This is a genomic window from Kitasatospora sp. LaBMicrA B282, from assembly GCF_050325825.1.
Taxonomy (GTDB): domain Bacteria; phylum Actinomycetota; class Actinomycetes; order Streptomycetales; family Streptomycetaceae; genus Kitasatospora.
Window position 1 is genome coordinate 1 of record NZ_JBNQTI010000019.1, and the last position, 54,523, is coordinate 54,523.

The 54,523-nt window shown below is 70.0% G+C and carries 38 protein-coding genes, 4 tRNA genes and 1 pseudogene; 21 read left to right on the top strand and 22 right to left on the bottom strand.

The annotated features are described in order from the left end of the window. Window positions 1–126: 126 nt before the first annotated feature. The 4 genes from ACQRUO_RS08520 (at window position 127) to ACQRUO_RS08535 (ending at window position 920) form a co-directional block, all read left to right on the top strand. Window positions 127–468, top strand: coding sequence for a metallopeptidase family protein (locus ACQRUO_RS08520; RefSeq protein WP_428315137.1), 342 nt, complete (start codon window positions 127–129; stop codon window positions 466–468). Between the two features lie 142 nt (window positions 469–610). Then, window positions 611–683: transfer RNA gene (locus ACQRUO_RS08525), tRNA-Glu, on the top strand. Window positions 684–745: 62 nt separating this feature from the next. After that, a tRNA-Asp gene (locus ACQRUO_RS08530) sits at window positions 746–819 on the top strand. A gap of 27 nt (window positions 820–846) precedes the next feature. Then, window positions 847–920: transfer RNA gene (locus tag ACQRUO_RS08535), tRNA-Phe, on the top strand. Between the two features lie 83 nt (window positions 921–1,003). Here ACQRUO_RS08535 and ACQRUO_RS08540 read toward each other — a convergent pair. Further along, window positions 1,004–2,233: a styrene monooxygenase/indole monooxygenase family protein gene (locus tag ACQRUO_RS08540; protein ID WP_428315138.1), complete on the bottom strand. Its 1,230-nt coding sequence runs from the start codon at window positions 2,231–2,233 to the stop codon at window positions 1,004–1,006. A 135-nt stretch (window positions 2,234–2,368) separates the two neighbouring features. After that, window positions 2,369–3,454, bottom strand: a complete 1,086-nt coding sequence (locus tag ACQRUO_RS08545; RefSeq protein ID WP_428315139.1) for a DUF5937 family protein — start codon at window positions 3,452–3,454, stop codon at window positions 2,369–2,371. Between the two features lie 99 nt (window positions 3,455–3,553). On the opposite strand from ACQRUO_RS08545, the gene ACQRUO_RS08550 reads away from it, so the two are divergent. Further along, window positions 3,554–4,876 (top strand): MFS transporter, encoded by a 1,323-nt coding sequence (locus ACQRUO_RS08550; RefSeq protein WP_428315140.1) that lies wholly within the window; start codon window positions 3,554–3,556, stop codon window positions 4,874–4,876. Between the two features lie 69 nt (window positions 4,877–4,945). On the opposite strand, the gene ACQRUO_RS08555 is transcribed toward ACQRUO_RS08550, so the two are convergent. Both ACQRUO_RS08555 and ACQRUO_RS08560 read right to left on the bottom strand, forming a co-directional pair. After that, window positions 4,946–6,580, bottom strand: a complete 1,635-nt coding sequence (locus ACQRUO_RS08555) for a DUF2079 domain-containing protein (protein WP_428315141.1) — start codon at window positions 6,578–6,580, stop codon at window positions 4,946–4,948. A gap of 98 nt (window positions 6,581–6,678) precedes the next feature. Next, complete coding sequence (locus ACQRUO_RS08560) at window positions 6,679–7,962, bottom strand: glycosyltransferase 87 family protein (protein WP_428315142.1); 1,284 nt, start codon at window positions 7,960–7,962, stop codon at window positions 6,679–6,681. A 501-nt stretch (window positions 7,963–8,463) separates the two neighbouring features. Between ACQRUO_RS08560 and hrpA the strand changes: the two genes are divergently transcribed. Then, on the top strand, window positions 8,464–12,441 hold the full coding sequence (gene hrpA / locus ACQRUO_RS08565) for an ATP-dependent RNA helicase HrpA (RefSeq protein ID WP_428315143.1): 3,978 nt from the start codon (window positions 8,464–8,466) through the stop codon (window positions 12,439–12,441). A gap of 149 nt (window positions 12,442–12,590) precedes the next feature. Continuing rightward, window positions 12,591–12,664 (top strand) — tRNA-Asp (locus ACQRUO_RS08570). 725 nt (window positions 12,665–13,389) lie between these two features. On the opposite strand, the gene bldC is transcribed toward ACQRUO_RS08570, so the two are convergent. After that, window positions 13,390–13,596, bottom strand: coding sequence for a developmental transcriptional regulator BldC (bldC, locus tag ACQRUO_RS08575; RefSeq protein WP_014137253.1), 207 nt, complete (start codon window positions 13,594–13,596; stop codon window positions 13,390–13,392). Between the two features lie 567 nt (window positions 13,597–14,163). Beyond that, complete coding sequence (locus ACQRUO_RS08580) at window positions 14,164–15,105, bottom strand: hypothetical protein (RefSeq protein WP_428315144.1); 942 nt, start codon at window positions 15,103–15,105, stop codon at window positions 14,164–14,166. Between the two features lie 204 nt (window positions 15,106–15,309). Between ACQRUO_RS08580 and ACQRUO_RS08585 the strand changes: the two genes are divergently transcribed. Both ACQRUO_RS08585 and ACQRUO_RS08590 read left to right on the top strand, forming a co-directional pair. Next, a complete protein-coding gene (locus ACQRUO_RS08585) occupies window positions 15,310–16,485 on the top strand; it encodes a Glu/Leu/Phe/Val dehydrogenase dimerization domain-containing protein (protein ID WP_428315145.1) in 1,176 nt (391 codons plus the stop codon). Between the two features lie 427 nt (window positions 16,486–16,912). Further along, entirely contained in the window at window positions 16,913–17,167 is a 255-nt protein-coding gene (locus tag ACQRUO_RS08590) for a DUF3073 domain-containing protein (RefSeq protein WP_428315146.1), read from the top strand. 216 nt (window positions 17,168–17,383) lie between these two features. On the opposite strand, the gene purM is transcribed toward ACQRUO_RS08590, so the two are convergent. From purM to ACQRUO_RS08605, 3 genes are all read right to left on the bottom strand, one after another. After that, window positions 17,384–18,457: a phosphoribosylformylglycinamidine cyclo-ligase gene (gene purM, locus ACQRUO_RS08595; RefSeq protein WP_428315147.1), complete on the bottom strand. Its 1,074-nt coding sequence runs from the start codon at window positions 18,455–18,457 to the stop codon at window positions 17,384–17,386. Between the two features lie 72 nt (window positions 18,458–18,529). Continuing rightward, complete coding sequence (purF, locus tag ACQRUO_RS08600; RefSeq protein ID WP_428315148.1) at window positions 18,530–20,110, bottom strand: amidophosphoribosyltransferase; 1,581 nt, start codon at window positions 20,108–20,110, stop codon at window positions 18,530–18,532. A gap of 319 nt (window positions 20,111–20,429) precedes the next feature. After that, complete coding sequence (locus ACQRUO_RS08605) at window positions 20,430–21,266, bottom strand: diacylglycerol kinase (protein ID WP_428315149.1); 837 nt, start codon at window positions 21,264–21,266, stop codon at window positions 20,430–20,432. A 126-nt stretch (window positions 21,267–21,392) separates the two neighbouring features. On the opposite strand from ACQRUO_RS08605, the gene ACQRUO_RS08610 reads away from it, so the two are divergent. From ACQRUO_RS08610 to ACQRUO_RS08625, 4 genes are all read left to right on the top strand, one after another. Continuing rightward, a complete protein-coding gene (locus tag ACQRUO_RS08610; RefSeq protein WP_428315150.1) occupies window positions 21,393–22,676 on the top strand; it encodes an adenylosuccinate synthase in 1,284 nt (427 codons plus the stop codon). A 119-nt stretch (window positions 22,677–22,795) separates the two neighbouring features. Continuing rightward, on the top strand, window positions 22,796–23,386 hold the full coding sequence (locus ACQRUO_RS08615) for a GNAT family N-acetyltransferase (RefSeq protein ID WP_428315151.1): 591 nt from the start codon (window positions 22,796–22,798) through the stop codon (window positions 23,384–23,386). A 116-nt stretch (window positions 23,387–23,502) separates the two neighbouring features. After that, window positions 23,503–23,733 carry an antitoxin gene (locus tag ACQRUO_RS08620; protein WP_428315152.1) on the top strand — a complete coding sequence of 77 codons (231 nt, stop codon included), beginning with the start codon at window positions 23,503–23,505 and terminating at the stop codon, window positions 23,731–23,733. Further along, a complete protein-coding gene (locus tag ACQRUO_RS08625) occupies window positions 23,720–24,067 on the top strand; it encodes a type II toxin-antitoxin system PemK/MazF family toxin (RefSeq protein WP_428315153.1) in 348 nt (115 codons plus the stop codon). Before ACQRUO_RS08620 ends, ACQRUO_RS08625 begins: the two co-directional genes overlap by 14 nt. 44 nt (window positions 24,068–24,111) lie before the next feature. Here ACQRUO_RS08625 and ACQRUO_RS08630 read toward each other — a convergent pair whose 3' ends face one another. Beyond that, on the bottom strand, window positions 24,112–24,549 hold the full coding sequence (locus ACQRUO_RS08630; protein WP_428315154.1) for an SMI1/KNR4 family protein: 438 nt from the start codon (window positions 24,547–24,549) through the stop codon (window positions 24,112–24,114). 103 nt (window positions 24,550–24,652) lie between these two features. Here ACQRUO_RS08630 and ACQRUO_RS08635 point away from each other — a divergent pair, with 103 nt between their 5' ends. Then, window positions 24,653–26,506, top strand: a complete 1,854-nt coding sequence (locus tag ACQRUO_RS08635; protein WP_428315155.1) for an NHL domain-containing thioredoxin family protein — start codon at window positions 24,653–24,655, stop codon at window positions 26,504–26,506. Between the two features lie 147 nt (window positions 26,507–26,653). On the opposite strand, the gene ACQRUO_RS08640 is transcribed toward ACQRUO_RS08635, so the two are convergent. Both ACQRUO_RS08640 and ACQRUO_RS08645 read right to left on the bottom strand, forming a co-directional pair. After that, entirely contained in the window at window positions 26,654–27,961 is a 1,308-nt protein-coding gene (locus ACQRUO_RS08640; RefSeq protein WP_428315156.1) for a M18 family aminopeptidase, read from the bottom strand. A gap of 378 nt (window positions 27,962–28,339) precedes the next feature. Next, window positions 28,340–30,169 (bottom strand): acyl-CoA dehydrogenase, encoded by a 1,830-nt coding sequence (locus ACQRUO_RS08645; RefSeq protein WP_428315157.1) that lies wholly within the window; start codon window positions 30,167–30,169, stop codon window positions 28,340–28,342. A gap of 284 nt (window positions 30,170–30,453) precedes the next feature. Between ACQRUO_RS08645 and ACQRUO_RS08650 the strand changes: the two genes are divergently transcribed. The 4 genes and pseudogenes from ACQRUO_RS08650 to ACQRUO_RS08665 all read left to right on the top strand — a co-directional run bounded on the left by ACQRUO_RS08650 (window position 30,454) and on the right by ACQRUO_RS08665 (window position 33,432). Continuing rightward, window positions 30,454–30,987 carry an SseB family protein gene (locus tag ACQRUO_RS08650; RefSeq protein WP_428315158.1) on the top strand — a complete coding sequence of 178 codons (534 nt, stop codon included), beginning with the start codon at window positions 30,454–30,456 and terminating at the stop codon, window positions 30,985–30,987. Window positions 30,988–31,149: 162 nt separating this feature from the next. After that, window positions 31,150–31,380: pseudogene (locus ACQRUO_RS08655) on the top strand (pirin family protein); the annotation flags it as partial. Between the two features lie 93 nt (window positions 31,381–31,473). Next, entirely contained in the window at window positions 31,474–32,439 is a 966-nt protein-coding gene (locus ACQRUO_RS08660; protein WP_428315159.1) for a pirin family protein, read from the top strand. 147 nt (window positions 32,440–32,586) lie between these two features. Further along, window positions 32,587–33,432: a PE-PGRS family protein gene (locus ACQRUO_RS08665; protein ID WP_428315160.1), complete on the top strand. Its 846-nt coding sequence runs from the start codon at window positions 32,587–32,589 to the stop codon at window positions 33,430–33,432. Here the strand turns inward: ACQRUO_RS08665 and ACQRUO_RS08670 are convergent. Beyond that, the gene (locus tag ACQRUO_RS08670; protein ID WP_428315161.1) at window positions 33,362–34,642 is read right to left on the bottom strand and encodes a hypothetical protein; all 1,281 of its coding nucleotides are present in this window, start codon (window positions 34,640–34,642) and stop codon (window positions 33,362–33,364) included. The two genes, ACQRUO_RS08665 and ACQRUO_RS08670, sit on opposite strands and share 71 nt — an antisense overlap. 611 nt (window positions 34,643–35,253) lie before the next feature. Between ACQRUO_RS08670 and ACQRUO_RS08675 the strand changes: the two genes are divergently transcribed. After that, window positions 35,254–36,000 (top strand): DUF6907 domain-containing protein, encoded by a 747-nt coding sequence (locus ACQRUO_RS08675; RefSeq protein ID WP_428315162.1) that lies wholly within the window; start codon window positions 35,254–35,256, stop codon window positions 35,998–36,000. A 202-nt stretch (window positions 36,001–36,202) separates the two neighbouring features. On the opposite strand, the gene ACQRUO_RS08680 is transcribed toward ACQRUO_RS08675, so the two are convergent. From ACQRUO_RS08680 to ACQRUO_RS08715, 8 genes are all read right to left on the bottom strand, one after another. Then, window positions 36,203–38,857, bottom strand: a complete 2,655-nt coding sequence (locus ACQRUO_RS08680; RefSeq protein WP_428315163.1) for an RNaseH domain-containing protein — start codon at window positions 38,855–38,857, stop codon at window positions 36,203–36,205. A 23-nt stretch (window positions 38,858–38,880) separates the two neighbouring features. Continuing rightward, window positions 38,881–42,222, bottom strand: a complete 3,342-nt coding sequence (locus ACQRUO_RS08685) for a hypothetical protein (protein ID WP_428315164.1) — start codon at window positions 42,220–42,222, stop codon at window positions 38,881–38,883. After that, complete coding sequence (locus ACQRUO_RS08690) at window positions 42,138–43,445, bottom strand: hypothetical protein (RefSeq protein ID WP_428315165.1); 1,308 nt, start codon at window positions 43,443–43,445, stop codon at window positions 42,138–42,140. Before ACQRUO_RS08690 ends, ACQRUO_RS08685 begins: the two co-directional genes overlap by 85 nt. Window positions 43,446–43,494: 49 nt before the next feature. After that, a complete protein-coding gene (locus ACQRUO_RS08695) occupies window positions 43,495–44,202 on the bottom strand; it encodes a hypothetical protein (protein WP_428315166.1) in 708 nt (235 codons plus the stop codon). 363 nt (window positions 44,203–44,565) lie between these two features. Then, window positions 44,566–47,643 (bottom strand): type I restriction endonuclease subunit R, encoded by a 3,078-nt coding sequence (locus tag ACQRUO_RS08700; protein ID WP_428315167.1) that lies wholly within the window; start codon window positions 47,641–47,643, stop codon window positions 44,566–44,568. Between the two features lie 31 nt (window positions 47,644–47,674). Further along, window positions 47,675–48,802 (bottom strand): restriction endonuclease subunit S, encoded by a 1,128-nt coding sequence (locus ACQRUO_RS08705; RefSeq protein ID WP_428315168.1) that lies wholly within the window; start codon window positions 48,800–48,802, stop codon window positions 47,675–47,677. Between the two features lie 31 nt (window positions 48,803–48,833). Further along, window positions 48,834–50,408, bottom strand: coding sequence for an N-6 DNA methylase (locus ACQRUO_RS08710; RefSeq protein WP_428315169.1), 1,575 nt, complete (start codon window positions 50,406–50,408; stop codon window positions 48,834–48,836). Between the two features lie 199 nt (window positions 50,409–50,607). Continuing rightward, entirely contained in the window at window positions 50,608–50,940 is a 333-nt protein-coding gene (locus tag ACQRUO_RS08715) for a hypothetical protein (RefSeq protein ID WP_428315170.1), read from the bottom strand. A gap of 77 nt (window positions 50,941–51,017) precedes the next feature. On the opposite strand from ACQRUO_RS08715, the gene ACQRUO_RS08720 reads away from it, so the two are divergent. Beyond that, entirely contained in the window at window positions 51,018–51,572 is a 555-nt protein-coding gene (locus tag ACQRUO_RS08720; RefSeq protein ID WP_428315171.1) for an NUDIX hydrolase, read from the top strand. Between the two features lie 156 nt (window positions 51,573–51,728). Here the strand turns inward: ACQRUO_RS08720 and ACQRUO_RS08725 are convergent, their stop codons facing one another. Then, window positions 51,729–52,589, bottom strand: coding sequence for a class I SAM-dependent methyltransferase (locus ACQRUO_RS08725; RefSeq protein WP_428315172.1), 861 nt, complete (start codon window positions 52,587–52,589; stop codon window positions 51,729–51,731). A gap of 179 nt (window positions 52,590–52,768) precedes the next feature. Here ACQRUO_RS08725 and ACQRUO_RS08730 point away from each other — a divergent pair, with 179 nt between their 5' ends. Then, window positions 52,769–54,472: a proline--tRNA ligase gene (locus ACQRUO_RS08730; RefSeq protein ID WP_428315173.1), complete on the top strand. Its 1,704-nt coding sequence runs from the start codon at window positions 52,769–52,771 to the stop codon at window positions 54,470–54,472. Window positions 54,473–54,523 lie beyond the last annotated feature (51 nt).

Below are 54,523 nucleotides of genomic sequence, written 5' to 3' on the forward strand. Positions count from 1 at the left end.
CCCCGGCCGCCCGGACCGCCCCGGCGGCCCGGGCCGCGCGCCACCCGCCCGGGGCGGCTCGACGGCCCGTCAGCGGCCCGGCACCTGGCAACGCTTCACCGCGCGCCGGAGAATGGGCAGGTGGACATGAGCCGGGAAGACTTCGAATCGCTGGTCGGCGACGCGCTCGACCAGATCCCCCCGCAGCTGGCGGCGATGATGGACAACGTGGCCGTCTTCGTCGAGGACGAGCCCGACCCCGCCACCCCCGAGCTGCTCGGCCTCTACGAGGGCACCCCGCTGACCGAGCGCGGCGAGTGGTACGCGGGCGTCCTCCCCGATCGGATCATCATCTACCGCGGCCCGACGCTGCGCCTGTGCGAGACCCGCGAACTGGTCATCGCCGAGGTCCGCACCACGGTGATCCACGAAGTCGCCCACCACTTCGGCTTCGAGGACCACGAGCTGCACGAGCTCGGCTGGTCCTGACCGCGCCTGCCGACCACGCCGAGCCGCAGGTCGCGCACCCAGGGGTGAACCCACCCGGCCGAAACCGTTTTGGTGTTCCCGCCTGCATCCCATATGCTTCTCAACGTCCCCGACCGCTGGATGACAGCCGGGCGGGCCGAAAGCCCTCATCGTCTAGTGGCCCAGGACGCCGCCCTTTCAAGGCGGTAGCACGGGTTCGAATCCCGTTGGGGGCACGCAGTACACGCAAGACAAGCAGTACTCGTAGTACAGTTCTGGGTCGCAAGACTCGGTTCAAGGTCCTGTGGAGCAGTTGGTTAGCTCGCCACCCTGTCAAGGTGGAGGTCGCGGGTTCAAGTCCCGTCAGGATCGCTCATCCCGCAAGGGATGGTGCAGTACGGCCAGGTAGCTCAGTTGGTACGAGCGTCCGCCTGAAAAGCGGAAGGTCGCCGGTTCGACCCCGGCCCTGGCCACAGTCCAAGGAAGCCCCCGCAGCGACTCGCTGCGGGGGCTTCTTCGTGTCCCGGCCGGCTTGCGGACCGCACCGCGCACCCCGCTACCCCGTCACCTCCGCCAGGTACGCCGCCGTCGTCCGCGGGTCGGCGAGCCAGGCGGCGTGGTCGGCCGGGTCGGCGTAGGTGTTGGCGAAGCGGCGGGCGACCGCGGGGTGGGTGGCGGCCGCGGCGAAGACGGCCTGGAGGTGGTCCGGCGGGGCGAGCATCGCGGTGGTGAAGTCGACCGTGTGCCGGGCGTGCTGCTGCCAGAACCGCTCGAAGGTCTCGGCCATCCACCCGGGGTCGAACGGCGCCGCACCCCGCTCGGTGATCGCCGCCAGGTACCAGGCCGCCGCCCGGGCCGCGCTGTTCGCGCCCTGGCCGGCGATCGGGTCGTTGACCACCAGGGCGTCGCCGAGCCCGAGCACGTGGCAGTCGGCGGCCAGCCGGGCCACCGGGTGGCGCACCGTGGGCGTGACGGCGCCAAACAGCGCCGCGCCCGGGTCGGTCGGCTCGGCCGCCGCCCACAGCTCGGCCTCCCAGGGCAGGTGGGTGCGGAGCAGGGCGCGGATCCGGGCGAGCTGCCCGGCGGGGGTGGGGCGGTCGGCGAAGCGGTCCAGCGGGCCGCCCGGGACCGCCTCCCAGAGCAGGATCGAGCACGGCCCGGACAGGGTCAGCGCGGGTTGCAGGTACAGCTCGCCGACCCCCGGGATCGCGTGCATCCGGGCCCGGGGCTCGGCCACCGGGCCGGGCGAGCCCACACCGTGCGCGTAGAGGCAGGCGATGGTCCGCTGCGGCTGCCGGTGCGGGGAGCGCCGCTCGTCCCGGGCGAAGACCTCGGCCAGCTCGCCGCGGCCGACCGCGACCACGGTCAGCTCGTGCCGCTCGGCCAGCTCGCGCAGGCCGGCCCGGTCCAGGGCCCGGTACTCCGGCCGGCCACCGCGCTCGGTGAAGAGCTCCAGCCAGGCCGCCAGCTTCAGCCGCTGGTCCACCGACCGGGCGGGCTCGTCCAGGGTCATGGTGTACTCCAGCGCCCGCACCCCGGGCGGCACCGCGAGCACCGCGCCGACCTCCCGCACCGCGGGCGCCTCGGCCGCCCACAGGTCCAGCCCGGCCGCCCGCTCGATCCGCAGTGCGGGCCCGAACATCGCCTGGGTGGAGAGCACCGGCCCGCCGCGCAGCTGCTCCGGCGTGCGGGGCGCCACCAGCGTCACCGGGTAGCCCGCCGCCTGCAGCCCGAGCGCCAGGTGCAGCCCGGCCTGGCCCGCTCCGACAACGGCGATCCGACGCATGGCAGCCTCCCGGGACGACGAAGGGCCTGATGGTACGTCAGTTCATGGCTCGGAAACAGCTGCCGGTCATGGCCCGGAAAGAGGTGCCGGTCACGGCCCGGAAACAGGTGCCGGCCGGCCAAGGGCGCGGCCGGCTCAGCGCAGCACCGCCTCCAGGAAGTCCGCGCCGAGCCGGGCACTGGTGCCCAGGTCGAGCCGGTAGAGGACGTACCGCCCGCGGCGGCGGGTGCCGACCAGGCCGGCCTTGCGGAGCACCGCGAGGTGGCGGGAGACCTCGGGTTCGGTCAGCCGCCAGGCGGCGGCCAGTTCGCCGGTGGTGTGCTCGCCGCGGGCCAGGGTGCGGGCCAGCCGCAGCCGGATCGGATGGGCCAGGGCCGCCAGGCGCTGCTCGACCAGGTCGAGGGTGACCGGCTGCGGGTGGCCCGCCTCCGCTGCGGGGTACTGCACCACCGGCGCCCAGCCGGCGGCGTGCACCACCACCAGGTGCGGGCGGCCGAACAGGGTGGGGATGAAGGTGACCTGCCCGCCCGCCGCGCTGGTCGCGTTGTCCTGCAGCTTGTCGATCACGATCCGCGACCCGGCCGGATCGTGGCCGACCGCGGGCGAGACGGCGCCCAGCGCCTCGGCCGGGCCGCGCCGGGCGAGCAGGTCGCCCTTGCGCCGCGCGTCGGCGGCCAGGGTGGGCAGCGCCCGGGCCCAGGCGTCGGTGAAGAACTCCTCGGCGCAGTCCTCCAGCAGCCGGCGCACGATGGCGCGCACCGCGGGTGGGTCGGCGAGCAGCCGGTCGGCGAAGGCGGCCTGCCGCGGTCCGCGGGCCAGCGCCAGCTCACGGGCCCGCTCCCGGGCCAGGGGGTCGGCCAGCGGCGAGCCGGGGACGAAACCGATCCGGTTGGCGCCGCAGGTGGTGACCAGCGCGGCGGTGACGTAGCGCTCGTCGTCGATCCGGTCGACGGCGTCCAGCTCCGCGGCCAGGGAGGCCGCCGGCGCCGCCGGCAACAGGAAGTCGGCCCGGGACGAGCGCCAGAGGAACTCCGCCTCCAGCAGCCGGTCGAGCAGGGCGGGCCGGAGCGCGGCCGTGGTGCTGGTGGCCCAGCCGTGCAGCGCCGGGTGGTGCGTCGGCTCGGCCAGCACGTGCAGCATCGCGGTGAGCTCGGCCAGCGGCGACGGGGCGAAGACCAGCCGCTCCGGGGGCACGCCGGTGATGTCGATCGTCACGCTCATACCGGCATCGTCGCAGCTCACCGCGGAGCGCAGGTGACGATTGACGGTCTGCGTCAATCCACGTGCCAGGGGCCGGGGGCGGGGCGCAGCGTGGCGGCCATGAACCTGACGGTCCCTCGGCTCCCGGCCCGCCTCCTGCCGCACCCGCCCACCGCACCCCGCCCCGGCCTGCTCACTGCCCCCGGCGGCCCGCGGTACGCCACCGCCCTGCTGGTGGACGCCCTCGGGGCCGGCCTGCTGCGCCCCTTCCTGCTGCTCTACGCGATCGGCGTGCTGCACCTGCGGGCCACCACGGCCGGCCTGGCGCTCTCCGCCGGGATGCTGCTCGGCCTGGCCGCCGTGGCCCCGCTGGGCCGCTGGATCGACCGGGGCGCCCGCTCCACCGCCGTCACCGCCACCCTGCTGACCCGCGCGGCCGGGGTCGTCGTGCTGCTCGCGCTGCCCGGTACCGCCGGGTTCCTGCTCGCCGCGGTGCTGCTCGGCACCGGCACCCAGACCTGGCCGACCGCGCACGCGGCGATGGTCGCCAGCCTCACCGAGGGCCGGGCCCGGGACGCCGCCCTGGCGGCCGGGCGCTCGCTGCGCAACGGCGGCCTCGGGGTGGGCGCGCTGCTCGCCACGCTGGCGGTGGCCGGCGGCGCGGACACGCTGCGCGGGCTGGCCCGGCTGACCGCGGTGGGGTACCTGGTGGCGGCGGTGCTGGTGTACTCGCTGCGGGTCTCCTCGCCCGCCTCCCCGGCCGCGGCTCCCACCGCCCCCGACACCTCGCCCGGCGCCACCGCAGCCCCCACCGCCCGCGGCCCCCGCTTCCGCTTCCACCTCCGCCGCCGGCCCGGCACCGGCACCGGCGTGCCGGGCCTGACCCTGCTGGGCCTGGCGAACCTGCCCTTCGCCTGCTGCTTCGACGTGCTGGAGGTCGCGCTGCCGGCGCTGCTGGTGACCCGGCTGCACGCCTCACCGGCCTGGTCCTCCGGCATCTTCGTGGGCAACACGGTGCTGGTGATCACCCTGCAGGTCGCCGTGGTGACCCGGCTGGCGAACCGCTCGCGCCGCTCGGTGCTGGCCGCTTCGGGGGTGCTGCTGGCCCTGTCCTACCTCGGCTTCTGGCTGGCCGCGGGGGTCGGCGGGCGGGGCGCCGGGCCGGCGGCGATCGCGGTGGTGGCGGTGCTCTACACCCTCGGCGAGATCGGCTACGCCGGCTCCGGCACCGCGCTGGTGGTGGCCAGTGCGCCGCCGGACCGGCTGGGCCGGGCGATCGCCCGCTGGGAGTTCTCCACCGGGATCGGCCGGGCGCTGGCGCCGACCGTGCTCACCGCGCTGCTCGGGGCCGGCACCGGGGTGCTCTGGGGCGTGCTCGCCGCCGCCACCCTGCTGGGCGCGGCGGCGGTGCGAGCCGGGGCACCGCGGGCGGCGACGGCCTGAGCGGCGGGTCCCCGGGGAGAAGAAGCCGCCCCGGCCCGCGCCTCACCCCAGCCACCCCAGTCACCCGAGTCACCCCAGGAACAGGTTGTGCCCCACGTCCGACGGCACCACGTCCTGGATCGGCGTGCTGTGCGGCCCCGGCATGCTCTCGCCGGGGATCGGCTGGTCGCCCACCCGGTGCAGCAGCACGGTGCCGCCGTCCGACCAGATCTGCTGGTAGCCGTGGGTCAGCAGCAGCTGGATCCGGTCCTTCTGCTGCTGCACGGTGGCGAACGGGAAGGTCCGGGCGTCCGAGCGGATCAGCACGTAGTCCATGCCGCGCGGGATCTCGTCCACCAGCACCACGTGGGTGCGCGCGGTCAGCCGCGGCACCACCTGGTTGTCCGCCTCCACGGTGGCGCCGTCCGGGATCAGCTTGCTGCCGCGCAGCAGTGCGGCCTCGCTCGGCGCGGCCTTCCAGTAGGCGGGCACCGCGAGCGAACCGAGGCCGAGCGGCAGCGCGGCGACGACCGTGATCGCCACCGTGCCCAGGCCCAGCCGCACCGCCAGCCGGCGGCGCCGCTCGGAGGTGTACAGCCGGCCGAGCACCTCGATGGTGGCGGTGAGCAGGATCGGCCACAGGAAGGAGTCGTAGTGCCGGGCGATCGACCAGTGGTTGGGGTTGGTGGACAGCAGCCGCTCGGTGAGCAGCGGCACCAGGCAGAGCGCGGTCAGCGAGCGCAGCGGGAGCAGCAGCAGGGTGCCGAAGAGCCAGAGCACCAGCAGTGGCTTGAGGGTCTCGTTGGTCGCCCCCTGGACCAGCAGCCACGGGTCGTGCAGCACGTGCTTGACCGCGTCGCCGGCGTTGGCGCCCAGCTCCTGGTAGTTCCAGTAGTAGCCGGGCTGGCCGCCCATCGCGGGCAGCAGCCACTGGATCGCCACCACCGAGGCGAGCGGCCCGAGCACCAGCAGGGCCGCGCCGACCTGCCGGCCGCGCCGGTCGCCGGCGCGGCGGCCGCGCAGGATCAGCACCAGTCCGTAGGCCCCGACCATCAGGCCGAGGTCCTCCTTGGTGCAGCAGAGCCCGAGCGCGGCCAGCGCCACCGTGCCGTAGCGCCGGGCCAGCCCGCGCTCCAGCATCAGCAGGGTGAGCGGCACCGCGAAGGCGACCTCGTGGAAGCCGACCCGGGAGGCGACCAGCAGCGGCCAGCCGAGCGCGTAGGCGAGCCCGGCCAGGTCCATCGCCCGCTGCCGGGGCCGCTGCTCGGCGGCGGCGAAGGCGTGCGCGGTGATCCGGCGGATCAGCGGCACGCCGGCGGCGAAGAGCAGCGCCTGGCCGAGGAGCAGGGCGCGCGGGTCGTTCCACACCCAGTAGAGCGGGGCGAGCAGCGCGAGGATCGGGGAGAAGTGGTCGCCGAGGATGGAGAACCCGGGCGGGAACTCGTGGTGCACGCTCTTCACCGTGGACAGCGGCAGGCCGAAGTGGGCGTAGCCGCGCACCCCCTGGTCGAAGATGCCGAGGTCGAAGCCGCCGAGCTGGGCGGAGGTCCACTCCTGGATGCCGATGGCGAAGCAGACGCCGAAGCAGAGCAGGCTCAGCAGCAGCGCCCGGCCGCGGCTGGAGCGCAGGCCGTCGCGCAGCCGCGCGAGGAGCGGCGCCGGGCCGGGCGGCCGGGTGCGGTCTGCCTGGGCCGTCGCCGGCTGGTGGTCGGTCCGGTACGTCATCTGAGTCAGAGCTGCCTTGTCGGGATCGGCGTCCAGGGTGCCCGAAGGACGGGGCGGCCGGTCAAGTCGACCGGTCGGCGCGCTCGGCGCCGGACCGGTCAGAGCTGCCCGGTGAGCGAGGCGTCCAGCGGGCTCGGGTCGGCGGGCACGTCCTTGGCCCGGCCGAACCGCGCCAGCGCGGGCCGGTGGATCCGCAGCAGCCGGCGACCGGTGACGGCCAGCACGGCCACGCCGGTGATCGGGTAGACCGACGAGGGCAGCTGCCAGTACCAGGGCACTCCGAGCCCGCCGGCCTGCGGCACCAGCCACATCGCGTAGGAGAGGAAGACCGCCGCGGTGAGCACCAGCGCCGGCCGCCAGCGCAGCCGGCGCAGCTCGCGCGGCCGGCGGTGCTCCTGGGCGGCCTCGGCGCAGAGCAGCACCAGCAGCGGCACGCACCAGACCCAGTGGTGGGTCCAGCTGATCGGCGACAGCAGCAGCGCGGTGATCGCGGTGCAGACCACGCCCCAGGCCTCGGCCCGGCGCATCTCCCGCACCGAGCGCGCCGCCATGACCGCGACGGCCAGCCCCAGCACCAGGCAGAGCCCGCCGCTCACGGTGGCCAGCATCCCCGGGTCGTGCTTGCTGACCAGCCGGGCCACTGCACCGCGCATCGACTGGTTGTCGACCAGTTCGGTGATCCCGACCCGGCGGGTGTCCCAGACGTACCTGGTCCAGAAGCCCCAGGAGGCGCCGGGCAGCGCGACCACGCCGATCAGCACGGTGGCCGCGAAGGTGGCGGCGGAGACCAGGGCGGCCCGGACCCGCCCGGTGAGCAGCAGGTAGACGGCGAACAGGCCGGGGGTGAGCTTGAGCCCGGCGGCGAGGCCGATCGCGATGCCCTTGCCGCGGTGCCGGTCGGGGCGGGTCAGGTCGTAGAGCACCAGGCAGGCGATGCCCAGGTTCACCTGGCCGTACTGCAGGGTGGTCCAGACCGGCTCCAGCCAGACGCCGAAGCCGGCCACCAGCAGCGCGCCGGCCAGCCGGTGGCGCCGGCGCGGCCAGCCCACCAGGGTGAAGGAGAACCAGCCGAGCAGCCCGAGCAGCCCGATGTTGGCGATCATGACCAGCGCGCGCAGCGTGGTGACCGCGAACCAGGTGCTGGGCACGAAGAGCATCGCGGCGAACGGCGGGTAGGTGGCCGCCAGGTCCCAGCCCGGCAGTCGCATGGTGTAGAGGTTGTGCCCGCTGACCACGGCCTGTCCCTCGGCCCGGTAGACCAGCATGTCGACCATGGTCACGCCGTAGAAGTGCCGCCAGACGGTGAAGACGCCCAGGGAGATCACGGCCGCGGCGGCGGCCACCCCGGTGCTGCCGAACAGGCGCGGACGGGCGGTCGGCACCTGTTCTCTGCGGTCACCCACGAGTGACCGCGAGGCTCGAGGTCAGGGGTCGCTGCCGCGTGATCGTTGACATCCTGCTGCTTCTGCCTCTCGTGACGTGGAGCCTGGGCGTGAACGAACGACGCGGCGTTTCCGGGGCCGACCAGCCAAAGCTAGTCGCACCCCCGGTCGCCCTCAGTGACTCCCGTCACGACAAGCGTCACAGGGGTGTCACACCCGGTTGATGGTAACGCCACCCGAACGCCAGATCGGTCTGCCGTCCGGAACCGGGTACCGGCCCGGGTGCCGACAGCATCGACCTGTCGGATGAGAAAAGCATTGGCGGCCGAGGGGAGAATCCGCTGAGAAAACCGGCCGCCCGGACCGCGGCGGAGGGCGCGGGTCCCCGCCGGCGACCGGGTGTGACACTGGAGACGCCCGTCACCACCGCCGCCGGCCGCCGCGCCCGAAACCGGGGTGCGGCCCGCAGCCGCCTTTTGCGACCCTAGAGGGATGCCCGCGATGAGTTCCCCCGCCGTCCAGCCCGCCGACGCACCCACCATCGGCGAGCTGGCCAGCCGGCTGCCCGAGCTGACGCTGCGCGACCAGCAGCGGATCGGTCGCCGCCTGGACGGCGCCCGCAAGGCCCGCGGTGACGAGGCCCGGCAGAAGATCACCACCGAGCTGGCCGGCGAGATCGCCAAGGCCGAGCTGCGGGTGGCGCAGCGCCGGGCGGCGGTGCCGCGGATCCGCTATCCGGAGGAACTGCCGGTCAGTCAGAAGAAGGACGAGATCCTGGCGGCCGTCCGCGACCACCAGGTGGTGATCGTGGCGGGCGAGACCGGCTCCGGCAAGACCACCCAGATCCCGAAGATCTGCCTGGAGCTGGGCCGCGGGATCAAGGGCCTGGTCGGGCACACCCAGCCGCGCCGGATCGCGGCCCGCACGGTGGCCGAGCGGGTGGCCGAGGAGATGGGCAGCGCGCTCGGCGAGGTGGTCGGCTGGAAGGTCCGGTTCACCGACCAGGTCGGCCAGGACACCCTGGTCAAGCTGATGACCGACGGCATCCTGCTGGCCGAGATCCAGACCGACCGCGAGCTGCGCCAGTACGACACGCTGATCATCGACGAGGCGCACGAGCGCAGCCTCAACATCGACTTCCTGCTCGGCTACCTCAAGCAGCTGCTCCCCCGCCGCCCGGACCTCAAGGTGATCATCACCTCGGCGACCATCGACCCCGAGCGCTTCGCCCGGCACTTCGGCGACGCCCCGATCGTCGAGGTCTCCGGCCGCACCTACCCGGTCGAGGTCCGCTACCGCCCGCTGCTCGACGACGACGCGGACTTCGACGACGACACCGACGCGGCGAGCGCGGTCGACCGGGACCGCGACCAGATCCAGGCGATCTGCGACGCCGCCCAGGAGCTGCAGGCCGAGGGGCCCGGCGACATCCTGGTCTTCCTCTCCGGCGAGCGGGAGATCCGCGACACCGCCGACGCGCTCAACAAGCTGAACCTCAGGTCCACCGAGGTGCTGCCGCTCTACGCCCGGCTCTCCTCGGCCGAGCAGCACCGGGTCTTCCAGCGCTCCGGCTCGCGCCGGATCGTGCTGGCCACCAACGTGGCCGAGACCTCGCTGACGGTCCCCGGCATCAAGTACGTGATCGACCCGGGCTTCGCCCGGATCTCCCGCTACAGCCACCGCACCAAGGTGCAGCGGCTGCCGATCGAGGCGATCAGCCAGGCCAGCGCCAACCAGCGCAAGGGCCGCTGCGGCCGCACCAGCGACGGCATCTGCATCCGGCTCTACTCGGAGGAGGACTTCCTCGCCCGCCCCGAGTTCACCGACGCCGAGATCCTGCGGACCAACCTCGCCTCGGTGATCCTGCAGATGACCGCGGCCGGCCTGGGCGACATCGCCGCCTTCCCGTTCCTCGACCCGCCGGACTCGCGCAACATCAAGGACGGCGTCAGCCTGCTCCAGGAGCTCGGCGCGCTCGACCCCGAGCAGTCCGACCCGCGCAGGCGGCTCACCCAGCTCGGGCGCAAGCTGGCCCAGCTGCCGGTCGACCCGCGCCTGGCCCGGATGGTGCTGGAGGCGGACCGGAACGGCTGCGTGCGCGACGTGATGGTGATCGCGGCCGCGCTCTCCATCCAGGACCCGCGCGAGCGCCCGGCCGAGAAGCGGCAGGCCGCCGACGACCGGCACCGCCGGTTCACCTCGGAGACCTCCGACTTCCTCTCCTACCTGGCGATGTGGCGCTACCTCAGGGAGCAGCAGCGGGAGCTCTCCTCCTCGGCGTTCCGCCGGATGTGCAAGGCCGAGTTCCTGAACTACCTGCGGATACGGGAGTGGCAGGACATCTACTCCCAGCTGCGCACGGTCGCCAAGCAGCTCGGGGTCACCATCGAGGAGCCTCACGACGATGCCGAGCCGGACGCCGACCGGATCCACCAGTCGCTGCTGGCCGGGCTGCTCTCCCACATCGGCCTGTTCGACGTGGAGAAGCGCGAGTACGGCGGCGCCCGCGGTGCCCGGTTCGCCGTCTTCCCGGGCTCCGGCCTGTTCAAGAAGCCGCCGCGCTGGGTGATGTCGGCCGAGCTGGTGGAGACCTCCCGGCTGTGGGCCCGGATCAACGCCAAGATCGAGCCGGACTGGATCGAGCCGCTGGCCGAACACCTGATCAAGCGCAACTACAGCGAGCCGCACTGGGAGAAGAAGGCCGGCGCAGTGATGGCCTTCGAGCGGGTCACCCTCTACGGGGTGCCGATCGTGGCCCAGCGCCGGGTCAACTACGGCCGGATCGACCCCGAGCTCTGTCGCGAGCTGTTCATCCGCAACGCCCTGGTGGAGGGCGACTGGGAGACCCACCACCAGTTCTTCGCCGCCAACCGCCGGCTGCTCGACGAGGTCGAGGAGCTGGAGAACCGGGCCCGCCGGCGCGACATCATGGTGGACGACCAGACCCTCTTCGACTTCTACGAGGCCCGGCTGCCGCAGACCGTGGTCTCCACCCGGCACTTCGACTCCTGGTGGAAGAAGGCGCGGCACGAGCAGCCCGACCTGCTCAACTTCGAGAAGTCGATGCTGATCAACGACAGCGCCGACGGCATCACCGAGGCCGACTACCCGGACTTCTGGCAGCAGGGCAAGCTCCGCTTCCCGCTGACCTACCAGTTCGAGCCGGGCAGCGACGCGGACGGGGTGACCGTGCACATCCCGCTGCCGGTGCTCAACCAGGTCTCCGCCGAGGGCTTCGACTGGCAGATCCCGGGGCTGCGCGGCGAGCTGGTCACCGCCTGGATCCGCTCGCTGCCCAAGGCGATCAGGCGCAACTTCGTCCCCGCGCCGGACTACGCCAGGGCCGTGCTGCGCGAGCTGACCGACCGCCAGGAACCGTTGCTGCCCACCCTGGAGCGGATCCTGCACCGGATGGGCGGCCAGCCGATCCCGCCGGAGGCCTGGGACGAGGAGCGGATCCCGGACCACCTCAAGGTCACCTTCCGGGTGGTGGACGGCAAGCGGAAGCTCGCCGAGTCCAAGGACCTGGAGGAGCTGCGGCTGAAGCTGACGCCCAAGCTCAAGGAGACCCTCTCCTCGGCCGCCTCGCACCGCGGCATCGAGCGCACCGGCCTGACCGGCTGGCCCGAGGACCTGCCGCTGCTCCAGCGCACCTTCGAGCAGCGCTCCCGCGGCCACTCACTGCGCGCCTACCCGGCGCTGACCGACGAGCGGGAGAGCGTGTCGATCAGGCTCTACGACACCCCGCAGGCACAGGCGCAGGCGATGTGGGCGGGCACCCGGCGGCTGCTGCTGCTCACCGTGAACTCGCCGGCCAAGGGGATCCAGTCGCGGCTCGGCAACCAGGCCAAGCTGGCCCTCTCCTACAACCCGCACGGCTCGATCCCGGCGCTCTTCGAGGACATCACCGCCTGCTCCGCGGACCGGCTGATGGCCCTGGCCGGCGGCCCGGCCTGGGAGGAGGCGGCGTTCACCAAGCTCCACGACCAGGTCCGGGCCGACCTGTACGAGCTGTCGGCGGACACCACGCTGAAGACCGCCTCGGCCCTGCTGGTCTTCCACCGGGCCTCGACCCGGCTGCGCACGGTCAGCAGCCCGGTGCTGCTGGCCGCGGTGAACGACATCAAGCTGCACCTGGCCTCGCTGGTCTACCCCGGCTTCGTGACCGACACCGGCTGGCAGCGCCTGGGCGACCTGAAGCGCTACCTGGCGGCGGTCGACCGGCGACTGGAGGCGCTGCCCAACCACCCGCAGCGCGACCTGAAGCAGCTGGCCGTGGTGCAGGAGGTGCAGCGGGAGTACGGCGACCTGCTGGCCGCGGTGCCGGCCGGGCAGCAGCCCGGCGCCGAGCTGAAGCAGATCCGCTGGATGATCGAGGAGCTGCGGGTCTCCTTCTTCGCCCAGTCGCTGGGCACGCCCTCCCCGGTCTCGGAGAAGCGGATCCGCAAGGCGATGGACGCGGCGGCGGCTGCGCTCTGAGGGCGTCCCAGGTCGGACCGGCTGCCGCTGGCGGCCGGTTCGACCTGGGGGCCTGCGATGCAGTACGATCTGTCTTGTCGCTGCCGCGGGTAGCGAAAAACCACTGGGGTTCATCGGTGAAGAGCCGGTTGAGCACCAGTGAACAGCAAGGCCCTGTGGAGCAGTTGGTTAGCTCGCCACCCTGTCAAGGTGGAGGTCGCGGGTTCAAGTCCCGTCAGGGTCGCCTTCGGAAGAGGCCCGGAACCGAGAGGTTCCGGGCCTCTTCGTTTTGTGTCGCCGGTTCTGCGCCGCCAATTCCGTACGGGCCCGCTCCGCGCCGCCGTCGCTTGCACGCCGCCGTCGCTTGCACGCCGCCGCCGCTCTGTGCCGGCACCGGGCCCGCCGGCGGCACCCAGCCGCCACCCAGTGGCCGCGCAGCTCGCTCCCAGCCGACCAGGGCAGACTCGACCCCAGGACTCCGCTCCAGTGCCGCTCCAGGTCGACTCCAGATCTACTGCGGGCCGACCGCGGCGCACCCGCGGTCCGGCTCGGCCGCAGGTCGGGGGCGCCTCCGGGGCCGCTCGACCGGCGGACCACCCGTACGCATTATCGGTACAGTGGTCCAGACCACAAGCAAGGGCCGTGTGACGGTCGTCACTTATCTTTTCTTGAACCCCGACGCCGTGAACCCCCCCTGCGAACCCGGTGATTTAATATATAAAATTGTACAGAGTTTCGGGAGTTTCCCCGCGACATTCCGAAGATTCGGCATTCGTATTTCATCCCGCCCCACCCGCCACAACATTCGTCCATTTGATCGTCATTCTGCGGTCAAATGACAGTCATGAACCGGTTGACACTCATGTCCGTGCGGGTACGAAAAGGGGCTGCTCCCGGACCCGGCGGAGTCCGGCAGCAGCCCCTCTTGCAGGCATTTCACGCGGCGGTACGGCAGCCGCCGCGGGTGCCTCAGGCTTCGGTACGCTGAGCGGGGATACCGGCCAGCAGAGCCCGCACCTCCGCCTCCCGATAGCGGCGGTGGCCGCCGAGCGTGCGGATGGACGTGAGCTTGCCCGCCTTGGCCCACCGCGTGACCGTCTTGGGGTCGACACGGAACATGGTGGCTACCTCTGCCGGCGTCAGCAGGGGCTCAGCGTCAGGGGTACGAGCGGTCATGAGCGGCCTCCTCGGAGAACCGAACCAGGGCGGTTCTATCCTTCAAATTCTGCACCTTGGCCCGCGATGCCCGAAATGGCAGAGACGGACCGAGTCGGTTATAGGACGAACGGCTTGTCCTGGTGTCTACAACTACACCATCCGTCCAGCCCTATCGACCAAACCGCCAAAATTGGCCCCTCACGGGTTCAAGAGCGACGGAAGGCGATGGACCACCCCATAGCGGACAGTCACCATATCGTGACAACCGGTGAGGGAGAGGCCAGACCCATCGTTTCCCCCCAAAGGGCACACGGACCCCAGATCCACCCAAAAGTGGGCAGGTCTGAAGAAGTTGGGCAGGTTGTCCCATTTTTACCTTTAGCCGACTTCGCGTCAACGGTGAGTAGTGTCACGTTCGGTAGGTATTGACCCGAACCGGGACCTAGGTCCCGATCGGGCTCACGCGCAGCTGACAACGCCGGGCGGGCGCGGGCGCGCCACCACGACGGCTCGCCCCCCACGACCCCCGGTCGTCCCCGTAAGTCCCCCGTCACACCTGTTCTGACCCCCCGTCAGTCCTGCACGTCAGTTCGCCTGCCGCATCGCCAGCACCGCGCGCCAGCGTTCCGTCACCGCCTCGTAGGCCCGCGCCGCGACCGCCGCGTCCCCCTCCCGCAGCGCCGCCAGCCCGTCGGCCACCTCGCCGGCCGAGCGGTCGGCCGCCAGCGCGCCGGCACCGATCACGTGCACCAACCCCCCGTAGTCCAGCTCCACCAGCGAACGCGGGTGGAACTCCTCCAGCCAGCGCCCCACCTCCTCGGCACCGAGCGCCAGCGGGCTCCCCTTCGTCGGGGCCCCGGTGCGCAGCACCCGGTAGGCGCGCGCCACCCGGCGCCGGGCCTGGGCCATCGGCGTCAGGTAGAACAGCGCCGCCGGGCGCCCCGGCTGTTCCCCGCCGGCCGGCTCGGCCGGCAGGTAGTGCCGCTCCTCGTCGGCGAACGGCAGGAACCAGCGGACCGGCACCTCCCAACGGCTGGTCAGGATCCACGGCCGGGCGTCGGGGTGGCTGGCCCGCCAGCTCGCCTGGGCGCTCTGCGCCTGCTGCCGCACCGCCTGCGGCAGCACGGTGTCCAGCAGCGCCACCGGCAGCGACTCGCGCAGCTCGTCCAGCGCCTGCCAACTGCGCAGCCGGGTGGCCCAGGGACAGATGTAGGTGACCGCGTCGACGACCCGGACGAAGGCCCGCTCGCTCTCCCTCCCCCAGTCCTCGACCGTCCCCGCCCCCGCCCCCGGCAGCAGCGCCCGCGGGGGCCTGGGCAGCAGCTCGGCGAGCGCCCCCCGCTGCGCCTCCAGCGCCGCCGGCGCCACCGGTTCCTCGACCGACGCCGCGTCAGGCCCGCGCTCGGCCGCGTAGGCCTGCCAACGGGCCCGCTCGGGTTCGGGGTACGCCGCCAGCGGCTCGTACACCCGCAGGTGGGCGGCGTACGGCGGCAACACGGAGGTGCGCACTGCGGTCACGTCCTGCATCGTCGCACGCGGCACCGACGGATCGGGAGGGCCCGGCGGGGATCGGTGCGCGGTCCGTCGCCCGGCCGCGGGCGGCCGAACCGGCCGCCGGCCGCCCGTCCGGGATGCGAGCAGGGGGCAGCCCGGGCCCGGGTCGGCGGACTACGCTTCGCTTCAGATGCCCCCACCACAGCACGGGGGCCAGCAGATACTGGAGTCACCACAGTGACCGACGTACGAACCGTGTCCGCGACGCACCCCGCACCAGGCGTGCTGAGCCGGATCTTCCGTACTGAGCAGGACGGCGTCCCGGGCGACGGGCACGAGCAGGTCGTGCTCTGCCACGACCGCACCTCCGGCCTCAAGGCGATCATCGCCATCCACTCGACCGCGCTGGGCCCCGCCCTCGGCGGCACCCGCTTCCACCAGTACGACTCCGAGGAGGAGGCACTGGAGGACGCGCTGCGGCTGTCCCGCGGCATGAGCTACAAGAACGCGCTGGCCGGGCTCGACCTCGGCGGCGGCAAGGCCGTGATCATCGGCGACCCGCGGGCCAAGGCCGAGGGCGGCGACAAGTCGGAGGCGCTGCTGCGCGCCTACGGCCGCTTCGTCCAGTCGCTGGCCGGCCGCTACGTCACCGCCTGCGACGTGGGCACCTACGTCCAGGACATGGACGTCATCGCCCGCGAGTGCGACTACGTCACCGGCCGCTCCCCCGAGCACGGCGGCGCCGGCGACTCCTCGGTCCTCACCTCCTTCGGCGTCTTCCAGGGCATGCGGGCCTCGGCCCAGGCCCGCTGGGGCCAGCCGACGCTGCGCGGCAAGCGGGTCGGTGTCGCGGGCGTCGGCAAGGTCGGCCACTACCTGGTCGGCCACCTGGTCGCGGACGGTGCCACCGTGGTGGTCACCGACGTCTCCGAGGCCGCCGTCAACCGGGTCCGGGCCGCCCACCCCGACGTCGAGGTGGCCGCCGACACCCAGGCGCTGCTCGCCGCCAAGCTGGACGTGTACGCCCCGTGCGCCCTCGGCGGCGCGCTGGACGACGAGACGGTGGCCCAGCTGACCGCCGCCGGCACCTCCGTGGTCTGCGGCGCCGCCAACAACCAGCTGGCCCACCCGGGCGTGGAGAAGGACCTGGCCGACCGCGGCATCCTCTACGCGCCCGACTACCTGGTGAACTCCGGCGGCGTGATCCAGGTGGCGGACGAGATCGAGGGCTTCAACTTCGAGCGCGCCAAGAACAAGGCCACCCGGATCTTCGACACCACCCTGGAGATCTTCAGCCGGGCCGCCGCCGACGGCGTGCCGCCGGCCGTCGCCGCCGACCGTCTGGCCGAGCGCCGGATGCGCGAGATCAGCGCGCTGCGCACGATCCTGCTCCCGGGCGCGCGCCGGGGCTGAGTCTGCACGGGCTGTCGTTCACCCCGCGACGGGGTCCGCACCGGCCGGCTCCGCACCCCGGAGCAGGCGGTCGGACCCCGCCCGATCCGGCCGGTCCGCATCACAATGTGGAACCGGATTCACCGGATGTCCCCCGATCGGGCGTCCCGGACGCCACGGTCGGGGGATAATCGGTCGCAGAACGACGGACCCGGACACCCGCCGGGCACCCTGCCAACACCTGAAATTCCCTGTTTGACCAGGAGAGACCTGGTCCCGGGGAGCGACAGTGCGCGCCACGTCACACCGGCGACGTACCGTCCGAGGGCGGAAACAGGTACCGTTGATGCTCCAAGGGACGGCTCTCCCGATTCGGGCAAGCCGCTCCTGATCATGAACACGTGTCAGACTCGGGGCCGTGGTGCCCCACCGTTGAGGGGGTCGACCCATGGGGCGCGGCCGGGCCAAGGCCAAGCAGACGAAGGTCGCCCGCCAGCTGAAGTACAACAGCGGCGGCTTCGACGCTAACCGTCTCTCCAACGAACTGGGCGTATCTTCGCCCGTTCCTTCGATCAACCCTGAGCCGGTGGTCGAGGACGATGACGAGGACGACCCCTACGCGGCGTACGCGGACTACTACGCGGACGAGGACGAGGACGACGAGGAGGCCGAAGCCTCCCATCAGGCCCGCCGACGCGCGTGAGCAGCACGCCCTGACCCGGTCCGAGCGCTGAGGAAGCGCCGGGCCGGTTTTCGGCGTTCGCCGGCGGCCGGTCGGTCGACCGCGGGTCGGTCGGGCACGGCTGCGACGGACGGCACCGGCTGCGACAGAACGGCGGTGGCCCCGCCCCCCGGTCGAGGGGGCAGGGCCACCGCCGTTCGTGCCGGCCCGCACGGGCGGCGTCCGGGCCTCGGCGCCTCAGTTCGCGTACTCGCCGTACAGCGCCGCGCCGGCCTGCTCCGCGCCCTCGCGGGCCACGATGTCGCCCAGCAGCCACGCCTCCACCCCGCGGTCCGCCAGCACCGAGAGCACCACGTCGACCGACTCCGGCGGGACCACGGCCACCATGCCGATGCCCATGTTCAGGGTCTTCTCGATCTCCAGGGTCTGCATCCGGCCCACCTCGGCCACGGTGCGGAAGACCGGCAGCGGGTTCCAGGTGCCGCGGTCCAGCCGGGCGTGCAGGTGGTCCGGGATCACCCGGGCCAGGTTGGCGGCCAGGCCGCCACCGGTGACGTGCGAGAAGGCGTGCACCTCGGTCGAGCGGGTGATCGCCAGGCAGTCCAGCGAGTAGATCCGGGTCGGCTCCAGCAGCTCCTCGCCGAGGGTGCGGCCGAACTCGGGCACCTCGCGGTCCAGCTGCCAGCCGGCCTGGTTCAGCAGCACGTGGCGGACGAGCGAGTAGCCGTTGGAGTGCAGCCCGGAGGCGGCCATCGCGATCACCACGTCGCCGGCCTGCACCCGGTGGGCGCCCAGCAGCGCGTCGGCCTCGACCACGCCGGTGCCGGCGCCCGCGACGTCGTACTCGTCCGGGCCCAGCAGCCCCGGGTGCTCGGCGGTCTCGCCGCCGACCAGCGCGCAGCCGGCCAGCACGCAGCCCTCGGCGATGCCCTTGACGATCTGCGCGACCCGCTCGGGGTGGACCTTGCCGACGCAGATGTAGTCGGTCATGAAGAGCGGCTCGGCCCCGCACACCACCAGGTCGTCGACGACCATGCCGACCAGGTCGTGGCCGATGGTGTCGTGCTTGTCCATCGCCGCCGCCAGCGCGACCTTGGTCCCGACCCCGTCGGTGGCCGAGGCCAGCAGCGGGCGCTCGTAACGCTTCAGGGCGGAGATGTCGAAGAGCCCGGCGAAGCCGCCCAGGCCGCCGACCACCTCGGGCCGGTTGGTCTTCTTCACCCACTGCTTCATGAGCTCGACCGCGCGGTCGCCCGCCTCGATGTCGACTCCGGCGGCGGCGTAGGTGGCACCGCTCTCGTTGCTGGTCACTGCGGCCCTTTCGGGTCTGTGGGGGGATTGCGAAAGCGGCGGGACCCCGTTGCCGGGGCCCCGCCTCAGGACTTACGGACGGCGCAGCGCGTCGGCCGCGCCGTGGCCGCCGAGCAGCGACTGGACCCCGTCCAGGTCCGAGCCGGTCGGCTTGCCGCGCACCGGCGGCTGCTGCTTGCCACCGGCGATCTCGGCCTCCAGCAGGAGCTTGCCGAGCAGCGCCGGATCCGGCAGCTCCATCGGGTACTCACCGTCGAAGCAGGCCCGGCAGAGCCGGTCCTTGGGCTGGGCGGTGGCCTCGATCATGCCGTCGAGCGAGATGTAGGCGAGCGAGTCGGCGCCGAGCGTCTTGCCGATCTCCTCGACCGTCATGCCGTTGGCGATCAGCTCCGCCCGGGTGGCGAAGTCGATGCCGAAGAAGCAGGGCCACTTCACCGGCGGCGAGGAGATCCGGATGTGCACCTCGGCGGCGCCCGCCTCGCGCAGCATCCGGACCAGCGCGCGCTGGGTGTTGCCGCGCACGATCGAGTCGTCCACCACCACCAGGCGCTTGCCGGCGATCACCTCGCGCAGCGGGTTCAGCTTCAGCCGGATGCCGAGTTGACGGATCGTCTGGCTGGGCTGGATGAAGGTGCGTCCGACGTAGGCGTTCTTCACCAGGCCGGAGCCGTACGGGATGCCGCTGGCCTCGGCGTAGCCGATCGCGGCGGGGGTGCCGGACTCCGGCGTCGCTATCACCAGGTCGGCCTCGACCGGGGCCTCGGCGGCCAGCCGGCGGCCCATCTCCACCCGGGACAGGTAGACGTTGCGGCCGGCGATCGAGGTGTCCGGGCGGGCCAGGTAGACGTACTCGAAGACGCAGCCCTTGGGCTTGGCCTCGGCGAAGCGCGAGGAGCGCATGCCGTTCTCGTCGATGGCGATCAGCTCACCGGGCTCCACCTCGCGGATGAAGCTGGCGCCGCAGATGTCCAGCGCCGCCGTCTCGGAGGCGACCACCCAGCCGCGCTCCAGCCGGCCGAGCACCAGCGGGCGGATGCCCTGCGGGTCGCGGGCCGCGTAGAGCGTGTGCTCGTCCATGAAGACCAGCGAGAAGGCGCCGCGCACCTTGGGCAGCACCTGGCGCGCGGTCTCCTCGATGGAGAGGTCCGGGTTGCCGGCGAGCAGCGCGGTCACCAGGTCGGTGTCGTTGGTCGCGGCGGTCCGGCCGGAGCGCGAGACGTGCTCGGTCCCGGGCAGCTCGGCGACCAGCGCGGCCAGTTCGGCGGTGTTGACCAGGTTTCCGTTGTGGCCCAGGGCCAGCGAACCGTGAGCGGTCGCCCGGAAGGTCGGCTGGGCGTTCTCCCAGACCGAGGACCCGGTGGTCGAGTAGCGGGCATGTCCGACGGCGATATGCCCGTGCAGGGATCCCAGTGAGGTCTCGTCGAAGACCTGGGACACCAGTCCCATGTCCTTGAAGACGAGAATCTGAGAGCCGTTGCTCACTGCGATACCGGCGGATTCCTGTCCGCGGTGCTGCAGGGCATAGAGGCCGAAGTACGTGAGCTTGGCGACCTCCTCGCCGGGAGCCCAGACACCGAAGACGCCGCAAGCGTCCTGGGGGCCCTTCTCGCCGGGAAGAAGATCGTGGTTGAGTCTTCCGTCACCACGTGGCACGCCTTCGAGTCTAGGGCAGTTGGCACAGGCTTCCGGCGCCGGGCGTCCGGCGGAGCTGGCGATTCGCCTGGCGACGCGCGTAGACGAAACCCCTTACCACGGCGTTCGATCAGGTGGCACACGGATCACGGAGCGGGGTGCGTGATGCTGGTCACTCCGGCGCGGTGGTCGCCCCGCGGCCATCCGGGCGACACCTGCGGGCCGCTTCCGGGGTCGCGGCGGAGGGCTGCGGGCCGGCTCCTGGCCGCTCGGGTCCGTTCGGGTCCGCCACTCGGACCTCCCCTCGGGCCGCCTCCCGGGCCGCCGCTCGGACCGCGCGTCAGGCCGCGGCCGGCAGCAGCAGACCCCAGGCGCCCGGGTGGGCCGTCCAGGTGCGGGCCGGCACCGGGCCGGCCGGGCAGCCGTCGGCGTCGTAGCCGAAGGTGCGCCCGGCCACCGTGACGCTGACCGCCCGCACCCGCAGCAGCGCCCCGCCCGACCCCGAGGGGCGCACCACCACCTCGGCCGAGCTCGACCCCACCGGCAACCGCAGCGCCACCAGCCGCAGCGGACGCCCACCACCGCCCAGCGGACGCCCGTCGGCCTCCACCCGCAGCCGGGGCTCGCCGACCTCCACCTGCTCGGCCGCAATCAGTTTCGCCCAGAGCGAACGCCACCCGCCCGAATGGCCGTGCCGCCGTCCGGGGATCCGCACCTCCCCCAGCACCACGTCGCCCCCGTCGTCCACCAGCAGCCCCAGCTGCCGCGGCACCCCGCCCAGCACCGTGCGGGCCGCCGCCACCGGCTCCAGCGGCACCCCCAACGAGCGGGCCAGCGCCACCGCCCGGCCGGCGCCCACCGGCACCAGCCCGAGCGGCCCCGCGCCCAACTCACCCTGGTGGTGCAGCGCCTGCACCACCCGCCGCAGCGCGAGGTCGGAGCCGACCACCACCGGACGGCGCCGTCCGCGGTGCGCGAGCACCCGGTCCAGCTCGGCCGCGTTCTCGGGCACCGCCACCTTGACGTCCGCGCCCCCGCGGAGCACGTCCCGGGCGATCCGCACCGCCTCCCCGTCCGCCTCCTTCGCGGCCGGGTCGAGCAGCACCAGCAGCGGGGCGCCCCCGGGCGGCCCGGCGGCGTCGGAGGGTCGGGGGGCGGGCGTGGACAGGGACGACACGACCGGTCCTTCCTCAGGTAATCTCTCGGTGCAAGAGCCCCTTGCGCTATTGCGCCAGGGGCTTCGTCTATCTCGGGGCAGACTGCGGCCTACGCAGGATGCCCCAACCGGAAGGGGTGTACGCCTGTGCCGGCACTCGTGCTCGTTGGTGCCCAGTGGGGAGACGAGGGCAAGGGGAAGGCCACGGACCTCCTCGGCGGTTCCGTCGACTACGTCGTCCGCTACCAGGGCGGCAACAACGCCGGTCACACGGTGGTCATCGGCGACCAGAAGTACGCCCTGCACCTGCTGCCTTCCGGCATCCTCAGCCCGAACGTCACGCCGGTGATCGGCAACGGCGTGGTGATCGACCCGGGCGTGCTGCTCGCCGAGCTGGACGGGCTGAACGAGCGCGGCATCGACACCTCCAAGCTGCTGGTCTCGGGCAACGCCCACCTGATCACCCCGTACCACCGGACCCTGGACAAGGTCACCGAGCGCTTCCTCGGCAAGCGCAAGATCGGCACCACCGGTCGCGGCATCGGCCCGGCCTACGCCGACAAGATCAACCGGATCGGCATCCGGGTGCAGGACCTCTTCGACGAGTCGATCCTGCGCCAGAAGGTCGAAGCCGCGCTGGACCACAAGAACCAGATCCTGGTCAAGCTCTACAACCGCCGCGCGATGCCGGCCGACCTGGTGGTCCAGGAGTACCTGGGCTACGCCGAGAAGATCCGCCCCTTCCTGGCCGACACCACGCTGGTGCTGGACGAGGCGCTCAAGGCGAACAAGGTGGTCCTGCTGGAGGGCGGCCAGGGCACCCTGCTGGACGTGGACCACGGGACTTACCCGTTCGTCACCTCCTCCAACCCGACCTCGGGCGGTGCCTGCACCGGCGCCGGCATCGGTCCCACCAAGATCGACCGGGTGATCGGCATCCTCAAGGCCTACACCACCCGCGTCGGCTCGGGCCCGTTCCCGACCGAGCTGCTGGACGCCGACGGCGAGGCGCTGCGCCGGATCGGCGGCGAGCGCGGCGTCACCACCGGGCGCGACCGGCGCTGCGGCTGGTTCGACGCGGTGATCGCCCGTTACGCGACCCGGGTCAACGGCCTGACCGACTTCTTCCTCACCAAGCTCGACGTGCTCACCGGCTGGGAGCAGATCCCGGTCTGCGTGGCCTACGAGATCGACGGCAAGCGGGTCGAGGAGCTGCCGTACAACCAGTCGGACTTCCACCACGCCAAGCCGATCTACGAGACCCTCCCCGGCTGGACCGAGGACATCAGCAAGGCGCAGACCTTCGCCGACCTGCCGAAGAACGCGCAGGCCTACGTGAAGGCGCTGGAGGAGATGTCGGGCGCGCCGATCTCGGCGATCGGCGTCGGGCCCGGCCGGACCGAGACGATCCAGATCAACTCCTTCATCTGAGCCCGCTCCACCGAAGGGCCCCGCACCGCACGGTGCGGGGCCTTTCGTTCACCCTGAGCCATTCGAACTAGTGCATACACCCATTGCATCTAGTACGAAGTCCACGTACGGTTCGGACCATGACCGCGAAGACCCCCGCCCCCGTCACCCTCCCCGGCCGGCACGTCCGCCTGGAGCCGCTGGCCCGCGCCCACGCCGCCGACCTGTACGAGACCGTCGGCGCGGACCAGGAGGTGTTCCGCTGGCTGCCCTTCGAGCCGCGCACCGCGGCGGACTTCGCCGAGCTGGTCGACGGCTACCTGGCGAACGCCGGCTGCGAGCCGTTCGCGGTGGTCCGGACCGACGGCGGCCGCGCGGTCGGCGTCACCGCCTTCTACGACGTCAACCCGCGCGACGAGTGGGTGGAGATCGGCGGCACCTGGTACGCCCGCTCGGTCTGGCGCAGCGCGGTGAACACCGAGACCAAGCTGCTGCTGCTCACCCACGCCTTCGAGGACCTCGGCATGGGCCGGGTGATGTGGAAGACCGACAACAACAACGAGCGCTCGCAGGCCGCGATCAGGCGCCTCGGCGCCCAGTACGAGGGCACCTTCCGGCGGGCCCGGCAGCGCAAGGACGGCAGCTGGCGGGACAGCGTGTACTTCTCGATGCTGGCCGACGAGTGGCCGGCCGCGAAGAGCCGGCTGACCGAACGCCTCGCGGCGGGCTGACCGAGCGGCGGGCCCACCGGCCACAACGCCGGGGCCGCACGGCCAGGTGGCCCGCTGGTGCTACCACCTTGCACCACAGGTAGCACCGCCAGTAGCACCAGCGGTATTATTCCGGCATGAAGATCAGCGTCAGCCTGCCCGAGGCGGATGTCGCCTTCCTCGACGAGTACGGCGCCCGGACCTCCGCTGATTCCCGGTCGGCGGTGATACACGCCGCCATCGACCTGCTCCGCGCCGCCGAGTTGGAGGAGGACTACGAGCAGGCGTGGCAGGAGTGGGACCAGGACGAGTCCAGCGCCGTCTGGGACGGTGCCACGGCGGACGGCCTGTCCGATGCGACGAGGTGACATCTACCTGATCGACTTCGAGCCGGTCCGCGGGAGCGAGGCGAACAAGGCCCGGCCCGCTGTCATCGTCTCCAACGACTCCGCCAACCGGTCCGCGGCCAGGACCGGCCGCGGCGTACTGACGGTCGTCCCGATCACCTCGAACACCGAGCGGGTCTTCCCCTTCCAGGTCCTCCTCGACGCCGCCTCCTGCGGCCTCGACCACGACTCCAAGGCACAGGCCGAACAGGTCCGCGCCGTGGCGGTGGAACGCCTGCTGCACCGGATCGGCGCCGTCCCGCCCGCACGCCTGGCCGCCCTCGACGCGGCGCTGCGCCTGCATCTGGCCCTGTAACGGGCAGTCGGAGCGACCCGACGTCTCGGCGGGCGGCGCTGACCTCAGTCGTTCCGGAACCAGTCCCCGCCCTCCCGCAGGGCGCGCAGCAGGTACTGGTGCAGGCTGCCGGTCACCATGGCGCGGCTGTCGGTCTCGTGGTCCCAGACGAAGACGTCGTCGCGCTCGGGCGTCCGGACGAAGGCGAACTGGTCGCCGCCGTCGCCCGCGCCGAAGAACATCAGCGGTTCGAAGGGCATGTAGAGGTCCGGGAAGTCGGGGTAGGAGCGGAACTCCCGGTTCACCCGGGTGATCCGTTCCGCGCTCCAGACGACGTCCCGCCCGTGCCGGCCCCGGACGCCGTCGCACTCCCGCAGCAGCTCCGCCAGGTCGCGCGGCAGGCGCTGGCCGAGGGTGGCCACGACCGCGGCCAGCGCCTGCTCGGTGGCCGGTGGGCCGCACTCGACGTCGTCGGTCGTCTCGAGGATCAGTTCGCGCCACATGGGGCAGAGCCTCCCAGAAGGCTCGGCGCGGCGGGAGGGCGGACGGGCGAGCGGGCCGGTGGGCGGCGGAATGCGCACTCCGGCCGTGGGGTTGGATGTGGGCATGGCTTCTCGTGCACGTGTCCGCGCCCCTGAACTGGTCGGGGCCGGTGGCTGGCTGAACACTGGTGGCAAGGATCTGACCCTGGCGGACCTCAGGGGCAAGATCGTGATTGCCGACTTCTGGACCTTCTGCTGCATCAACTGCTTGCACGTCCTGGACGAGCTGCGGGAGTTGGAGGAGAAGCACCGCGACACGGTGGTGATCGTCGGGGTGCACTCGCCCAAGTTCGTGCACGAGGCGGACCACCAGGCGGTGGTGGACGCGGTGGCGCGGTACGAGGTGGCGCACCCGGTGCTGGACGATCCGGAGCTGGTCACCTGGAAGCAGTACGCGGTGCGGGCCTGGCCGACGCTGGTGGTGATCGATCCCGAGGGGTACGTGGTCGCGCAGCACGCGGGTGAGGGGCACGCGCACGCGATCGGGCGGCTGGTCGAGGAGCTGGAGGCGGAGCACGCGGCGAAGGGGACGCTGCGGCGCGGGGACGGGCCCTACGTGCCGCCGGAGCCGGCGGCCGGGGCGCTGAAGTTCCCCGGGAAGGCCGTGCGGCTGCCGGACGGGCACTTCCTGGTGGCGGACTCGGGGCACCACGCGCTGGTCGAGCTGGCCGAGGACGGCGAGACCGTGCTGCGGCGGATCGGCGACGGGGTGCGCGGCCTGGTGGACGGCCCGGCGGCGAGCGCGCGGTTCAGCGAGCCGCAGGGGCTGGCGCTGGTGCCGGACGGGCTGGACCTGGGCTACGACGTGGTGGTGGCCGACACCGTCAACCACGCGCTGCGCGGGGTGCGGCTGGCCGACGGCACGGTGACCACGCTGGCCGGGACCGGGCAGCAGTGGTGGCAGGGCTCGGCGACCGCGGGGCCGGCCGGCGAGGTCGACCTCTCCTCGCCGTGGGACGTCGCGTTCTTCGACGGCCGGGTGTGGATCGCGATGGCCGGGGTGCACCAGCTCTGGGCCTTCGACCCGGCCGCGGGGACCGTCGCGGTGGCCGCCGGGACCACCAACGAGGGCCTGGTCGACGGCCCGGTGGCCGAGGCCTGGTTCGCCCAGCCCTCCGGCCTCGCGGTCTCGGCGGACGGCGAGCGGCTCTGGGTGGCGGACAGCGAGACCTCGGCGCTGCGCTGGGTTTCACGTGAAACCGCCGAGCGGCCCGCCGCCGTGCACACCGCCGTCGGCACCGGCCTGTTCGACTTCGGCATCCGGGACGGCGCGGCCGGGCAGGCGCTGCTCCAGCACCCGCTGGGCGTCACCGTGCTGCCCGACGGCTCGGTGGCGGTCGCCGACACCTACAACCACGCGCTGCGCCGCTTCGACCCGGCCACGGACGAGGTCAGCACGCTCGCCACCGACCTGCGCGAGCCGTCCGGCGCCGTGCTGGTGCCGGGCGAGGACGGCGGCGCGGACATCGTGGTGATCGAGTCGGCCCGGCACCGGCTGACCCGGCTGCGGCTGCCCGAGGAGGCGGTGCGGGTGGAGTCGGTGGCGCACCGCACCCAGCGCGCGGCCACCGAGGTGGCCCCGGGGGCGCTGCAGCTGGACGTGGTCTTCCGCGCCCCGAGCGGCCAGAAGCTGGACGAGCGCTACGGCCCCTCCACCCGGCTGCTGGTCAGCTCGACCCCGCCCGAGCTGCTGGTCTCGGGCGCGGGCAAGGACAGCGCGCTCTCCCGCGAGCTGGTGCTCTCCGCCGAGGTGGGCGAGGGGGTGCTGCACGTCTCGGCGATGGCGGCGTCCTGTGACGACGACCCGGCGATCGAGTACCCGGCCTGCCACGTGCACCAGCAGGACTGGGGCGTCCCGGTGAAGCTGGTGGCCGGCGGCGCGACCCGGCTGCCGCTGGTGCTCGCCGGGATGGAGTAGCGAAGAGCTCGGAGCGGGGAAAGCGCAGTGGGGGTGGGCCCGCCGGGCCCGCCCCCCACTGCTGACACTTGCTCAGTTCGCCGGAAAGAGCCTCCGGAAGAGCCGTCGGCAGCCTCCGGAAAAGCCGTCGGCGTTTCCGAAACCCCGTCAGCCCTCCAGGAAGGCCTTGATCGCCGAGGCCAGCAGGTACGGGTCCTCGGCCCCGCACAGCTCGCGCGCCGAGTGCATGGAGAGCGCGGCGATGCCGCAGTCCACGGTGGTGATCCCGAGCCGGGCGGCGGTGATCGGGCCGATCGTGGTGCCGCAGGGCATCGCGTTGTTGGAGACGAAGGCCTGCCACGGCACGCCGGCCCGCTCGCAGGCCTGGGCGAAGATCGCCCGGCCCACGCCGTCGGTGGCGTACCGGTTGTTGACGTTCACCTTGAGGATCGGGCCGCCGTTGGGCACCGGGTGGTGGCCGGGCTCGTGCCGCTCGCTGTAGTTGGGGTGCACCGCGTGGCCCATGTCGGAGGAGAGGCAGACGGTGCCGGCCAGCGCCCGCGCGCGGTCCTCCGAACTGCCGCCGCGCGCCTTGACGCTGCGCTCCAGCACGTTGCCCAGCAGTGGGCCGTGCGCGCCGGTGTCCGACTCGCTGCCGGTCTCCTCGTGGTCGAAGGCGGCCAGCACCGGGATGTAGGGCAGCCGGTCGGCGCCGTCCGCGGTGGTGGCCGCGGCCAGCGCGGCGGTGGCGGCGTGCACCGAGAGCAGGTTGTCCAGTCGGGGCGCGGCCAGCAGCTCGCGGTCCCGGCCCAGGTAGGACGGCGGCTGGACGTCATGGGTCATCAGATCCCAGCCGAGCACCTCGGCCGCGTCCACGCCGGCGCGCTCGGCGACGTAGCGGATCAGGCTGCCCTCGTCCACCTCGCCCAGACCCCAGATGGGGGTCAGGTGCCGCTGCTTGTCCAGCTTCAGCCCGTCGTTGACGCTCCGGTCGAGGTGGATCGCCAGCTGCGGGACGCGCAGCAGCGGCTCGTCCAACTGCACCAGGCGGGTCGTACCGTCGCGCAGCACCAGCCGACCGGAGATGCCGAGGTCGCGGTCGAGCCAGGTGTTCAACGGGACGCCGCCGTAGATCTCCACCGCGACCTGCCGCCAGCCCGCGGTCCCGGTGTCCGGCACCGGCTTGACCCGCAGGTTGGGCGAGTCGGTGTGGGTGCCGACGACCCGGAACGGGGTGGCCGCGGTGGCCGCCGCCGGCACGAACCAGGCGATCAGCGCGCCGCCCCGGATGATGTACCGCCCGCCGGCCGTGCCCTCCCACGCGTCGGTCTCGGCGACCTGCCGGAAGCCCGCCTTCTCCAGCCGCTCGGCTGCGCCGGCCACCGCGTGGTACGGGGACGGGGCCGCGGCCAGATACGCGATCAGGTCGTCGGTGTGGGTCCGGTCGAAGAAGACCGGTCGGTCGGCGGTCGACATGCTGCTCCTGAGTCGAGGGCTTGGGAGAGCCGTTTGGGGAAGGGCCTCCCACCCGAGCATATGCCCGTACACCGACAGGACGGTCAAGAGCGGGTATAGGTGTGAGCTGCCCGGAGACCGGCCGCAGTGGGAGGAATCGGACGGCCGGCCGGCGTGGCGGTGCGGGGTGCGGGGGACCTGCGGGGGCCGCGCGGCAGAACGGCGGCGGACGGCGGTAGGGCGGGGGCGACGCCGGGGTCGGGCGGCGCCGGAAAGCACGGTGGGGCCCGCGCTCTTCGCGCGGGCCCCACGTGCTGAGGGTGTGTCAGGCGGTCTGCGGGTTCCGCGCCGGCGTCACCGGGACGGGGTGACGCCGGTGCGGACCGGGGCCGACCAGGATCAGAACGACTCCTCGGGCAGCTCCATGACGTCCAGGTCGATGTTCTCGGCGATCAGGCGCTGGGAGCTGACGGTCGGCAGGATGTTGCGGGCGAAGAACTGGGCGCCGGCCACCTTGCCCTGGTAGAAGGCGAGGTCCTTGCCGGTGGCGCCGGCCTCGATCTTGGCGAGCGCGACCACGGCCTGGCGCAGCAGCAGCCAGCCGATCACCACGTCGCCGGAGACCAGCAGGAAGCGGGTGGTGTTGAGGCCCACCTTGTACATGTTCTTGACGTCCTGCTCGACCGCGGTGAGGTCGGCCAGCAGCTTGCCGACGATCGCCTCCAGGTCGCCGGCCGCCTTGGCGAGCAGCTCGCGCTCGCGGGCCAGGGCGTCGCCGCCCTCGCCGGCCTCGATGAACTTCTTGATCTGCTCGGAGACCGCGGTGAGCGCCTGGCCGCCGTCCTTGACGACCTTGCGGAAGAAGAAGTCCAGGCCCTGGATCGCGGTGGTGCCCTCGTAGAGGGTGTCGATCTTGGAGTCCCGGATGTACTGCTCGATCGGGTACTCCTGCAGGAAGCCGGAGCCGCCGAAGGTCTGCAGCGACTGGGCCAGCTGCTCGTAGGAGCGCTCCGAGCCGTAGCCCTTGACGATCGGCAGCAGCAGGTCGTTCAGGCGCTCGGCGGCCTCGTCGCGCTCGCCGCGCAGCTTGGCGGCGGTCATGTCGTCCTGCACCGAGGCGGTGTAGAGGACCAGGGCGCGCATGCCTTCGGCGTACGCCTTCTGGGTGAGCAGCGAGCGGCGCACGTCGGGGTGGTGCGTGATGGTGACGCGCGGGGCGTTCTTGTCCAGGAAGTTGGCGATGTCGGCGCCCTGCACGCGCTCCTTGGCGTACTCCAGCGCGTTCAGGTAGCCGGTGGAGAGGGTGGCGATGGCCTTCGTGCCGACCATCATCCGGGCGAACTCGATGATCTTGAACATCTGGCGGATGCCGTCGATCTTCTCGCCGACCAGCCAGCCCTTGGCCGGGTGCTTGGCGCCGAAGGTCATCTCGCAGGTGTTGGAGGCCTTGAGGCCCATCTTGTGCTCGACGTTGGTGGCGTAGGCGCCGTTGCGCTCGCCCAGCTCGCCGGTCTCCCAGTCGAAGTCGTACTTCGGGACGATGTAGAGACCCAGGCCCTTGGTGCCCGGCTTGCCGCCCTCGGGGCGGGCCAGCACCAGGTGGATGATGTTCTCGGACATGTCGTGCTCACCCGAGGTGATGAAGCGCTTCACGCCCTCGATGTGCCAGGAGCCGTCCTCCTGCTTGATCGCCTTGGTGCGGCCGGCGCCCACGTCGGAGCCCGCGTCGGGCTCGGTGAGCACCATGGTGGCGCCCCAGAGGCGCTCGGTCATCCGCTTGGCGATCTTCTGCTGCTCCTCGGTGCCCTCGTCGAAGACGACGCCGGCGAAGGCCGGGCCGGAGGAGTACATCCAGATGGCCGGGTTGGAACCGAGGATCTGCTCGGCGTAGGCCCAGATCAGCGAGGACGGGGTGACCTGGCCGCCGATCTGCTCCGGGATGCCCAGGCGCCACCACTCGGCGTCCATGTACGCCTGGTAGCTCTTCTTGAAGGTGTCCGGGATCGGCGCGGTGTTGGTCTCCGGGTCGAACACCGGCGGGTTGCGGTCGGCGTCGGCGAAGGAGGCGGCCAGGTCGTTCTCGGCCAGCCGGGAGATCTCGCTCAGGATGCTCTTCGCGGTGTCGACGTCCATGTCGGCGAACGGACCGGTGCCGTACACCTGGTCGCGGCCGAAAACCTCGAAGAGGTTGAACTCCACGTCCCGCAGGTTGGACTTGTAGTGACCCATGACCGTCTCTCCGGTTCATCGCTTCCGGGTGCGTCGATAAGATGCCGAACACACCTACCCGCCAGTAGAGCCCATGATGCTACCGGGCAGTAACTTCTTCAAGTCTTTCCCCGTAAAAGCAGCGTGAACGTAGTCACGTCCCTGGCGGGGTTTGCGCGCCGGCCGGCCGCACGGCGACGGGGGCGCCGACCGCGCACTCCGTGCGATCCCCACAGGCCCATCCCACCCCGCCTTGTCCGGTCCGGCCGCCCCGCAGGAGGGGCCCGGTTCGCTAGCCTGTCCGTGTGTACGGCTACGAGCAGAGCGCGAACGGCGGCTACCCGGGCGACCCCTACCAGCAGGCGGGGCAGGCCGGCATGGGCGGGATGTACGGGCAGCAGGGCTACGGTGCGCCGAGTGGCGGTGCCGCAGGGTACGAGCAGCAGCAGTCCGCCGCCCACTCGCTCTACCCGGAGCCCTCGCCGCCCTCGCTCAGCGACGCGGTGCGCGCCTTCACCACCGGCTCGATGACGGTGGAGGACTTCCAGGCCATCTTCATCACCTCCAAGGTGCACTGCCCGCGCGGCGACCGCCCCGGCTTCCTCGCGCTGCACAACACGCCCACTCCGGTGATCCCGATGTTCAGCTCGGTGAAGGAGCTGCGCCGGTACGCGGGCAAGGAGTCCAAGTACTTCACCGTCTCCGGCGCCGAGGTGCTGGACCTGCTGCCCACCGGCTACGGCTTCGCGCTGGACATGGAGGGCGAGCACCGGATGGTGTTCGACGCCCGGGCGGTGGAGCAGATGGTCGACTTCACCATGCGCCGGATGTACGGCTGAGGCCGAACCCGGCCCACCCCCGGCTCGGCAGCCACCCCGTTTTCGCAGGTCCCCCGCCCCGGGCGACCCCTGCCGCCATGGTTTAACTTTCAACTTGCTTCTTGTTGAGCATTGAACTAACCTCGCAGAGGTAGGCCGAAGCACCCCGAGAAGGAGGCCGACATGCCCGCCGTGACCGTCGAGAACCCGCTGACCCTGCCCCGCGTCGCCACCCCCGACCCCGCGCTCACGGTGGCCCGACCGGTCCTCGCGGTCGCCACCGCGCTGGAGGGCTTCGAGGGCGAGGGCTTCCCGGTGCGCCGGGCCTTCGCCAAGATCAACCAGAAGTACCTCGACCCGTTCATCATGATGGACCAGATGGGCGAGGTGGACTACGCGGCCGGCGAGCCCAAAAGCTAGTCCAGTTGGGGGACTAGTCGCAAGAGGGCTCTGACCTGCGAAGACGCAGGACGAACATCGCATTCCAACCCAACCGAGGAGGCCGGCATGCCTGCCGTGACCGTTGAGAACCCGCTGATCCTGCCGCGCATCGCGGCCCCCGCCAACGGCGCTCAGCCCCGCCCCGCACTGGCCGTCTCCACCGCGATCGAGGGCTTCGAGGGCGAGGGCTTCCCGGTGCGCCGGGCCTTCGCCAAGATCAACCAGAAGTACCTCGACCCGTTCATCATGATGGACCAGATGGGCGAGGTGGACTATCAGGCTGGTGAGCCGAAAGGGACTCCCTGGCATCCGCACCGGGGCTTCGAGACCGTCACGTACATCATCGACGGCACCTTCATCCACCAGGACTCGCACGGCGGCGGCGGCACCATCACCGACGGCGACACCCAGTGGATGACGGCCGGCTCCGGCCTGCTGCACATCGAGACCCCGCCCGAGTCCCTGGTGATGTCCGGCGGCCTCTTCCACGGGCTGCAGCTCTGGGTGAACCTGCCCGCCGCCGACAAGATGATCGCCCCCAAGTACCAGGACATCCGCGGCGGCAACGTGAAGCTGCTCGCCTCCGCCGACGGCGGCGCGCTCGTCCGGCTGATCGCCGGCGACATCGCCGGCCACCAGGGCCCCGGCGCCACCCATACGCCCATCACGATGATCCACGTCTCCGTGAACCCCGGCGCCCAGATCACCCTGCCCTGGCGCGCCGACTTCAACGGCCTCGCCTACGGCCTCGCCGGCAGCGGCTCGGCCGGCGAGGAGCGCCGCCCGTTCCACATGGGCCAGGCCGTCGTCTTCGGCGAGGGCGACAGCCTCACCATCCGGGCGGACGACACCCAGGACTCGCGGAGCACCAACTTCGAGGTGGTGCTCCTCGGTGGCCTGCCGATCCGCGAACCGGTGGCCCACTACGGCCCGTTCGTGATGAACAGCCACCGCGAACTCCAGCAGGCCATGGACGACTTCCAGGCCGGCCGCCTCGGCACCATCCCCGCCGACACCAACCTGGGACGCTGACGGGCACAGCGGCGAGGGCCCGGACCGGGAACGGTCCGGGCCCTCGCATGTCCGGTTCAGACCGTCGGCAGCTGCGCTGCGGTCCGACCACAACGAACTACAGGGAAGTGGTAGCGACGATCTACCCTGACCTGGCTCAATAGCAGGATGGAGATCGGCGAGAACTGGGCGTACCGTGCCCAGCCCAAGATGCTCGGCAGTGTGATCCGCCGTGTAGAGATCGTCCGGGTCGGCGGCCCGCACCGAGCCGCTCAGGTGCACATCAGATTCCTCGAAGGCGAGGACGCCGGCCTGCAGGACTGGGTTGCCCCTGCCTCCCTGGTCGCGCTGTGGGACGACGTCGCGGTCTTCCAGAGCGACGATGCTGCTGAACTGGCGCTGGTCGAGGCATCCCGGCACGTGCGGAAGACTGCCGAGTTCGAGACTGCCCGAATGGTTCTCGGCTTCGTCCGTCCCAAGAGCCATCTACGGCTGCGCACGACTGCGGCCGATGCCGGCGTGCTGGAGCTCACGGCTCTCGATGCCACCGCTGACCGACTCGGGCTCGATGCAGCTGAACTGCGTGCCGATCCGATGGTTCATGAGAACCGCATCGGCCTGATCCTGGCGGGTTGGCCGGTCACCGAGCGAATCGCCCGACGCGCCGCAGAGGTCCTGGCCGAGGAGATCCTCCCGGAGGTCGAGCGCCGGCAGGAAGCCCTCGACCAGGAACGTGTGCAGCCCGCATGGCAGTCGTGGAACCGCCGTCGCGACGAACGGAAGCTGCAGGCGGAGGATGAGCTACTGCGGACCGTTCGCGAGTGGTGCGGTCAGGAACGGGTGGAGCGGTTCGACGAGTTGCTCGCGCTACGAGCCGAGGTCGAGCGGCTTGGCACGATCGTCGAACGGGCTCTGAAGGCCCTGCGCGACCGGGGGCACGGCGTCATCGCCTCCACCATTGAGCGCGACCTTGGGGTCCGTATCTCCAGCCTTGGCCCTGAGGTGCGGCGCTGACTTCGCGCCACGGGTCGGCCTGGTGCCGCGGCTGGGTGGGCTCGGCAGGCGGTGCCTCCTTCTCCGGCCGATGTGGGCTCCATCCGTTGAGGAACGGCCGCAGCGAATCGGCCGTGGGCGCGGTTTCGAAGGCTTCGACGCCGAGCCCGCTTCCGAGCACCGTAGGGTCGATCCTGTCCGCCTCAGCTCTCCCCCAGGCAGACCACTCCCGGAACATCTGCGCCTCCCCCTCGTCGTCGGCCCGGCTCGCGGCTTCGTCCAGCGCTGCGCAGAACTCTCGGATTTCCCGCGCACCCCGCCACCGCTCCAGAGCAGACCCGAACCTCTCAAGGCGTGAGGCTTCGACGGCCTTGGCGCCAGCCGCAGCGACCGCAGCCTCCCAGTCCCGCTGCTTGCGTGCCTTCTCCTCGGCCGCCAAGCGCTGCCGCTCCGCCTCCGCCCTCTCTCGCTCCTCCCGCAGCCGACGTTGCTCGGCTTCGCGCTCCAGCTGGAGGCGCTCCTGTTCCTCGGCGCGCGTCTTCAGCTTCCGGAAGAGCGAGCTGATCTGCTCCTCCACCGGCCGCTTCGGAGTGTCGGCACAGTCGGTCTTCCAGCCACCGCCGTATCCGTAACCCCCCTGAGGCGACTCGACGACCTGGAGGTCGAGTTCACCGGACGGCTCGGACCGGTAGGCAGGAGTCACCCGCTGCCAGTCGTACGTCTTGCGCCGTCCCGTGGCCTGGGGCACGTACTTGACGTGCTTCTGCCGCTCCTTGAAGCTCAACTCCCATGTCCTGCCGTGGACGGAGAGGAGCGGCCGCGGCTGCTTCCGCTTCTTCAAGATCGCCACGTCACCGTGGCGCGACAGCGCCTCCTGTGCAATGAGACGGACGATCGACAGCACGCGAGGGAGTACCTCCTCGGAGACCTCGAAGGCGCTGTGATCGGCTTCCAGTGCTGCGACCACAGCGTCCACGTCCGTGATGACCCGGCTGCGTTGCAGTCGAATCCGGTTCCACTCGGTCTCATCCAGCCCGTTGTCACGCAGCAGGCCGAGGTAGAAATCGCCCTTCTCCCGGCCGCTGTACTTCAGCTGGTAGCCCTCAGGTACGCAGGTGCGAGCCGCGTCGAAGGCCCTGCGCAGCCTTGCCCGTTCCTCCGGCGACGGATCGGGGATCGTCAAGAAGCGCCCCGCCTGCTGGACCTGCTCGATCAGCGCCGGACCGCTCACGGCCCTGGACTCCTTCGGCGGCTGCCGAACCGCTGGCGCTCGAGTGCCGGCCTTGTCGCTCAGCTGGCCAGTCTCTACGGGCCTGCTCTGTGGTGCCGAGGTCGGCGGGGGACCGGACCACGGTCTTTGGCTTCGGGGTCGGGCGGTCCGGGTGGTGCCCATGCTCCAGATAGAAGCGCCCAGCATCGGTGATCTCAGCCCGCCATTTCACCCCCACAGCCTTCGGCATGCTGATGAGTCCGCGCTCCTTCAGAGCACGGGCGCTATGGGCGAGTTCAGACTCGTCCGAGTTGACCGGGCTCCCGTCCCCGCCGATACGGGTCAGAAGCGAGAGCTGACGCTCATTGAGGGGAGACCAACGAAGCATGAAGCCGTCGTACCCCATCAGCACGATCTGAGACAACCGCCTCGCGACGTGCTTGCCGACGACGAGCTGGTCGGCGATTCCGGCGATGGCGCCCCAAACTGACCATGGGGATGCACACCTCACGATCTGACCAGCGTAGCCCTCCAGCGACGTACGTCAGTACGGTTTCTCAACTTAGCTCCAGTCATCCGGTGGTCGCTGGAAAAGTCGCGAACACGTCGATTCCCGCGACCTACGGAGCGTTATGCCGAACAATGCCTACCTCAGCCACTTGCCCTCAGAAGCCGCAGCGTCGTCGCTCCTGGCGTCGGACCCGACGCCGGCGCCGATAGCCACTCAGTCGTGCACCGAGATGACCGGATGCGTCATAGATCACCTCGCCCAGAGAAGTTCGGTGCCCCAGTGCAATCAGTTCGACCATCACGGTCCTGAGCACACGGTCTACGGTCCTGCCAACGACCCGGTCCTCACGGTCCGCCGCACCTGGCGCACCGAGGAAGAGTGCGCACCGCTCATCGAGCTCTGGGGTTACTACGCCGACCTGGAACTGACCCAGGACGAGGCCCGTGGCTTCAGCGCGCAGTTGCGGGACCAGGCCGACCGCATCGACGAAGAAGTCGAGCGTCTCGTAGCTGACGGCATTCCGCCAGCCAGTGCCGGCCGCCCGCGCACCGACCAGTGCGTCACTCATCCCTGGTGCCTGAAGGGTGCCGCACCCCACTACGACTGCGAGGGCGCGGAGATCGCACTCGGCTGCGTCGACTCCCCCAGCATGGGCCGAGATAGGTCCTATCTCGGTGCTTTCCTGGCGACCTACGACGGTGTACCCACCTGTGGAATGCATCTCGACAATTGGACGGATCTCAGCGCCGCCGACCTCCGTCAGGTGATCAACGAGATCGAGGGATACCTCCCGAAGCTCAGGACCCTCGCCGCTCAGCTGGCTCTGGCCGAAGCCGGAAGCGCGACTGCACAGAGGCTGTCTGCCTGAGCGGTGGGACCTCCAGGCGCCCGCTGCGTTGGGTCCTCCCACGCGTCACCCGATCGGGCGTCAGCAGTATTCGGGACAGGCGAAGATGTCTTGGCAGCCAAGGCCCGTTGGGGTAGGAAAGCGACGGTCGGCGAGTGCCCATGCGATGCAGTGCCCCGCCGTGCTGCGCCTGGTGGAACGTAAGCAGGCGGGGCCATATCTGCTACTGGTCGTCGTCGGGCTCGTCACTGTCGAGGTCTTGCGGGACAGTGCGCCGGTACTGCGGGTGGTCTTGGTCCATTTGGAGCGCCGCATGGAGCGCAATCGGGTAGCGAGTGCGGTGCTTCCACGCGAGTGCCTGGTGGCAGAGCCTGGCCGTCACCATCGTCAGTTCACGCCGGTGGTCCGGGTTGGTGGCGATCGGGAAGATCTCGGTGGCGGTCATGGCGTAGTAGTTGGCCTTGATCTCGTTCTTGCCCTTGTTCCACGGCAGGGCGGTCCAGCGGGTCTTCTTCGATCCTTGTCGGCCGGCGCCGTTGCCGTCGAACTGGTGGGTGGTGTTGACGAGGAGCCAGGCGCCGTTGGTTCCGAGGTCGAGGTCGATCCGGAAGACCTGGGTGGTGCGTTCCTTGGTCTTGATCGTTGTGTCGTCCTGGTCGGTGATCGTGACCTGTACCGGGCGGGGGACTTCGTCGTCGGTGGTGTTCAGGCGGATCACTGCGAGGGGCCGGAAGCGAGGGGCGATGGTGGAACCGGGGAGCCAGGTGGTGTTGGCCTCGGGGGGCTGTCCCTGGGCCCTGTTGTGCAGTCCCTTCCAGAGTCGGCGGCAGGCGACCCCGTCCACCGTGACGGTGTACGGGGTGCCGCCGAGGTAGTCGGAGAGGTCTTCCAGGGCCTGGTCGATGACCTTGGCGGTGCTGGAGTAGCCGGCACTGTTGTCGACGAACTCCGTCATCTTCCCGGCCGGGTAGTCGGAGGCGTGGAAGGCGGCTTCGGCGAGGTGGTAGGGCTTCCAGATCCGGTCGGTGTAGGACCAGCCGTGGAGCGTCCACGCGCCGTCCTGGACGACGGGGGGCTTGAGGACAGTGGCCGAGACGACGATCCTGGCGTCCCGTTCTCCCGGGCGCCGCGACTGCCTGCGGACGTGGACGCCGCAGTGGGCGACGCCGGCGGCGGGGAGTTCTCCGATTGGCTTGGTCAGGACGTCGGAGACGCGACGGTCGATGAAGCCGAGGTTGCGGTAGAGGTCCATGAGGCAGGACAGGCTTTGGTGGTCCATGCCCGTGGACTTGTCGATGCCGGTCTGGGTCGCGCTGTCGATGTACTGCACGACCAGGTCCATCTTGGCGAGGATGCGGTGGGTCTGGTGCTTGGCATCTTCGCTGTCTTTCGGCCGCGGCAGGGAGTTCTTCTTCCCGTCGCCGTACTCGGTCTCCGCCCATACACCGACGATCTCGCCCGACACCGCTTTCAGGGAGAGCAGGTCGGCCGTGTGCGCGGATCGGCCGGTTGCAGGTCCGTGCTGGAGGAACTCGGGGACGTGGTGGAAGACGGCGCTGACCCGCGTGCCGTGCAGCGTCGCGCTCTTGCCTTCGGCGGGATTGAGGTCGGCGGGGTCTTGGCCGTAGGCGAGGGCGAGTGCGTTGATCATCCGCTGGCGGACTTCGTGTGTGGCCCACAGGCACACGATGCGCAGGTGCTCCAGGCCCATGGCGTCCAGGGAGCGGGTGATGTCCAGCGGGTCCATGAGGACGTCGGCCTTCTGGGCCTGCTTGAAGTTGCCGCCCTCGTAGAAGCCGTGGAAGGGCTGCCACTCGTCCCCGAGTGTGGACTGGAGGTGCTCGTGGAGCCCTCGGTAGTAGTCCATGCCCACGCCGGACCCGACGGGGAAGTAGAAGGCCTTGGCCATGATGGGCCGGACAGTTCCCAGTTGCTGCGGGGCCGGAGCCTCCTGGCCGTTCTCCCCGGCTTGCTGGCGGGCCGATCGGTCGGCCTGGATCTGCCGGTCGACCTCGTGGAGGACTGACCGGCCCATGCCGAGCCGGGAGAGGGCTTGCAGGGCGAGTCGGTTGACGTTGCGCAGGCGTCCCCGGCCGTCGAGTTCGACTTCCACGAGCGGTCGGCCCGGGTGGTCCTGCTCGGCCAGGACGGTGCGGGTGAAGTCCATGGAGCGGTTGATCCGCGTGGCCGAGGCGGAGACGAGGATCAGCGGGTCGCGCACGTTGGGTTCGGTCTTCATCTGCAGTCGGATCCGCGGGAGCCGGAAACGGTTCTCGTTCTCGTCGGGCCAGGGGTCGTCCCACGCGACGAGGCCGCCTGCGGTGTCGGGGCGGAGCCGGACCGACCGGCCGTCGATGGACCAGGGCTGAGCGGCGATCCTGCGGGCGAGGTCCCAGGCGACGGTCTGGTAGACCCAGTTGGGGGCGTCGGGCTGCTCGCTGGGTGAGCGGAGCAGGTAGTCGGCGAGCGCGCGCTGCTCTTGGTGGGTGGAGGCGAACTTTTCCGCGATGCCGACTGGCTGGTTCAGGTCGATGTCGTCGATGTCCTCGCCCATGGCCAGTCCATGCAGCAGGGTGAAGACGTCTCGGACCGTGTCGTCGTCGATGGGGTCACGGCTGGCCAGGACTGCCTTCTTGGCGTCCAGCCAGACGTATCCGCCGGTGAGGGCGCGCAGGGCCGTCGTGACGATGGAGTGCGGGGCCTGGACCTCCTCGCGTCCCGCTCGCCGGCGGTAGGCGTTCTCGAAGATCCTCCACATGTTGACGCCGGCTGGGCCGCAGTCGCGGATGTGGACGGAGGCGTCCGCGAGGAGGTCGCGGGTGACCCGGCCGGCGAGGAGGTCGAGTCGCTGGATTTGCTTGGGCGGGCGGGCGGACATGCGGCCGGGTTCTCCTTCGAGGGTCATGCAGCCGGTTCGATGCCGGCGTAGGCGAGGAAGGCGGCGAGGGCTTCGCGGTAGATGTCGTCCATGCGGCGACGTTCGTCCTCGTCCCAGTTGGTGTGCATCCGCGTGAGGATCGTCGCGAGGTCGGCCTGCCAGGAGTCCCGGTGGAAGGCGTAGTCGACGAGGTGCAGGGTCATGTCCGTGCCGCCGCGCCGGGCGCGTCCGGCGAGCTGGATCATGTCGACGACCATGCCCGCGACGATCTCTTCCTGCAGGACCTTGTGTGTCGACCCGAAGCCGGGAGCGGAGCGCATGATCAGGCTCAGCCGCCTCCATGCCTCGGTTCGCGCGGCCGCAAGTGCGGCGACGGGGTCGTCGCTGGGGTCCTTGGGCAGGCTGTTGAGTCCGGCGGCGTTGACCGACGCGTACATCTCCGGCGGGTCGCTCAACAGTGCGAGCGGGCGAGTGCACAGGTAGACGGGGGTGATCGCCGACTTGGTGCCGATGACGATGTTCAGGCCGCGGGCGATGCGGGCCATGGGGACGACGAGGATCTTCCCCTTGGTCGGGAAGGTCTCGAACTCCTCGGGTGTCAGCTCGATGATGCCGGCCGGTAGCGGCGGCAGGTCGCTGCGGCGTTCCTTGTCCGGCGGGACAGCCACGCACAGACCGCCGGTGTAGTTGCCGGAGTTGTAGATGCCGAGTGCGATGTAGCGGCAGTGCAGGTAGGAGTTGACCACGACGGCGGCGTGTGCGCGGTCCTTGTCCTGCTTCTCCAAGCGCTGCAGTTCGGGGTGGATCCGGGTGTCGTACAGGCGCTCGCCGAGCTCCTTGAGGGCGCCGGCCTTGAGATGCTGGGGGAGGCCTGAGATCTGGATGGGATCGTTGAGGGCGTCGGTGATGGTGTGCTTCTTCGCGCGGATGCTGTCGGGTGCGGCGTCGGTCATCCACCACTTCACGGTGCTGTGGATGTGTTCGCGGACGGCTTGCGGGAAGTACGCGGTTGCGGACAGGCCCATGACGGGCCGTTCGGTGCCGGCGAGGGCGAGGGCGACGATGCTGCCGAGTTGGGCGGTGTAGGTGTGCGGGTCTCCGGCGATGCTCTGGGAGGTCAGCTCGCCGGTCTTTGCCGGGTCGTCCAGGCCGGTGACGCGGTAGCCGAAGAGGGCGCGGCCGAGCATGCCGAAGGGGAGGATGTTGGCTCCGATTCCGCGCTCGAGGCGTTCGGCGAGGGCGCGGGCCGAGGCCAGGCCGCTCGCACGGAGTTGGGCTGTCTTTCCCGTGAGGTCGTTGAGGGTGTCGTCCAGCTCCGACAGCCATGTGCGGACGATGAGCAGTTCGACGGCCTCGGCGCGGTCGTGCTCGTCCTTGACGACGTCTTTGAGGAGGTCGTTGAGGCGGTGCTGGGCGTGGGTAAGTAGGTCGGCGCCGCGGTGGCCGAGGAGCTCACCGAGGATGGCACGCGCTTCGACGTAGTGGCCCTCTAGCTCCACTACGGCGAGCGGGTCGGTGAGCGGGTCCTGGCCGGGTTTCGGCGGCCTGAGTGCGTTGAGCTTGTCGAACAGCTCCTGGGGGATCTCGTGTTCGATGGTGATGCCTGCCTCGGGGAACAGCAGGTGGATCAGGCGGCGGTCTCGGCCCCCGGAGATGTGCCAGCCGGTGCTGTTCATGCCTGCGCGGTCGCCGACGGGGCCGCCGTCCCCTTCGTAGTGCCGCAGGTGGAGTTGGCCTTCGCAGACCGCGGCCAGCAGGAACTCGGTGAGGTAGCGGGCGTAGGTGACTGGTGGGACGAGTTCCTTGACCGTGGCCGGCGGTTGCTTGCGAAGTTCGTCGTGGAGCTGTTGGAGCGGGAGCTTCTTGTCGAGGCGGGAGTCCAGGACCAGTTCGCTGGAGCACTTCCCGATGGCCGTGGACTGGAATTGGTCGATCTCGTCGACGAGGGTGGCATGGCAGCGGCGGAAGAGGAACTCAGCCACGGTCAGACCGGCGACGAGCCGGTCGTCGAGGGTGACGCCGATGGGCATCCGACCCATCATGAAGTTGTGGTGGTTGGTCACCACCACCGATGCAGTGCAGGCGTTGTAGTGCTGCTGGTACTTCCCGCAGACGGGCACGAACGGGCAGCGCCGGGTGCCCTTGGACGGCGGGAGCGGGTAGAGACTCATGCAGGATTCCGAGCCCGCCGGGTAGGGGTGCGTGGCCTCGGTGAAACGGCTCAGCGAGCAGCCGTAGGAGAGTTGACCGATCTTCCACAGGACCTTGGCCGACTGTTCGGCGATCGATCCGTCGATGCGGGAGACGATCTTCATGGCCCGATCGTGCAGCCCGTAGGGGGACATCAGCGGGGTGCACGTCTCTTCGCGGCCGAGGTAGGCGAGGTCCTGGCTGATCTCCCACGCTGCCGAGAGCGTGGCCTCGACGGTGGGGAGGACGATCGCGAGGGCCAGCCCGTTGATGGCGAACCATGAAGCCATGACGCGGACGAGGACGCTCTTGCCGGTACCCGTGGGGGCGTTGAAGACCTCGGTGGCGCCGGCGCACAGGCGGATCGCCTCCTTCGGGGAGAGCATGTCCGTGCTGTTGAGCTGGCCGAAGAGCGCTTTGAGGACCTGGTGCAGGTGCCGACCGTCCGGCTTGAGCCGCAGGTCCAGCTGTCGGGCGAGATCCAATAGGCCGCTGGTGGGGATCTCGATGTTCGGAAGGTGGGCGGCGGTGTGCACCTGGGGTGGAGTCTGGCACGGGTCGGCCTCGGTGCCGCCGGCGAGTACGGGGATGGCTGCCCGGCCCTGGATCTCGCCGATGCCGCCAGCGTAGAGCGTGCGGGTGAGCCACTGTCCGGCAGCTGCCGGTTGTGGCGGCTTGGGACGCGGGTGGTCCTTGTGGACCCGTTTCATGGTGCGGTCCACGTAGCCCAGGAAGTCGTCCCCGATCCTCGGTGAGGCGGCCACCGCGGTGTGGGGTTCACCGACGAGGACGAACTGGGGTGCCTGCCCGGCGCCCTGCGCTGCAAGGATCCTGCGCGCGGCTTTCCCGAAGGCAGGTGCACCGGCAAGTTCTCCCGGTGCGTTGACGAGGACGTCGGCGAGGCGCTGCTTGTCCGCGTGAGGAAGGCGGGCCCAGCCGTCCCACTTGTCGTACTGGCCGGACAGCAGGAAGGCGGCGTGTCGGAACGTCGCTGCGGGCTGCCCGTGCTCGTCGAGTGGGCCGGGGAAGTAGTGGGCGGCGAGGGCCAGAGCACAGTAGACCGCTGCGTCGTCCTTGCGGAGCTTGCCTGTCACGCCCATCGGATACCCGCCGTCCTGCAGATCGTTTGGCCAACCTCTCCCGCGGTGGCCACCTTCAGGGAGAACTCCTCGCATACCCCGCGCAACAGTGGAAGCGACGCCTCCCGGTGATCGGGGACGACGATCCACTCCGCTCCTCCGACGTCGCCGCCGTCGGCCTGGATCTTCTTCGCCAGCAGCATCTCCGAGGTGAAGTCCTTGACGTCGAGCTGGAAAGACTGCGTCCGTCCATCAGGGAGCCAGACGTCCACGTGCAGGTCATAGGTGTCCAGGAAGGGCCAAAGCGTGACACTGCCAGGGCAGTTGTCATCGGCACCGAGGGCAGCCCGGCTCATGTGGGACTCCGGGGCGGCAGCGAACCCACGCGCGATGAGCGCGTCGTACAGGGCGATCTCGAGGAGGCCGGGAATCGTCGTATACCGCCAGGGCCCGCGGGCCAGCGCCACGTAGCCGGCGCTCGGCATCGGCTTCGGCACCGGACCGCGCAGGTCAGGAGCCAGGACAGAAGCCGCCCCGGTGAACGCTGGCGGCGGAGAGCCGGGGATCAGGGTCGGCGGCTTACCAGCAGCGGGGATCTTGAATGTGTAGGAGGCACCCATCAGCTCAGCGTGCGGCCGATAGAAACACTGGACCCTCCCGCTGGCCGACTTCCGGGAACGGTGCCGGGTTACCTTCATCGGCCAGCGGCACACGGGGCAAGCGAACCACCATTGCTCATACAGCGCGGCGAAGCTGACAGGCCGGTAGTACTGGCCGACCACACTGGGCAGGTTCAGCCGCCGAACCGCCGCCTCGGTTCCGGCTGGCATCCGGGAAAGGTCCGCCCTGCCCTTCGCGTACGCCTCCTGCGTGCCGCGCTTCCTCAAGCCCGAGTTGACGGTGACCTGGTCCATCTCCTGCTCGATCTCCGCGAGCGAGGTGGACCTGCCGCCCTGGGTGGCCTTCTGTACGGCCCTGGCAACCTCCCGCTGTTCCTGGTCTAGGTCGAACAAGTCCTCTTCGAAGAGCCCGTCGTCATTGATGAGGTGCACACCGGCCATCTCCTCCGGTGACACGCCATCGGGTAAGAGCCCGGCGAGGTCGTCGGCGAGCATCGTCATGAAGGACTCGAACGTGAGGGGATGGCCGGGTCCCCGAGCAGCGAGGACTTCGCCGTGGCTGTCCATGAGAGTGCGCAGCCGCCCCTCGGCCGACTGCTCGGTGTCCGTGAGCGCCTTGGCCGCCACTGTCGCGGCACGCATCACCATCTGCCGGATCACGTCGTGACTCACCGGCTCCGCTGCGGAGGTGAACTTCACGCAAAGCACCATAGACCTGAGGTCCGACAGCGACACGGGAATCACACGATCAGAGCGGATCCGGGGCTCTCAACTGGACATCCGGGTAACGGGTTTGATAATCGGATCGGTGCGCGTTGACGTGCCGCTTCCCGGCCTCGGTGAGCCGCCACCGGTACTCAAGGACGAACGTCCCACGGCCCTTCTCCATCCGGACGGGGTGGCAGTCGATGTATCCCCGGCTCGGCCGGCCGTTGGGGCGGTAGCCAGTGCCCAAGTAGAACCTTGACTTGCCTCCCATCGCGTCCTCGGACAGCCCCTCGGGCCCAGCTTCGGCGACCCGGACGAGATTGCGCCAAAGCCACTCCGACAACAGGTACGCCGGTCGGCGTGGGACGGTGGGGATGCCCAGTGCGGCGCGCGCGCAGGCACGACCGGAGCGTGTCAGTTCCACCAGGACGCGGGAGGCGAGACCGACTTGGGGGACGTCAACGCGGTCCTCGCTGATCTTCAGAAGCCCTCTGCGGGCAAGCGCATGCAGGGTGGCCCCTGCCCCCGCATCGAGATGCCCGTCCGCGCGAAGCCGATCCTGGATCGCGGTGTACTCGGCGAACGGCAGCTCGGACCGTATCGAGAAGGGCAACCTTCGCCACTCCGCCGCCGCACCAGGGTCTCGAAACGCCGCTCGGGCCGACTTCGCCCGGCGTTCCGCCTCCTGATCCTCGTGGAAGCACGCGAGCAAGTAAGCCTTCTGACGACTATTCAGACTCTCCCACATAGTGTCGGTCCTTCGGCCGCAGGGCGATACACAGGGGCGGAGCGATCATCCACGTGATCGCCTCGAATCCCGGCGTCGCCGGGGGGCGTGGTGCCCCTACGGTCCCAGAGCATCGCTGAGAAGTGGCTGCCCCTCGCCGATGCTGCCTGCGAGCTCCCAGCACATCGCACAACGGGTAGAGCCTGAACTGTCACGATCACCCCAGTCTTCGCGTAACAGGCACCAGCCTCCGCCCTGCGCCTGGCATAGGACCGGAATCCCTCGTCGCCAGCAAGTGCGGTCCAGTGGATTACTCATGCTCGAATAAGCAGGAGGACAAGCCCAGCAATCACCACAGGTTGCTGGGCCGCCTCTAAGCGTTCGTCAGTCAACCAGGTAGTGGGCTTCGATGTAGGCGACAGTGGAGTCATACGGCTCCCCCACCGGCTTCAACATGTACCGGCGGAAGACCGCTGCGGTGGCCCGGCGGGCACCTTGGTTGCGAGCGTCGGCGTTGTCCCACGACCGGGCGAGGGTGCGGGTGACCACCTGGTCGATCTCCTCGGCCAGGTTCCTCTCGGTGACTGTGAGGCCGGCCGGTGCGTGGTCGTGGATGATCCGCGACAGGACACCAACGTGGTCGTCGTCCAGCACGACGACGGCGGTGTTGGGGTGCTTCTCGGCATCCACGACGGCGCGGGCGATCCGGAGTGCTTCGGACAGGAACTCCAGGGCGTCCTGAGCGTTCTGGATGATCCGGTCGCGCAGCAGCCTTATCCGCTCCGCGAGGGCGGTGTACTTCGCGGACCCCGGTTCGACTCCCTTGTCGAGGGCGGCCTTGATGTGGTCCAGGATCTCCGCCGCGGACGGCGGCTTCTTGTCCTCCCCGTCGCCTTTGTCGGTTTTGGGGCGGACAAGGGCCAGCAGTTCCTTGAGGATGACAATGCCCTGGGCGTCCAGAACGAGGGCTTCCTCCTGGGAGGCGGCCACGCGGAAGGAGTGGACGTGGGCGTTGATGATGTCCAGGACCATCGGCCCGAGCTCGCCCAGCCGTTCCTTCCTCTCCTCGTCGGAGGACTTCTTGAACAGGGTCGTGTACACGGATCCGAACAGCCCGAAGCCGTCCTGGTACTTGGCGACCCGCTTGTCGGTGTTGATGAGCGGGTAGAGGCGGGCCAGGAGCCGGTAGTCCTTCGTGAACACCTCGGCCGCGCCAGGGTTGGCGTCCAGGAAGACGTTGATAGCCCGTACGGACTCGTAACCGTGGACTGTGAGGTCGAGGCCGTCCACGTCCGCGAGGAGGTCTTCGATGCGGGCGAAGGTGGTGCGGAACTCGGCGACCAGCGCGGACAAGTCAGTGACGAACCCGCCGCCCTTGCTGGCTCCCTTCGAGGCGGGGTCGACGACGGCCCGCTGGACCTCTTCGGCCAGGCCGATGTAGTCCACGACCACGCCGCGGGTCTTCACGAACCCCGTCGGGGACACCCAGGTGCGGTTCGGGCGGGTGATGGTCTGGAACAGGCTGTGGGCCTTCAAGGGCTTGTCCAGGTAGAGGACGCCCTCGTTCGGGGCGTCGAACCCCGTCATCAGCTTTGCGGTCACCACCAGGAAGCACAGCGGGTCGTCCGGGGAAAGGAACCGCCGCTTCTGCTCCTCCTCCTCGGCCTCCGAGAGCTGGAACGGCTTCATGGCCGCGACTTCGTCCTTGGCATCCGAGACGGAGATGTTCACCTCGGCGGTGATCCGGGCGTGCTTCCCGACTTTGGCGAGCACCTGTGACGCCTCGAAGCCGGCCAGCAGCTCGTTGATCTTCTCCATGTATGCCACGGCCATCTCGCGGTTGAAGGCGACGACCTGGGCCTTGAGGCCGTTGCGGTAGGCGCTGGCCAGGTAGTGGTCCACGATGTCCTGGCAGACAGCGTGGATGCGGTCGGGGTTGGCGAAAACCGACGTGAGGCGCCCGAACTTGCGGGACAGCGTCTCACGGTCGGGGTCATCGAGATCGAAGTCGTCGGCGAACTGATCGAACTCGGCCTGCAGCTCCTGGTCGTTCATCTCGAAGACGACCGGGCGCGGGTCCAGCACGACCGGCACGGTCGCCTCGTCCAGCAGAGACCGTGACACCGAGTAGCGGTGCAGCACCCTGCCCGGGTCAGCCTCCTCACCAAAGAGGGCGAAAGTGTCAGTGGCGAGGTTCCGTACGGGGGTGCCGGTCATGCCGAAGAACTTCGCGTTCGGCAGCGCTGCGCGCATCTGCCCGGCCAGGGACTTCTCCTTGTCGGACTGGGTGCGGTGTGCCTCGTCGACCAGCACGATGATGTTGGCCCTGGTCGACAGGTTCTCGCCGGCGTCGGCGAACTTGTGGACGGTCGTGGAGATGACACCGCGCACGTCGTCGGCCAGCAGGGAACGAAGCTTCTGGCTGGTCTTGGGCCGGTGGAAGTAGGCATCCCCCATGGCGGAGGTGAACACCCCGGCAGTGTGCCGGACGAGGTGGGTTCGGTCCGAGAGCAGGATGATCGTGGGTGAATCGGTGCGGGTGTCAGCCAGCAGCAGCGAGGCGGCGAAGACCATCAGCAGCGTCTTCCCCGACCCCTGATGGTGCCAGACCAGGCCCTTCGACCCGCCCTCCAGGACCCGTTCGTGGATCAGGTGGGCGGCCTCCATCTGCGGATAGCGGGGCAGGTACTTGATGTCAGCCCCGCCCCCGGCAGTGTCGAAGAGGACGAAGTTGGCGAGCATGTCCAGGATCGTGGCCGGGTTCATCAGCAGCTCGACGGAGCGCTTCACGTCGGCCTGCCCGGACAGGTTCTCGTCGTCGGCGGTGGACCGAAACGGCTGCCACAGGTTCGTGGGCGCGCCGGCGGCACCGAACCGCAGCTTCAGTCCGTCGGAGGCGACGGCGAACACGTTGGGCGTAAAGAACCAGGGGTACTCGGTGGCGTAGACGTTGTTGATCTCGTTGGCGGCGTCGACCCATCCGGACTTTGCGGTCGGGGACTTCACCTCGACCACGACCAGGGGCAGGCCGTTGACCCAGTACACGAGGTCGAAGCGACGAGAGGTCTTGCCGGGGACGGTGATGGTCACCTCGTCGGACACGACCAGCGTATTGGCGGTCGGGTGCTCGAAGTCGATTACCTTCAGGGCGTGCCACACGCCGTCGGCGTCCCGGAACTCCTTGTGTCCGCGCAGCAGGCGCAGTACCTGCTCGTTGGCCCGAACCAGTCCGCCTTCGACAGCGTTGACCGTCGCGACGATTTCCTCGACCACGGCTTCCACGTCGAACCCCCCGATCACCACGGGGTTCAACCTGACGATGGCATCTCGCAGCTGAGAGGCAATCACTGTCTGCGTCGTCTCACGCGGCAACGCCCGCCCGGCGGTGAAGCCCCAGCCCATAGGGAGGGACCACCGAATCATCAAGTTCTGGAACTCGCGCTCCCGAATGCCCTTCGCCACAGCTCAGACCCCCCAGTTCGGCAGACTCAATCTAGATGGTGCGGTCCAGCAGCTCCGCCAGTAGCCCCGCCCGGACCTTACGAAGACGGTCCTCTTCAGCACGAGTGGCCGTGATCATCCCGACCACTGCCTCGCACCGGCGGACATACTCACCCTGCTCAGGAAGCGACGGAATGGGCACGCGAACAGCGCCGAAACCCCGCTTGTTGATCTTGACCATCGACTTGCTCGTTCCACCGGCTACCCCTGAGATACGGGTCCGCAATTCGAGCGATGACAAGGCATGCTCAAGGAAGTCCGCAGAGACGCGAGATTCGTCCACGCGGAGGCGCCAGATCAGATCAGGCATGAATGTCCCGTCGGGCACGTCCTTCGCTACTGCGACGAAGCCGACGCGCTCTGGCGTGTTCGCTCGGGTGATAAGCAAATCTCCGTTTCTCACCACGTGACTGGGTGAGAACGCGTCGGTCTCCGTCAGCGCCTTGGCCTCCGAGGGCTTGAACCAACCACGCTGCACTGCGCTGAGCTTGAGGATTCGGAACTCTTCCTCAGCAGAGGCTTCGCCCCCGGCCTGGACGCTCTTACCGCTGTCGATCCCCAGCAGTACGTCACCGATGGGCTGATGATCCGTCTCCGGCAGGTCTGAGCGCAGGGACTGCAGGATCCTCTCCAGCGCCTCGGATTCGGTGTTGAGTGCGGCGATCTGGTCGTCAACTGAGTCGAGTACCTGGACGATCCTCGCTTGGACCTCGCGGGGCGGGATCGGGAGTTCGATCTGCAACAGTTGCTCGGGATTAAGGCGCTTGCGCCGTTGAACTGTCCCGCTCACCCGATTCTTCATTTCTGTCCACAGTCGCGGTGAGCGGCAGATGTGCCTAACCCAGTCGGGTACCAGTTCCGGGCCAAGCGTGAATGTAGGGAACTCGTTGCTGACGACGAATCCGTCGAACTCGGCAGGTACTACGGTGATCGGGCCTTCCCATGCGGTCAGCTTTCGCATCACGACCTGGTCGACGCGCAGCACGTTCATTGCCGCATACTCTGTGTCTCCGCCGTCGAGTTCGCCTTTAGCGACAAGCCCCTGTCCTGCGTTCAGGACCCCAGCCAGACGGTAGGTGGTTGCAGGAATCATCGGCGTGCGCTGGATGTCGAGGCGCATCAGCGACCCGAGAGGACGAAGCGGATAACCGTCACTCATCGAAACCCTCGATCCCGGCGTCGGCGAGCACGGCGAGCATGCGAGCCTCGGTCTTCTGTCGTTCGGCGCGGGCGACGTTGTAGGCATCGATGAGGGTGCCGAGGTCTTCCTGTTCGGCGGCGGACTGCTTAATGTAACGACCAATATTGAGGTCGTACCCGTTCGCCACGATCTCTGTGATGGACACGAGCCGTGCTGGCAGAGCAACTTCTAGCTTGAGGTCCACCGGGTTGCCATCGGCATCGAAGTCCGCCTGGTAGGCGCGCACCATGTCGGCGATGTCGACCTTGGTGAGGACATTGCGGTTCTTGGCCTTGGTGAATCGCTTGGAGGCGTCGATGAACAGCACGCCGCCCTTGCGCTCCGGGGGCTTAGTACCGGACGCGCGAAATACCAGGATCGCCGTGGGGATGGCCGTCGAGTAGAAGAGATTCGCCGGCAGCCCGATCACGGCTTCCAGGAGGTCGTCGTCCAGGACTCGCTGACGGATAGCCGCTTCCTGGCCGCCGCGGAAGAGGACACCATGAGGCAGAACAACGCCGGCGCGGCCCTTCAACGGGTCCATGCTGGCGATCATGTGCTGTACGAACGCCCAGTCCGCGGACGACTGGGGTGCCACCCCGCCGATGGCACGCGGGTCCTTGGTCCAGGGCTTCCATTTCAGGCTGTAAGGCGGGTTGGCGACGATCACGTCGAACTGCGCGACGGATCCGTCCGACTTCTTCTTGAAGCGTGGGTCCTTCAGGGTGTCGCCAACCTCGATCTTGAACTTGGTGAGGTTGTGCATGAAGAGGTTCATGCGTGCTACGCCCGCAGTGTCCGCTACGGCCTCCTGCCCGTGCAGCTTGAGCGTGTAGCCACGCTTATTGTGTGCCTTCAGGAGGTTCGCGGAGGCGATGAGCATGCCGCCCGACCCACACGTCGGGTCGTACACCGATTCGCGGTTTTGGGGGTCCAGGACCTCGACAAGCAGCTCGACGACCTCGCGCGGGGTGAAGAACTGGCCGGCGCGGGTGCCGGACCCGTCGGAGAAGCGCTTCAGCAGGTACTCGTACGCCCCACCAAGCACGTCGTAGGACATGTTGCCCTCGTGCATCTTCGGGACTCGGTCCATCGCCTGCATGACCGCTGCCAGGACCTCCCCCGGCAGCACCTCTTCGGACGTCCAGGTCATGGCCCCGAAGATGCGGGAGAACTTGTCAGGGTTGGCCGTTTCGATGGCCTGCAGGGAGGCGCGGACGCGCTGGCCGAGGCCGGGCCGGGCGACGGTGGCGAGGATGGACGTCCAAGAGGAACGACGCTCCTGGACGGTGCCGGGGTGGATGAATGGGATATCGAACGACTGGTAGTCGCGGTACTCGATCTCGCGGGCTTCTTCGGCGGAGTACTCCAGGCCCTGGTTCTCGGCCTGGAACTCCTGGCGGCGGTGCTCCCAGGTGTCCGACAGGTACTTCCAGAACATCAGCGGGAAGACGACCGAGGAGTACTGCGATTCGGGCATCGCCACACGCAGCTCGTCGGCGGCGTCCCACAGCCGGTTCTCGATCTCCTGCTGGGTCACTGCCATCAGTCGGGGGTGTCCTTGCTCGTCAAAGGGCGGCGACCCGAAGGCCGTGGTGCTCCTGCTGATCACCCAGCCTCAGGCACGGACAGGGCACACCGAGCGTTCCTGATGGCTTAACCAACACGGAGCGTGGTGTTCCCTGTGCAGGGCGACCAACCAACGATATCCCCCTCCCAGGACAACGCAGCCAGCTCAGGTCGAGCTACTCCGGCGGCTTCCGGCTGGCCTTGAGGTAGAAGGTCGCCTCGCCGGCGAGTTCGGCTGAACTGACGAGCGCGGACAGCACTTGCTGGGTGGTGCCCTCGTCGAGCAGGGTGGTGTGCTGCTCGCCGTCGACACGCTCGGCGATCAGCCGAAGGCCGTTCTGAGTAGCGACTCGGCGGGCAGCCGAGTTACTGGCGGCGAAGCCCAGGACCTGGGTCAGCAGAGTGATCAGCGAGGTCTCGGCGCGCTCCTGGAACGAGACCGCCGGGAGGTACTGCGCCTCACCGGTACCGTGTCCGCACGCTTCACCCGCGGGGTACCTCTGGGGCAATGTGCTCGACGTGCGCCGCCCACTTGGCAGGTGTGGTCAGCTATGCCCACTGCCGCCTTCCCAGGATGTGATTGCTGATGAGCACTCAGGCCGATGGGCTCGAGCCGTGGAAGATCTACGGCGACCGCGTGGTCTATGACAACCCATGGGTACAGCTGGCGCTCGTGGACGTCGAGCCGCCTGGCGTGGCGCGCTTCGAGCATCACGTCGTGCGGTTGAAGCGCGTGGCCATCGCCGCGGTGCTGGATGCCGATGACCGCGTGTTGATGCTCTGGCGGTACCGCTTCGTGCCGCAGTCCTGGGGCTGGGAGCTTCCCGGTGGCATCGTCGATCCCGGAGAGGACGGTCTGGGGGCTGCTCTGCGCGAGGTCGAGGAGGAGACCGGCTGGCGACCGGATCACCTCGGCCACGTGGTTACCTTCCAGCCGATGGTCGGCATGGTGGACTCGCCGCACGAGGTATTCGTCGGTCAGGGGGCGACCCTCGTCGGCGCGCCCGAGGACGGTGAGGAGGCCGGCCACGTCGCGTGGGTGCCGATGTTCGAGATCCCGATGCTCATGGCGGAGGGGAAGCTCATGGGTTCGGGAACCTTGGTGGCGCTCCTGCATGTCTTGGCTTCCCGAAGGCAGTGATAGCCGGGGAGATCGCCGCCCCACCGCGATGCTTCGAACTTACCGACCAGTGGTCGATTCGGGCGCGTTGGCGGGCTGACCCGTGCGGTTGGTGAGGAGCCGCGCCGTAGAAGTCCTCGGCCGACACATGCCATGGTGGCTGTCCCGTCCCGGAGCTCAGCCGCGTGGCCGTGCCGCAACGAGGATATGGGTGCCGCCATCGCGGGCACCGTGGCTGGCACAAGCAGCGGTCTCGTAGGCGAGGAATCGATCCCAGAGCTGCGGAGATCGTTCGATCTCGGCCAGGAGGGTTGGGTCTTCGAGGCTCGCCCAGTTGCTGGCTGATCCTGCCAGGATCTCGCCGCCGCACTCGGTGACGAGGGTAGTGAGCTGTTCCCAGGTGAACATGCGGCAGACGTGGGTCGCGTCGGGCACGTGGCGAAGGTCGCCGGTGCGGATCACGGCATCGGCGACGTCGATGCCATGGCGGATCGCGACCTGGGTGGCACCGGCGAGGCGGGCCCGCCAGCTCCCCCACAAGGACATCACCGAGGCGACCACGATGCCGCCGGGCTTCAGGATCCGGAAGAGACCGGTGAGTGCTTGGTGCTCCTGGTCGAAGGCGTAGGAGAGGGGGCCGCCGTAGGCGAGGACGAGGTCGAACGCAGCGTCGGGGAAGTGGGTGGTGTCGCGGATGTCCAGTGTGTGGCGGGCCTCGACTGCCTGCTCGGCTCCTGCCGCGGAGACGTTGGCTTCGTTGAGGCGGAGCTGGACGGGTGAGATGTCGGTGACCACCACGCGGGCGCCGTGTTCGGCGAGCACGGTGGTGAACCGGCCGGGGCCGGCTCCGATCTCGAGCACGCGCTGCCCTTCATGCAGATAGGGCTCCAGGAAGCGTCGGTGGATCTCGAAGGAGACTCTGCCGGCGACGTCCTTGGTGAGCCGGTCCTCTTCGCCCTCGGCGAGGGCGTCGTAGAAGCGGCGGATGGCCTCGACGGACCGATCGCTGCTGGGCAGGTCCGCTGTGTTGCTGGCCATCTGTCTCCGTTCGGGCTGTCACCTGTCGAGGTGCGACCCTGACGGCCTCTCACCTGGGCTTCTCAAAATGGGGTGATTCGGGCAGGGGTCCGCCACTAGGATCCGGTCCCCGTCGTGATGTCGGCGCGAGCGCCGCCGTGACACACCGCAGCTTCACCGAGAGGACGGTCTCCGGTCCCATGCGTTGGTCCCAGCTGTACGTGCCCACTCTCCGCGAGGACCCGGCGGACGCGGATGCGGTGAGCCACCGCCTGCTGGTGAGAGGAGGGTTCGTCCGGCAGCTGATGGCCGGACACTACTCCCTGCTGCCACTGGCCGTACGCGTCCGCTCCAAGATCGTGGACATCATCCGTGAGGAGATGACCGCGATCGGCGCCCAGGAGTTCGTCCTTCCGGCCATGCACCCGGCTGAGATCTGGCAGCGGACCGGCCGCTGGGATGTGATGGGCGAGGAGATGTTCCGGCTCAAGGACCGTAAGGGCGCGGACATGGCCCTCGGCATGACGCACGAGGAGATCTTCACCGTCCTGTCCCAGGAGCTGCGGTCGTACCGGGACCTGCCGCAGATCTGGTACCAGTTCCAGACCAAGTTCCGCGACGAGGCCCGCCCGAAGAGCGGCCTGCTGCGGGTGCGCGAGTTCACGATGAAGGACTCGTACAGCTTCGACCTCGTGCAGGAGGGCTTGGACCTCTCCTTCGACCTGCACAAGGCCGCCTACGAGCGGATCTTCGAGCGCCTTGGCCTTCCGGCGATCCCGGTGCAGGCGTCCAGCGGCAGCATGGGCGGCAGCGCGTCAGTGGAGTTCATGTGTCCCTCCGAGGCCGGTGAGGAGCTGGTGGTCCGCTGCCGTGGCTGCGGCTACGCCGCCAACACCGAGAAGGCCACCTCCGCCTTGGCCGCCGTGGTGGATGGCCCTGGTCTGGACGTGCCCGAGCGGTTCGACACCCCCGAGACCCGGACCATCGAGGAACTGGCCCGCCTGCACGGCATCCCGGCCGAACGGCAGATCAAGACGCTGGTGTACGTGGTCGACGACCAGCTGACCCTGGTCCTGCTGCGTGGTGACCACAGCCTGGTCGAGCAGAAGCTCATCGACACCCTGGCTGCCGCCGCCGTACGGCCGGCGACCGAGGGGGAGATCCAGGCGGCGCTCGGCGCCTCGCCCGGCAGCCTCGGGGCGGTCGGTGTCACTGGCCTGCCGATCCTCGCGGACGAGGCCCTGCGCGGGCGCACCGACATGACCACCGGCGCCAACATCGACGGCGTCCACCTGCGGGGCCTCTCGGTGGAGCGGGACATCGCAGTGCAGCAGTGGGCAGACCTGCGCGAGGTCGTCTCCGGCGAGCCCTGCCCCAACTGCGGCGAACCCCTCGACGTGGTGGTCACCATCGAGGTTGGCCACATTTTCAAGCTCGGCCGCAAGTACACCGAACTGCTGGGTGTCACCGTGCTCGGCCCAGACGGCGACCGGGTTGTCCCGACCATGGGCAGCTACGGCATCGGCGTCGAGCGGGCGATGGCGTCGATCGTGGAGACGCACCACGACGAGAAGGGCATCGTCTGGCCGGTTTCAGTGGCCCCGTTCAAGGTCGCGGTCGTGGTCCTGGGGGTCAGCGACGTGACGGTGGCCGAGGCCGCCGAGGACCTGTACCGGCAGCTGCGGGCCGAACGGGTGGACGTGCTGCTGGACGACCGCAACGAGCGGCCCGGGGTGAAGTTCAGTGACGTCGAGCTGGTCGGCATCCCGTACCGGATCACGGTCGGTGCCCGCGGCCTCGCCGAGGGGACCGTCGAGGTCACCACCCGGGTCACCGGCGAGACGCAACTGGTGCCGGTAGCCCAGGCGGTGGAGCACGTCCGCAAGCTGCTGACCGCCGCCTAAAGCTCGACTCGACAGCGTGTGGGGTGGTGAGGCCTGACTGGCCTCACCACC

Coding starts and splice junctions, on each gene's coding strand:
- ACQRUO_RS08520 (WP_428315137.1), top strand. CDS start 127: ATGAGCCGGGAAGACTTCGAATCGCTGGTCGGCGACGCGCTCGACCAG.
- ACQRUO_RS08695 (WP_428315166.1), bottom strand. CDS start 44,202: ATGTGGGAGAGTCTGAATAGTCGTCAGAAGGCTTACTTGCTCGCGTGC.
- ACQRUO_RS08680 (WP_428315163.1), bottom strand. CDS start 38,857: ATGTCCGCCCGCCCGCCCAAGCAAATCCAGCGACTCGACCTCCTCGCC.
- ACQRUO_RS08710 (WP_428315169.1), bottom strand. CDS start 50,408: ATGGCAGTGACCCAGCAGGAGATCGAGAACCGGCTGTGGGACGCCGCC.
- ACQRUO_RS08635 (WP_428315155.1), top strand. CDS start 24,653: ATGGCTTCTCGTGCACGTGTCCGCGCCCCTGAACTGGTCGGGGCCGGT.
- ACQRUO_RS08720 (WP_428315171.1), top strand. CDS start 51,018: ATGAGCACTCAGGCCGATGGGCTCGAGCCGTGGAAGATCTACGGCGAC.
- ACQRUO_RS08640 (WP_428315156.1), bottom strand. CDS start 27,961: ATGTCGACCGCCGACCGACCGGTCTTCTTCGACCGGACCCACACCGAC.
- ACQRUO_RS08550 (WP_428315140.1), top strand. CDS start 3,554: ATGAACCTGACGGTCCCTCGGCTCCCGGCCCGCCTCCTGCCGCACCCG.
- ACQRUO_RS08730 (WP_428315173.1), top strand. CDS start 52,769: ATGCGTTGGTCCCAGCTGTACGTGCCCACTCTCCGCGAGGACCCGGCG.
- ACQRUO_RS08725 (WP_428315172.1), bottom strand. CDS start 52,589: ATGGCCAGCAACACAGCGGACCTGCCCAGCAGCGATCGGTCCGTCGAG.
- hrpA (WP_428315143.1), top strand. CDS start 8,464: ATGAGTTCCCCCGCCGTCCAGCCCGCCGACGCACCCACCATCGGCGAG.
- ACQRUO_RS08590 (WP_428315146.1), top strand. CDS start 16,913: ATGGGGCGCGGCCGGGCCAAGGCCAAGCAGACGAAGGTCGCCCGCCAG.
- ACQRUO_RS08580 (WP_428315144.1), bottom strand. CDS start 15,105: ATGCAGGACGTGACCGCAGTGCGCACCTCCGTGTTGCCGCCGTACGCC.
- ACQRUO_RS08675 (WP_428315162.1), top strand. CDS start 35,254: ATGCCGAACAATGCCTACCTCAGCCACTTGCCCTCAGAAGCCGCAGCG.
- ACQRUO_RS08685 (WP_428315164.1), bottom strand. CDS start 42,222: ATGCGAGGAGTTCTCCCTGAAGGTGGCCACCGCGGGAGAGGTTGGCCA.
- ACQRUO_RS08645 (WP_428315157.1), bottom strand. CDS start 30,169: ATGGGTCACTACAAGTCCAACCTGCGGGACGTGGAGTTCAACCTCTTC.
- ACQRUO_RS08630 (WP_428315154.1), bottom strand. CDS start 24,549: ATGTGGCGCGAACTGATCCTCGAGACGACCGACGACGTCGAGTGCGGC.
- ACQRUO_RS08625 (WP_428315153.1), top strand. CDS start 23,720: ATGCGACGAGGTGACATCTACCTGATCGACTTCGAGCCGGTCCGCGGG.
- ACQRUO_RS08545 (WP_428315139.1), bottom strand. CDS start 3,454: ATGAGCGTGACGATCGACATCACCGGCGTGCCCCCGGAGCGGCTGGTC.
- ACQRUO_RS08620 (WP_428315152.1), top strand. CDS start 23,503: ATGAAGATCAGCGTCAGCCTGCCCGAGGCGGATGTCGCCTTCCTCGAC.
- ACQRUO_RS08615 (WP_428315151.1), top strand. CDS start 22,796: ATGACCGCGAAGACCCCCGCCCCCGTCACCCTCCCCGGCCGGCACGTC.
- ACQRUO_RS08705 (WP_428315168.1), bottom strand. CDS start 48,802: ATGCGCCTCGACATCCAGCGCACGCCGATGATTCCTGCAACCACCTAC.
- ACQRUO_RS08555 (WP_428315141.1), bottom strand. CDS start 6,580: ATGACGTACCGGACCGACCACCAGCCGGCGACGGCCCAGGCAGACCGC.
- ACQRUO_RS08665 (WP_428315160.1), top strand. CDS start 32,587: ATGGAGATCGGCGAGAACTGGGCGTACCGTGCCCAGCCCAAGATGCTC.
- bldC (WP_014137253.1), bottom strand. CDS start 13,596: ATGACCGCTCGTACCCCTGACGCTGAGCCCCTGCTGACGCCGGCAGAG.
- ACQRUO_RS08540 (WP_428315138.1), bottom strand. CDS start 2,233: ATGCGTCGGATCGCCGTTGTCGGAGCGGGCCAGGCCGGGCTGCACCTG.
- ACQRUO_RS08660 (WP_428315159.1), top strand. CDS start 31,474: ATGCCTGCCGTGACCGTTGAGAACCCGCTGATCCTGCCGCGCATCGCG.